The 56,073-nt window shown below is 70.7% G+C and carries 60 protein-coding genes and 1 tRNA gene (1 of these 61 only partly in view); 41 read left to right on the plus strand and 20 right to left on the minus strand.

Features of this window, described 5'->3' with window-relative positions:
* On the plus strand, positions 1–181 hold a 181-nt coding region (locus E1288_RS48140; RefSeq protein WP_207954551.1), incomplete at its 5' end, for a hypothetical protein.
* Between the two features lie 9 nt (positions 182–190).
* Positions 191–856 carry an MOSC domain-containing protein gene (locus tag E1288_RS25465; RefSeq protein ID WP_132489253.1) on the plus strand — a complete coding sequence of 222 codons (666 nt, stop codon included), beginning with the start codon at positions 191–193 and terminating at the stop codon, positions 854–856.
* Here E1288_RS25465 and E1288_RS25470 read toward each other — a convergent pair.
* Positions 823–1,827 carry a methyltransferase gene (locus E1288_RS25470; RefSeq protein WP_235883793.1) on the minus strand — a complete coding sequence of 335 codons (1,005 nt, stop codon included), beginning with the start codon at positions 1,825–1,827 and terminating at the stop codon, positions 823–825. The two genes, E1288_RS25465 and E1288_RS25470, sit on opposite strands and share 34 nt — an antisense overlap.
* Before the next feature lie 247 nt (positions 1,828–2,074).
* Positions 2,075–2,512, minus strand: a complete 438-nt coding sequence (locus E1288_RS25475; RefSeq protein WP_235883794.1) for a VOC family protein — start codon at positions 2,510–2,512, stop codon at positions 2,075–2,077.
* A gap of 66 nt (positions 2,513–2,578) precedes the next feature.
* Between E1288_RS25475 and E1288_RS25480 the strand changes: the two genes are divergently transcribed.
* The 10 genes from E1288_RS25480 (at position 2,579) to E1288_RS25525 (ending at position 10,646) form a co-directional block, all read left to right on the plus strand.
* On the plus strand, positions 2,579–2,866 hold the full coding sequence (locus E1288_RS25480; protein WP_132489257.1) for an ArsR/SmtB family transcription factor: 288 nt from the start codon (positions 2,579–2,581) through the stop codon (positions 2,864–2,866).
* A 61-nt stretch (positions 2,867–2,927) separates the two neighbouring features.
* On the plus strand, positions 2,928–3,365 hold the full coding sequence (locus tag E1288_RS25485) for an NUDIX domain-containing protein (RefSeq protein WP_132489258.1): 438 nt from the start codon (positions 2,928–2,930) through the stop codon (positions 3,363–3,365).
* A 380-nt stretch (positions 3,366–3,745) separates the two neighbouring features.
* Positions 3,746–5,245 (plus strand): CoA-acylating methylmalonate-semialdehyde dehydrogenase, encoded by a 1,500-nt coding sequence (locus E1288_RS25490; protein ID WP_132489260.1) that lies wholly within the window; start codon positions 3,746–3,748, stop codon positions 5,243–5,245.
* Between the two features lie 89 nt (positions 5,246–5,334).
* Positions 5,335–6,504, plus strand: a complete 1,170-nt coding sequence (locus tag E1288_RS25495; RefSeq protein ID WP_132489262.1) for an isobutyryl-CoA dehydrogenase — start codon at positions 5,335–5,337, stop codon at positions 6,502–6,504.
* 238 nt (positions 6,505–6,742) lie between these two features.
* Positions 6,743–7,777, plus strand: a complete 1,035-nt coding sequence (locus tag E1288_RS25500; protein WP_132489264.1) for an enoyl-CoA hydratase/isomerase family protein — start codon at positions 6,743–6,745, stop codon at positions 7,775–7,777.
* A 48-nt stretch (positions 7,778–7,825) separates the two neighbouring features.
* Complete coding sequence (gene mmsB / locus E1288_RS25505; protein WP_132489266.1) at positions 7,826–8,716, plus strand: 3-hydroxyisobutyrate dehydrogenase; 891 nt, start codon at positions 7,826–7,828, stop codon at positions 8,714–8,716.
* Between the two features lie 160 nt (positions 8,717–8,876).
* Positions 8,877–9,113: a hypothetical protein gene (locus tag E1288_RS25510; RefSeq protein WP_093271677.1), complete on the plus strand. Its 237-nt coding sequence runs from the start codon at positions 8,877–8,879 to the stop codon at positions 9,111–9,113.
* The gene (locus tag E1288_RS25515) at positions 9,110–9,535 is read left to right on the plus strand and encodes a ribonuclease domain-containing protein (RefSeq protein WP_132489268.1); all 426 of its coding nucleotides are present in this window, start codon (positions 9,110–9,112) and stop codon (positions 9,533–9,535) included. Before E1288_RS25510 ends, E1288_RS25515 begins: the two co-directional genes overlap by 4 nt.
* A gap of 50 nt (positions 9,536–9,585) precedes the next feature.
* The gene (locus E1288_RS25520; RefSeq protein ID WP_235883795.1) at positions 9,586–9,954 is read left to right on the plus strand and encodes a barstar family protein; all 369 of its coding nucleotides are present in this window, start codon (positions 9,586–9,588) and stop codon (positions 9,952–9,954) included.
* A gap of 128 nt (positions 9,955–10,082) precedes the next feature.
* Positions 10,083–10,646, plus strand: a complete 564-nt coding sequence (locus E1288_RS25525; protein ID WP_235883796.1) for a Uma2 family endonuclease — start codon at positions 10,083–10,085, stop codon at positions 10,644–10,646.
* Here the strand turns inward: E1288_RS25525 and E1288_RS25530 are convergent, their stop codons facing one another.
* From E1288_RS25530 to E1288_RS50140, 13 genes are all read right to left on the minus strand, one after another.
* Complete coding sequence (locus E1288_RS25530; protein WP_235883797.1) at positions 10,647–11,423, minus strand: enoyl-CoA hydratase-related protein; 777 nt, start codon at positions 11,421–11,423, stop codon at positions 10,647–10,649.
* 144 nt (positions 11,424–11,567) lie between these two features.
* Positions 11,568–13,925, minus strand: coding sequence for an ADP-ribosylglycohydrolase family protein (locus E1288_RS25535; RefSeq protein WP_132489274.1), 2,358 nt, complete (start codon positions 13,923–13,925; stop codon positions 11,568–11,570).
* Positions 13,926–13,931: 6 nt separating this feature from the next.
* Positions 13,932–18,719, minus strand: coding sequence for a type VII secretion system-associated protein (locus E1288_RS25540; protein WP_132489276.1), 4,788 nt, complete (start codon positions 18,717–18,719; stop codon positions 13,932–13,934).
* Between the two features lie 240 nt (positions 18,720–18,959).
* On the minus strand, positions 18,960–19,193 hold the full coding sequence (locus E1288_RS25545) for a hypothetical protein (RefSeq protein ID WP_132489278.1): 234 nt from the start codon (positions 19,191–19,193) through the stop codon (positions 18,960–18,962).
* A gap of 145 nt (positions 19,194–19,338) precedes the next feature.
* A complete protein-coding gene (locus tag E1288_RS25550) occupies positions 19,339–19,725 on the minus strand; it encodes a helix-turn-helix domain-containing protein (RefSeq protein WP_132489280.1) in 387 nt (128 codons plus the stop codon).
* Between the two features lie 2 nt (positions 19,726–19,727).
* Entirely contained in the window at positions 19,728–20,093 is a 366-nt protein-coding gene (locus tag E1288_RS25555; RefSeq protein ID WP_132489282.1) for a type II toxin-antitoxin system RelE/ParE family toxin, read from the minus strand.
* A gap of 68 nt (positions 20,094–20,161) precedes the next feature.
* Entirely contained in the window at positions 20,162–20,920 is a 759-nt protein-coding gene (locus E1288_RS25560) for a sirohydrochlorin chelatase (RefSeq protein WP_132489284.1), read from the minus strand.
* 7 nt (positions 20,921–20,927) lie between these two features.
* Positions 20,928–22,271: a sulfate adenylyltransferase subunit 1 gene (locus E1288_RS25565; protein WP_235883798.1), complete on the minus strand. Its 1,344-nt coding sequence runs from the start codon at positions 22,269–22,271 to the stop codon at positions 20,928–20,930.
* Between the two features lie 326 nt (positions 22,272–22,597).
* The gene (gene cysD / locus E1288_RS25570) at positions 22,598–23,533 is read right to left on the minus strand and encodes a sulfate adenylyltransferase subunit CysD (RefSeq protein WP_132489286.1); all 936 of its coding nucleotides are present in this window, start codon (positions 23,531–23,533) and stop codon (positions 22,598–22,600) included.
* Between the two features lie 17 nt (positions 23,534–23,550).
* A complete protein-coding gene (locus tag E1288_RS25575) occupies positions 23,551–24,276 on the minus strand; it encodes a phosphoadenylyl-sulfate reductase (RefSeq protein WP_132489287.1) in 726 nt (241 codons plus the stop codon).
* Positions 24,273–24,440 (minus strand): hypothetical protein, encoded by a 168-nt coding sequence (locus E1288_RS47160; protein WP_165968249.1) that lies wholly within the window; start codon positions 24,438–24,440, stop codon positions 24,273–24,275. Before E1288_RS47160 ends, E1288_RS25575 begins: the two co-directional genes overlap by 4 nt.
* Positions 24,437–26,134: a nitrite/sulfite reductase gene (locus E1288_RS25580; protein WP_132489289.1), complete on the minus strand. Its 1,698-nt coding sequence runs from the start codon at positions 26,132–26,134 to the stop codon at positions 24,437–24,439. Before E1288_RS25580 ends, E1288_RS47160 begins: the two co-directional genes overlap by 4 nt.
* A 118-nt stretch (positions 26,135–26,252) precedes the next feature.
* The gene (locus tag E1288_RS50140) at positions 26,253–26,345 is read right to left on the minus strand and encodes a putative leader peptide (protein WP_328592488.1); all 93 of its coding nucleotides are present in this window, start codon (positions 26,343–26,345) and stop codon (positions 26,253–26,255) included.
* Positions 26,346–26,411: 66 nt separating this feature from the next.
* Between E1288_RS50140 and hemW the strand changes: the two genes are divergently transcribed.
* Positions 26,412–27,641 (plus strand): radical SAM family heme chaperone HemW, encoded by a 1,230-nt coding sequence (gene hemW / locus E1288_RS25585; protein ID WP_132489291.1) that lies wholly within the window; start codon positions 26,412–26,414, stop codon positions 27,639–27,641.
* Positions 27,642–27,799: 158 nt separating this feature from the next.
* Here the strand turns inward: hemW and E1288_RS25590 are convergent, their stop codons facing one another.
* Positions 27,800–28,102, minus strand: coding sequence for a type II toxin-antitoxin system VapB family antitoxin (locus E1288_RS25590; protein ID WP_132489293.1), 303 nt, complete (start codon positions 28,100–28,102; stop codon positions 27,800–27,802).
* A gap of 280 nt (positions 28,103–28,382) precedes the next feature.
* Here E1288_RS25590 and hrcA point away from each other — a divergent pair, with 280 nt between their 5' ends.
* From hrcA to E1288_RS25650, 12 genes are all read left to right on the plus strand, one after another.
* On the plus strand, positions 28,383–29,405 hold the full coding sequence (gene hrcA / locus E1288_RS25595) for a heat-inducible transcriptional repressor HrcA (protein WP_132489295.1): 1,023 nt from the start codon (positions 28,383–28,385) through the stop codon (positions 29,403–29,405).
* A gap of 60 nt (positions 29,406–29,465) precedes the next feature.
* Entirely contained in the window at positions 29,466–30,638 is a 1,173-nt protein-coding gene (dnaJ, locus tag E1288_RS25600; RefSeq protein ID WP_132489297.1) for a molecular chaperone DnaJ, read from the plus strand.
* A gap of 51 nt (positions 30,639–30,689) precedes the next feature.
* The gene (locus tag E1288_RS25605) at positions 30,690–31,433 is read left to right on the plus strand and encodes a 16S rRNA (uracil(1498)-N(3))-methyltransferase (RefSeq protein WP_132489299.1); all 744 of its coding nucleotides are present in this window, start codon (positions 30,690–30,692) and stop codon (positions 31,431–31,433) included.
* A 377-nt stretch (positions 31,434–31,810) separates the two neighbouring features.
* Entirely contained in the window at positions 31,811–32,176 is a 366-nt protein-coding gene (locus E1288_RS25610) for a histidine triad nucleotide-binding protein (RefSeq protein ID WP_132489301.1), read from the plus strand.
* A 122-nt stretch (positions 32,177–32,298) separates the two neighbouring features.
* The gene (locus E1288_RS25615) at positions 32,299–33,378 is read left to right on the plus strand and encodes a PhoH family protein (RefSeq protein WP_132489303.1); all 1,080 of its coding nucleotides are present in this window, start codon (positions 32,299–32,301) and stop codon (positions 33,376–33,378) included.
* Positions 33,375–33,941, plus strand: coding sequence for an rRNA maturation RNase YbeY (gene ybeY, locus E1288_RS25620; protein WP_132489305.1), 567 nt, complete (start codon positions 33,375–33,377; stop codon positions 33,939–33,941). The genes E1288_RS25615 and ybeY overlap by 4 nt, the downstream gene beginning before the upstream one ends.
* 17 nt (positions 33,942–33,958) lie before the next feature.
* Positions 33,959–35,281: a hemolysin family protein gene (locus tag E1288_RS25625; protein ID WP_235883801.1), complete on the plus strand. Its 1,323-nt coding sequence runs from the start codon at positions 33,959–33,961 to the stop codon at positions 35,279–35,281.
* A complete protein-coding gene (locus E1288_RS25630) occupies positions 35,274–35,639 on the plus strand; it encodes a cytidine deaminase (RefSeq protein ID WP_132489308.1) in 366 nt (121 codons plus the stop codon). Before E1288_RS25625 ends, E1288_RS25630 begins: the two co-directional genes overlap by 8 nt.
* Positions 35,640–35,864: 225 nt before the next feature.
* Positions 35,865–36,773 (plus strand): GTPase Era, encoded by a 909-nt coding sequence (gene era / locus E1288_RS25635; RefSeq protein ID WP_207954552.1) that lies wholly within the window; start codon positions 35,865–35,867, stop codon positions 36,771–36,773.
* Between the two features lie 130 nt (positions 36,774–36,903).
* Complete coding sequence (locus E1288_RS25640; protein ID WP_132489310.1) at positions 36,904–37,350, plus strand: CD225/dispanin family protein; 447 nt, start codon at positions 36,904–36,906, stop codon at positions 37,348–37,350.
* A 70-nt stretch (positions 37,351–37,420) separates the two neighbouring features.
* Complete coding sequence (locus tag E1288_RS25645) at positions 37,421–37,927, plus strand: CD225/dispanin family protein (RefSeq protein ID WP_132489312.1); 507 nt, start codon at positions 37,421–37,423, stop codon at positions 37,925–37,927.
* A 23-nt stretch (positions 37,928–37,950) separates the two neighbouring features.
* Positions 37,951–38,346, plus strand: coding sequence for a DUF2752 domain-containing protein (locus E1288_RS25650; RefSeq protein ID WP_235883799.1), 396 nt, complete (start codon positions 37,951–37,953; stop codon positions 38,344–38,346).
* Here the strand turns inward: E1288_RS25650 and E1288_RS25655 are convergent.
* Positions 38,343–38,699 carry a DUF4190 domain-containing protein gene (locus E1288_RS25655; RefSeq protein WP_132489316.1) on the minus strand — a complete coding sequence of 119 codons (357 nt, stop codon included), beginning with the start codon at positions 38,697–38,699 and terminating at the stop codon, positions 38,343–38,345. The two genes, E1288_RS25650 and E1288_RS25655, sit on opposite strands and share 4 nt — an antisense overlap.
* An 80-nt stretch (positions 38,700–38,779) precedes the next feature.
* On the opposite strand from E1288_RS25655, the gene recO reads away from it, so the two are divergent.
* The 5 genes from recO to E1288_RS25680 all read left to right on the plus strand — a co-directional run bounded on the left by recO (position 38,780) and on the right by E1288_RS25680 (position 42,840).
* Positions 38,780–39,577 (plus strand): DNA repair protein RecO, encoded by a 798-nt coding sequence (gene recO, locus E1288_RS25660; RefSeq protein ID WP_132489318.1) that lies wholly within the window; start codon positions 38,780–38,782, stop codon positions 39,575–39,577.
* Between the two features lie 67 nt (positions 39,578–39,644).
* Positions 39,645–40,475 carry an isoprenyl transferase gene (locus E1288_RS25665; RefSeq protein ID WP_132489320.1) on the plus strand — a complete coding sequence of 277 codons (831 nt, stop codon included), beginning with the start codon at positions 39,645–39,647 and terminating at the stop codon, positions 40,473–40,475.
* Complete coding sequence (locus E1288_RS25670; RefSeq protein ID WP_132489322.1) at positions 40,475–40,903, plus strand: hypothetical protein; 429 nt, start codon at positions 40,475–40,477, stop codon at positions 40,901–40,903. The genes E1288_RS25665 and E1288_RS25670 overlap by 1 nt, the downstream gene beginning before the upstream one ends.
* 234 nt (positions 40,904–41,137) lie before the next feature.
* Positions 41,138–42,142, plus strand: coding sequence for a permease (locus tag E1288_RS25675; RefSeq protein ID WP_132489324.1), 1,005 nt, complete (start codon positions 41,138–41,140; stop codon positions 42,140–42,142).
* Positions 42,142–42,840 (plus strand): TIGR03943 family putative permease subunit, encoded by a 699-nt coding sequence (locus E1288_RS25680; RefSeq protein WP_132489326.1) that lies wholly within the window; start codon positions 42,142–42,144, stop codon positions 42,838–42,840. Before E1288_RS25675 ends, E1288_RS25680 begins: the two co-directional genes overlap by 1 nt.
* Before the next feature lie 96 nt (positions 42,841–42,936).
* On the opposite strand, the gene E1288_RS25685 is transcribed toward E1288_RS25680, so the two are convergent.
* Together E1288_RS25685 and E1288_RS25690 are read right to left on the minus strand one after the other, a co-directional pair.
* Positions 42,937–43,362, minus strand: coding sequence for a Fur family transcriptional regulator (locus E1288_RS25685; protein WP_132489328.1), 426 nt, complete (start codon positions 43,360–43,362; stop codon positions 42,937–42,939).
* A complete protein-coding gene (locus E1288_RS25690) occupies positions 43,359–43,823 on the minus strand; it encodes an ArsR/SmtB family transcription factor (RefSeq protein ID WP_132489330.1) in 465 nt (154 codons plus the stop codon). Before E1288_RS25690 ends, E1288_RS25685 begins: the two co-directional genes overlap by 4 nt.
* A gap of 285 nt (positions 43,824–44,108) precedes the next feature.
* On the opposite strand from E1288_RS25690, the gene E1288_RS25695 reads away from it, so the two are divergent.
* The 5 genes from E1288_RS25695 (at position 44,109) to E1288_RS25715 (ending at position 49,228) form a co-directional block, all read left to right on the plus strand.
* Positions 44,109–45,494, plus strand: a complete 1,386-nt coding sequence (locus tag E1288_RS25695; protein ID WP_132489400.1) for a glycine--tRNA ligase — start codon at positions 44,109–44,111, stop codon at positions 45,492–45,494.
* A 125-nt stretch (positions 45,495–45,619) separates the two neighbouring features.
* Entirely contained in the window at positions 45,620–46,276 is a 657-nt protein-coding gene (locus E1288_RS25700; protein WP_207954553.1) for a YdcF family protein, read from the plus strand.
* 79 nt (positions 46,277–46,355) lie between these two features.
* Complete coding sequence (locus E1288_RS25705; RefSeq protein ID WP_235883800.1) at positions 46,356–47,660, plus strand: deoxyguanosinetriphosphate triphosphohydrolase; 1,305 nt, start codon at positions 46,356–46,358, stop codon at positions 47,658–47,660.
* A 177-nt stretch (positions 47,661–47,837) separates the two neighbouring features.
* Positions 47,838–48,023: a hypothetical protein gene (locus tag E1288_RS25710; protein WP_132489332.1), complete on the plus strand. Its 186-nt coding sequence runs from the start codon at positions 47,838–47,840 to the stop codon at positions 48,021–48,023.
* 110 nt (positions 48,024–48,133) lie between these two features.
* Entirely contained in the window at positions 48,134–49,228 is a 1,095-nt protein-coding gene (locus E1288_RS25715; protein WP_132489334.1) for a serpin family protein, read from the plus strand.
* A 328-nt stretch (positions 49,229–49,556) separates the two neighbouring features.
* On the opposite strand, the gene E1288_RS25720 is transcribed toward E1288_RS25715, so the two are convergent.
* Entirely contained in the window at positions 49,557–50,450 is an 894-nt protein-coding gene (locus tag E1288_RS25720) for a sigma-70 family RNA polymerase sigma factor (RefSeq protein WP_132489336.1), read from the minus strand.
* A 68-nt stretch (positions 50,451–50,518) separates the two neighbouring features.
* Between E1288_RS25720 and dnaG the strand changes: the two genes are divergently transcribed.
* The 6 genes from dnaG to E1288_RS25750 form a co-directional block, all read left to right on the plus strand.
* Positions 50,519–52,411 carry a DNA primase gene (gene dnaG, locus E1288_RS25725; RefSeq protein WP_132489338.1) on the plus strand — a complete coding sequence of 631 codons (1,893 nt, stop codon included), beginning with the start codon at positions 50,519–50,521 and terminating at the stop codon, positions 52,409–52,411.
* The gene (locus E1288_RS25730) at positions 52,408–52,947 is read left to right on the plus strand and encodes a hypothetical protein (protein WP_132489340.1); all 540 of its coding nucleotides are present in this window, start codon (positions 52,408–52,410) and stop codon (positions 52,945–52,947) included. Before dnaG ends, E1288_RS25730 begins: the two co-directional genes overlap by 4 nt.
* Positions 52,948–53,013: 66 nt before the next feature.
* Positions 53,014–53,772: a trans-aconitate 2-methyltransferase gene (locus E1288_RS25735; RefSeq protein WP_132489342.1), complete on the plus strand. Its 759-nt coding sequence runs from the start codon at positions 53,014–53,016 to the stop codon at positions 53,770–53,772.
* Between the two features lie 110 nt (positions 53,773–53,882).
* Positions 53,883–53,955: transfer RNA gene (locus E1288_RS25740), tRNA-Asn, on the plus strand.
* 300 nt (positions 53,956–54,255) lie between these two features.
* Positions 54,256–54,426 carry a hypothetical protein gene (locus E1288_RS25745; RefSeq protein WP_207954554.1) on the plus strand — a complete coding sequence of 57 codons (171 nt, stop codon included), beginning with the start codon at positions 54,256–54,258 and terminating at the stop codon, positions 54,424–54,426.
* A gap of 557 nt (positions 54,427–54,983) precedes the next feature.
* Positions 54,984–56,073, plus strand: partial view of an ATP-binding protein gene (locus E1288_RS25750; RefSeq protein ID WP_165968250.1) — the start only. It continues 1,322 nt past the right edge of the window; the window shows 1,090 of its 2,412 coding nt (coding positions 1–1,090); its start codon is at positions 54,984–54,986; its stop codon lies off the right edge, out of view.

Consider the following 56,073-nt stretch of genomic DNA (forward strand, 5'->3'; position numbering starts at 1 on the left):
GGAGGGGGGAGGGCCCAAGGAAGCCGCGCGCAAGTGGTTCGGCGGTGTGAACGAAGGAGTCACCGCGCCGCTGGCCGGGCGGGCGGTCACCACCCCGGGCGCCGCGCCCGGGGTAGTGACCGCCGGGCAGGGCCGCTTCCAGCGGATACTCGCTCGGTTGACCTGGTGGCCGTCCGCGTAGGTTGGGGCCATGGGGATTGTGCAGTCGGTGAACCTCGCGGTGGTGCAGACCGGGGATTGGACCGGGCGCGTGGGGCGCAGCGGTATCGACAAGCGCCCGGCCGGTGGGCCGGTGCGGTTCGAGCACGCCGGCGTGCACGGCGACACGGTGTGCGACGTGAAGTACCACGGGGCCTGGTACCAGGCGGCCTACGCGTTCGACAGCGAGGAGCTCGGGTACTGGTCGCGGGAGCTGGGGCGCGAGCTGGTCCCCGGCAATGCCGGCGAGAACCTCACGCTGGTGGGGTGCGACAGCAGTTTCGCGGTGATCGGCGAGCGGTGGCGGATCGGTGGGGCCGTGCTGCGGGTGACGGGGCCGCGCACGCCGTGCCGGGTGTTCGCCGGGTTCTGGGACGTCAAGGGCCTGGTCAAACGGTTCAGCGAGCACGGCCGGACCGGCGCGTACCTGGCGGTGGAGGAGCCGGGCGAGATCACCGCAGGCGATGCGGTCGAGGTGCTCTCCCGGCCGGAGCACGGGGTGCGGGTGTCCGAGGTGTTCGCCCTGAAGATGCAGGACCGCGGGGACCTGGCCGAACACGTCGCCGGTGGTCTCGCCGATCTGCCGGAGAAGTGGCGGGAGTCGATCGCCGCGAGGGTGCAGCGCTACCGCTCGGGGCGGCATTCGACGATGGCGTAGCCGTTGTCCAGCGGCGTGAAGTCCTCGACGGCGAGCCCGGCGGCCTCCGCGACCTGCTGGATTCGGTCGAGATCGCGCATCCGGCCGCCGACGTAGATCATCATCCGCAGGTCCATCTCGGTGAACAGCGCCATCCGCTCCCGGTCCGGCAGCAGTTCGATGATCAGCAGGCGCCCGCCCGGGGCGACCGCTTGCTTGCAGTGCGTCAGGATCCGGGTGGCGTCCTCGTCGTCCCAGTCGCCGAGGACATCGCAGACCACCACGGCATCGGCCTGGATGGGCAGCGGGTCGAAGAAGCTCGCGGTGACCACCTCCGAGCGGTCGCCGACGCCCTGTTCGCGCAGGTAGTCGGCCGCGTTGCGGGCCGGGCCCGGCAGGTCGACCACGATGCCGCGCGCCTTCGGGTTGGCCCGGAGGATCTCGGCGAGCAGCACGCCCTTGCCGCCGCCGGCGTCGGCGATCCGGCCGTAGGCGCTCCAGTCGTGCGCGACGGCGATCAGCGGGGCGATCCCGTAGGTCTTGGTCTCCATGAGGGCGTCGAACGAGTCCGACAGTTGCGGGTTGTGCGCCAGGTCTTCCCAGAAGGACCGGCCGAACGCGGCCGGATAGGCGGGGTGGCGGCCGCGGACTTGCTCGATGAGCTCGACGAACGCGAGGTCGGCGCGGCCGACGGCCCCGTCGAGGTCCAGCCAGGGCTGGGGGCCGTCGGCCAGGTCGCTGCGCAGCGCCTGCGAGGCGTCGTTGGGGCCGAAGACGTCGGGCTCGGGTTCGGTGAACATGCCGCGGTGCACCAGGAATCGCAGGACGCGCCCGAGCGGATCGGCCTCGGCCCGGCAGCGGTGCGCGATCTCGGCGAGGGGGAGCGGGCCGTCCTTGACCGCGTCGGGCACCCGGAGGGTGGCCGCCGTGCGGACTGCGAACGGCGTGGCCAGGTCGGCCATAGCCCAGACGTCCGGCGACTCGGGGGGCATGCGTTGCAGGGTAAGCCCGTCCGGCCTGCTCAGCGCGCCGCGAGCGGCCCGCCAGGGGCTGAACGCGTTTTCGACCGAGACCGGTAGTTCTTTGTGGACAGCTCGCCGCTGTCCGATGACGCAGGAGCTTCTCCGCCGCGAAGTCGTTGTCCTGAAGCGAAAGCCGTTGCGCGGCGCGCTGTTCAGCAGCCGAGCGGACCGCGAGTCCTTCGGGCTGCGGCGGCAACCCGAAGGACTCGCAGATCCGCTAGACCCCGAAGACACCCTCGCTGATCGCGCTCGGCGCACCGGGGCTGCCCTGCTTCACATCCCAGGTCCAGAACTCGACGACGTTGTGGTCCGGGTCGGCCACGTACGCCGAGCGTGCATTGCCCGGGCCGAACTCCACCTCGTCGACCTGCGCACCGCGCGCGCGAACCCGCTCGACGACCGCGTCGTACTCGTCGTCGCTCACGGACAGGGCGTAGTGGACGTGCACGCCGCCCCGGGCGCGGGCTATGCCCAGAGCCGGCTTCCACAGGCCGATCCTGGTGCCGCCGGCCAGTACCCACACCGCTTCGCGGTTGCGCCAGTGCCCGCCTTCCCAGCGTTCGATGACCGGGAAACCGAGCACTTCGGTGTAGAAGCGCTCGGCGGCGTCGAGATCCGCCACCTCCAGGACCAGTTCGTTCACACCGGACGTCATCGTCATCCTCCTATATAGGCAGTTGCCGATTCTCTTTATATAGGAGAGTGACGATACAATGGTCAGGTGGGCGATGATGATCTGGCGCACACCGCCGGCTTGTTCCGGGCGATGGGGCACCCCATCCGGCTCGGCGTGCTCGACCGGCTGCGCCGCGAGGGCGAGATCTGCGCCTGCGACTTCACCGAGTACTTCGGGGTGAGCCAGCCGACGATCTCCGGCCACCTGCGCACGTTGCGCGAGGCCGGGCTGGTGCGGACCCGCCGGGACGGCACCCAGATCTGCTACTCGCTCGACCCGGCGGCGCTGGAAGTGGTCCGGCGGATGTCCGCATTGCTGGTTTCGACCGTGTAGGGACGTGCGGGGCGTCGGGGCGGCCCGGTACGGTGGCGAAAAGCCCAGGAGGACGGTCCGCATGCACCTGGCCGAAGTGGCCGATCTGGCCCGCCGAGACGCCGCCGACGGCGTGCAGCAGCAGATCGTCGCGGCCGTCATCGACGCCGGTGGGCAGGTCCTGCTGGTGCGCCGCCGGGAGACGGATTCCCGCGGTGGTGAATGGGAATTCCCCGGCGGCAAGGTCGATCCCGGCGAAGACCTGAACACGGCGCTGCACCGCGAGGTGGACGAGGAGACGGGCCTCCGCATCGCCGAGATCACCGGCTACCTGGGCGCGTTCGACTACATCACGCGCAGCGGCACGTACAACCGCCAGCACACCTGGTCGGTCACCGTCGCCACGGCCGAAGGCGTGCGGCTGACCGAGCACGATGCGTACACCTGGGTCTCGGCGACTGACGAGATCCCGCTCGGCGCCGACCTCGAAGGCATCCTGGAGAAGCACTTCAAGTCCTGATCGTCCTGAGTGGACGACGGCAACGGCGCGTCGTTTCCTGCGGAGATCGCCCGGCAGGTGATCCATGGGGTAGGCCCGGCGTAGTGCTGGGCGGCTCGAAGTTGCCTCCGGGCTCGCCGCCCGAGCATCGCGGGCCGTTCCGGGCGTGAGCGGCAGCCGGTTCGACCGGGCCGCGTTCGATCGTCGTCGACATCCGCCGGTGGTCGACGTGGGAAGTCGTCCGCTCCCTCCTCCGGCTCGTCAGGACTCCACCGCTACCCGATCGGGCCTGTGATGTAGCGCACCCTGTTGCATTGGCCGCGTTTCTGGGAAAGATTGGAGTACCAAAGGTTTGGTTTCCTAGTAATTACCGACCGGTTCGGCGGAAGGTGCGTTGCGACATGACCAACGAGCTGGAGCACTTCATCGGCGGCAAGCGCGTGGCGGGGACGTCCGGGTCCTTCGGTGACGTGTTCGATCCCAACACCGGGCAGGTGCAGGCCAGGGTGCCGCTGGCCTCGGCGGAGGAGGTCGCGGCGGCGGTCGACAACGCCGCCGAGGCGCAGCCGGCGTGGGCCGCGATGAACCCGCAGAAGCGGGCGCGGGTGCTGATGCGGTTCCTCCAGCTGGTCAACGACGAGATGGACTCGCTGGCCCGGCTGCTCGCCTCCGAGCACGGCAAGACCGTCCCCGACGCCAAGGGCGACATCCAGCGCGGCCTGGAGGTCGTCGAGTTCGCCGTCGGCATCCCGCACTTGCTCAAGGGCGAGTACAGCGAGAGCGTCGGCACCGGCATCGACGTGTACTCACTGCGGCAGCCGCTGGGCGTGGTCGCCGGCATCACGCCGTTCAACTTCCCCGCGATGATCCCGCTGTGGAAGGCTGCACCGGCCATCGCCTGCGGCAACGCCTTCGTGCTCAAGCCCTCCGAACGCGACCCCTCGGTGCCGTTGCGGCTGGCCGAGCTGTTCATCGAGGCCGGGCTGCCGCCGGGGATCTTCAACGTGGTCAACGGCGACAAGACCGCGGTGGACGCGATCCTGACCGAGCCGCGCATCGAGGCCGTCGGGTTCGTCGGCTCGTCGGCGATCGCCGAGTACATCTACTCGACCGCCGCGGCCCACGGGAAGCGCGCGCAGTGCTTCGGCGGCGCCAAGAACCACCTGATCGTGATGCCCGACGCCGACCTCGACCAGGCCGCCGACGCCCTGATCGGCGCCGGTTACGGCTCCGCCGGGGAGCGCTGCATGGCGATCTCGGTCGCCGTGCCGGTCGGCGAGGCCACCGCCGACGCGTTGATCGAGAAGCTCGTCGAGCGGGTGCACCGGCTGACGATCGGCACCAGCTTCGACGAGGCCGCCGACTTCGGCCCGCTGGTGACCAAGCAGGCCTGGCAGCGAGTCCGCGACCTGATCGGCGTCGGCGTCGAGGAAGGCGCGAAGCTGCTGGTCGACGGCCGGGACTTCAAGCTCGCCGGGCACGAGGACGGCTTCTTCCTGGGCGCCTCGCTGTTCGACCACGTCACCCCGGACATGCGGATCTACCAGGAGGAGATCTTCGGACCGGTGCTGTCGGTGGTCCGCGCCGCCGACTACGACGAGGCGGTCCGGCTGCCCAGCGAGAACGAGTACGGCAACGGCGTGGCGATCTTCACTCGCGACGGCGACGCGGCGCGCGAGTTCGTCTCCCGCGTCAACACCGGCATGGTCGGCGTCAACGTGCCGATCCCGGTGCCGATCGCCTACCACACCTTCGGCGGCTGGAAGCGGTCCGGATTCGGCGACCTCAACCAGCACGGGCCGGACTCGATCCGGTTCTACACCAAGACCAAGACGGTCACCTCGCGCTGGCCCTCCGGCCTCAAGGAAGGCGCCAGCTTCACCATTCCGACGATGCACTGAACCGGGTGGGTGCGGCGGCGATCTCGTGCGAAATCGCCGCCGCACCCGCGCCAGGAGGCGCGAAATCGCTCACGGGGAAGGGAGTGGACGTGTCCGTTGCAGCCGTGGCCGGCCCGGTGTCGCCGTTCGAGCTCACCGAGGACCAGCGCGCGATCCAGCAGACCGCGCGGGAGTTCGCCACCGAACAACTCGCCCCGCACGCCATCGAATGGGACCAGGCCAAGCACTTCCCGGTCGAGGCGCTGCGCGCCGCCGGGCAGCTCGGCATCGGCGGCATCTACGTCGACGAGTCGGTCGGCGGCAGCGGCCTGAGCCGGTTCGACTCGGTGCTGATCTTCGAGGCGCTCGCCGCCGGCGACCCGTCGATCGCCGCCTACATCTCGATCCACAACATGTGCGCGGGCATGATCGACCGCTTCGGCGACGCCGAGCAGCGTGCCCGCTGGCTGCCGGGCCTGTGCTCGATGGAACGCCTGGCCAGCTACTGCCTCACCGAGCCCGGCGCGGGCTCGGACGCGGCGGCGTTGGAGACCCGCGCGGTCCGCGATGGCGACGATTACCTGCTGACTGGGGTCAAGCAGTTCATCTCTGGCGGCGGGACCTCGGACGTCTACGTGGTGATGGCCCGCACCGGCGAGCCCGGTGCGAAGGGCATCTCCACCTTCATCGTCGAGGGCGACGCCGAGGGCCTGTCCTTCGGCGCCAACGAGAAGAAGATGGGCTGGAACGCCCAGCCGACCCGGCAGGTGATCTTCGACGGCGTCCGGGTACCCGCCGCCCAGCGGCTCGGCGACGAGGGCATCGGCTTCCGGATCGCCATGACCGGCCTGGACGGCGGCCGGCTCAGCATCGCCGCGTGCTCGCTCGGCGGAGCGCAGGCCGCGCTCGACAAGAGCCTCGCCTACGTGCGGGAACGCAGCGCCTTCGGCGCCAAGCTCAGCGAGTTCCAGGTGCTGCAGTTCAAGCTCGCCGACATGGCCACCGAGCTGGAGGCCGCCCGGCTGCTGCTGTGGCGGGCGGCGTGGGCGCTGGACGTCAAGGACCCGGCGGCCACCCGGTTGTGCGCAATGGCCAAGCGGCTGGCCACCGACGCGGGGTTCGCGGTGGCCAACGAGGCACTTCAGATCCACGGTGGTTACGGCTACCTTGCCGAGTACGGCCTGGAGAAGATCGTCCGCGACCTGCGGGTGCATCAGATCCTGGAAGGTACCAACGAAATCATGCGGCTGATCATCTCCCGGGGCCTGCTGGCGGCCTGACCGCCGGCGGCCTCGGGTGGGCAGCGCACCAGCACGGACTGGGAGGTTCGCAGTGCTCTACGCAAGTCCGGCGCCTCGCGAGCACCGCCCCGACGTCGTGTGGTCCGCAATTTCCATTGAAATCGAAGCTTCGATTTCAATGGAAATTGCGGCAGGAGGGTGTCGAGGCGGGCGCTGAGGTTCCGCTGGCGCACCGAAACGCAAGCCGGTCCGTGCACACGAAGACAGGAGTCGCACTATGACGGAGCCCGAGATCCTGGTTCGCGAACAGGGCTCGCTCGGCCGGATCACGCTCAACCGCCCCAAGGCGCTCAACTCGCTGACGCTGGGGATGGTCCGGGCGATGGCGCAGGCGGTGGAGCAGTGGCGCACCGCCGAGCACATCCGGGCGATCCTGATCGACGGGGCCGGTGAGCGCGGGCTGTGCGCGGGCGGCGACGTCCGCGCCCTGCACGACGCGGCGAAGGCCGGCGACGAGTCGCTGCCCGCCGCGTTCTGGACTGAGGAGTACCAGCTCAACTCGGCCCTGGCGGGTTATCCGAAGCCGGTCATCGGGATCATGGACGGCATCTGCATGGGCGGCGGCGTCGGCATCTCCGCGCACGGCTCGCACCGGGTGGTCACCGAGCGCTCCAAGATCGGCATGCCCGAGGTCGGCATCGGCTTCATCCCCGACGTCGGCGGCACCTACCTGCTCTCCCGGGGCCCCGGCGAGCTCGGCACGCACCTGGCGCTGACCGGTGCGCCGGTCGGCGGCGCGGACGCGATCTACTGCGGGGTCGCCGACTACTACGTCAACAGCGCGAACCTGCCGGAACTCGTCGAGGCGTTGGCCACCGGCGAGGTGGACGAGGTGCTGCAGAAGTTCTCCGAATCCGCGCCCGAGGCCTCGCTGGCCGCGCAGCGGGAGTGGATCGACGCCGCGTACTCGGCGGACGGCGTCGAGGAGATCCTGCGGCGCCTGCGCGAGCGGCCGGAGGAAGCGGCCCGCGAGACCGCCGAGGTGATCGGGCAGAAGTCGCCGACCTCGCTCAAGGTCACCCTGAAGGCCCTGCGCAGCGACTACGGCTCGCTGGAGGACGCCCTCGTCCAGGAGTACCGGCTGGCCATGGCGTGCGTGCGCATCGGCGACTTCGTCGAGGGCGTGCGCGCGACGCTGGTGGACAAGGACCGCAACCCGCAGTGGTCGCCGGCGCAGCTGTCCGATGTGGACGAATCTCGGGTGGAGAAGTTCTTCGAACCGGTCGCGGACGAGCCGGAGCTGTTCGGCTGATCCGCGGCGGCCTTGACGGAAGTTCCAGCGCAGAAGGGGAAAATGACAATGGCTGTCATCGGATTCATCGGGCTGGGCCACATGGGCGGCCCGATGTCGGCGAACCTCGTCAAGGCCGGCCACTCGGTGCAGGGGTTCGACCTGATCCCGGCGGCGCTGGAGGTCGCCGACCGGCACGGCGTGACCACCGTCGCATCGGCGGCCGACGCCGCCGCCGGTGCCGACGCGGTGATCACCATGCTGCCCAGCGGCAAGCACGTGCTGGCCTGCTACGACGACGTGCTCGCCGCGGCGAAGCCCGGCACCCTGCTCATCGATTCCTCCACCGTCGACGTCGCGGACGCCCGCCAGGCGCACGAGCGGGCCGCCGAGGCGGGCTTCGGCTCGATCGACGCCCCGGTCTCCGGCGGCACCGCCGGCGCCGAGGCGGGCACCCTGACGTTCATGGTGGGCGGCTCGGAGGAGGACTTCCGCCGCGCCGAACCGCTGCTGGAACCGATGGCGCGCAAGGTCATCCACTGCGGCGGACCGGGCAACGGCCAGGTCACCAAGATGTGCAACAACCTCATCCTCGGTGCGTCCATGATCGCGGTGAGCGAGGCGTTCGTGCTGGGGGAGCGGCTGGGGCTGTCGCACCAGGCGCTCTACGACGTGGCGTCCATCTCCACCGGGCAGTGCTGGGCGCTGACCACCAACTGCCCGGTGCCGGACCTGGTGGAGACCAGCCGGGCCAACCACGACTACGAGCCCGGCTTCGCCGCGGCGCTGATGCTCAAGGACCTCAGGCTGGCGGCCTCGGCGGCGGAGCAGAGCGGCACCGACGCCGCGATCGGCCGCCTGGCGACCGAGCTCTACCAGCGGTTCAACGAGGAGGGCGGCGGTGACCTGGACTTCGGCGCGATCATCAAGTCCGTCCGGGAGCACTCCGAGCAGCGCTGACGACCGGATGCCGGTTTCGCGAGGAATTACCGTTTACCCAGGTGGTGGCCGGTTCCTCGCGAAATCGTGCTGCGCCGCCGGAGGCGCGCACGCGGGGTAGTCGCGGGCGGGCCCCGGGGTGGCGTACGGCTTCATCGGACCGGGCGTACCCTGACGCTCTGTGTTGGAGTGGCTGGTCGAGTGGTACGACGGCGTCGAGCTGTGGCTCGTGCAGCTCGTCTACCCCCTGCAGGTGACCCTGGTGCTGGCGGTGCTGCTGCCGCTGTGCTGGGTGCTCGCCCGTGTGATCGACCGCGGCATCGACCGCCTCGGCGCGAAGCTGACGAGGGTTCGCGACGCGGAACCCCCGGTCGGCCGCCGGGACGGCGAGACCGGGCGGAAGGGGACGGCGGCGTGACGTCGCGCAAGCGCATCTCGGTGGCGTTGGTCGGGCTGATCGCCCTGGTCGTCATCGGCTGGTTCGTCCGGGACTACCTGGACGTCGATCCCGGCGCGGCGACGCAGCAGCGGGCCGTGCCCGGTGCCGAGTCGGGCCTGCCGGTCAAGGCGCTGTCCACGCTGCCGCCGGAGGCCGGGCAGACCTGGCAGCTGATCATCAAGGGCGGCCCGTTCCCGTACCCGGGCAAGGACGGCTCGGTGTTCGGCAACCGCGAAGGCGTCCTGCCGGAGCAGAAGTCGGGTTACTACCACGAGTACACCGTGAAGACGCCGGGTTCCCAAGATCGCGGTGCCCGACGACTGGTCACCGGCAGCCATTCCGAGCTTTACTACACGAGCGATCATTACGAGTCATTTGTGGTTGTCGACGCCGCGGGTTGAGTGCGATGTTTGCGACGAAGTGGGCCAGCAGGGTGCGGAAGGAGCCGACGGTGAGCGAGGTGGAGCAGCCGTCCGCCGACATCACTGCGCGCGAAGCCGTGCAGGAAGCCGAGCAGCGGGGCGCGGTCGCGCACGTGCTGGACGGCTCCGATCTGATCAGCAAGCGGACCACCCTGGACGGGATCGCCGCGGTGCTGAACTTCCCGGAGTGGACGGGCCGCAACCTGGACGCCCTCTACGACTGCCTGACGGACCTGTCCTGGCTGCCGGAGGGCGAGCACGTGCTGGTCTGGTCGGGCTTCCAGGCGCTGGCGGAGCACGACCCGAAGGCATTCGGCCGGATCAACGCGGTGCTCCGCGACGCCTCCGAGCACCCGATCTGCGGCCGCGAGTTCACGGCGGTGCTGACCAGGTCCTGATCGCCCATTGGTGATCAGGACCTGATCGCCCATTGGTGATCAGACGCGCCTCGCAATACTGGCTCCCGTGCAGAACAGGAGGCAGTATGACTCTCGTGGACATGCGGGCGGACGAGCAGCACGTGCCGATGACCGTCGACGACTTGGAACGGCTACCCGACGACGGGCGCCGCTACGAGCTGGTCGACGGGAGGCTTGACGTGTCTCCTGCGCCAGTGAGTGCGCACTCCCTGACTGAGGCGAGGCTCTGCCAGTACCTCGGTTTCGAACTCGCCCCAGCCGAGTTCATCGTGATGCAAGGTGCCGGTATCAACTTCAACGCGGATCGGACGCACCACCGCATCCCGGACGTTGTCGTGCTGAACGAGACCGATTTCGAGCAGCCGTACCTCACTCGGCCGCCGTTGCTCGCGATCGAGGTCGTTTCTCGGGAGAGCGTCCTTCGCGACCATCACATCAAGTTTCGCGAGTACGCCGAATTCGGGATCCAGGCGTACTGGATCGTCACTCCGGACGACGAGAAACCGGGGATCCTTGAGTTTCGGCTGAAGGATGGCGAGTACCGAGAGGTGCAGCAAGTCATCGGCGAGGACGTCTTCGCCACCGACTTCCCGTTCCCGGTCAAGCTCGTTCCTTACTGGCTCCTGGCCAAGGGGCCGTGGCGCAAGCGGATCGGCGGCGAAGACGACTGATCACCTGAGATTTGCGGGCACCCAGGCGGGCTTGCGCTTCTCCGCGAAGGCCTGCATGCCCTCCTGGCCCTCCTCGCCCGCGAAGTGCTTCGCCGACAGCTCCAGCATCTGGGCGAACGCCTCGCCCATGCTCGACGGGCGCTGACCGATGAGCATTTCCTTCGTGGCCGCCATCGCGCCCGGGGCGCCCAGGGCGAGCATGTCGGTGTAGCGCTTGACCTCCGCGTCCAGCTCGTCGGCGGCGACGGCGGAGTTGAGCAGGCCGATTTCGGCGGCGCGGCGGGCGTCGAAGGTCTCGCCGGTCAGGAACAGCTCGTGCGCCTGGCGGGCGTCGAGGCGCGGCAGCACCGTCACCGAGATCACTGCGGGCACGACACCGATGCGCACCTCGGAGAACGCGAAGGTCGCCGTTTCCACCGCGACCGCGATGTCGCAGGCCGCCGCGATGCCGACGCCGCCCGCGCGGGCCGGGCCGGCGAGCTTGGCGACCACCGGCTTCGGGCTGGTCCAGATCTGCTCCAGGATCGCCGGGAACTCGTTGACGCCCTGCTTCTCGGAGTCCGCCGAGCGCGACTCCTTGAGGTCCATCCCGGCGCAGAACACCTTGCCGGTGTGGTCCAGGACGATCACGCGCACCGCGTCGTCGGCGATCGCCGCGCTCAGGTGGTCCCGCAGTTCGCGCCGCAGCTGCGCGGACAGCGCGTTGCGGTTGTGGGGCGAGTCCAGCGTGATCGTCGCGATGCCGTCGGCCACGGCGAGGTGCACAAGCTCATCCATGACAGGCACGTTAACCGTCGTTAGCCCCCGCGGGCCAGTGAGCAACATCCCACACCGAGGCGCGGTACTGTGGGATTCCCGATTTTGCCTAAAATTGGGAGCCTTCGGCGCACTGCGGCGGTGCGGTAACCCGACGTGGTCCTGTCAGGTCGGGGGATACCGGTCGGCCCACTCGGGCGGGCGGGGACCGAACTCCAGGACCGCGTCGTGGGCGAGGCGCTCGATCACCTCGTAGAGCTCCAGCTCCACCGTCCAGCGCTCCGGGATCCGCTCCGCGCCGGACGCCGCGCCGATCAGGCTGCCGCAGACCGCTCCCGTCGTCGCACTGTTGCCCGAGTGGTTCACCGCCACCGGCAACGCCGCGTCGAAGTCCCCGTCGCAGACCAGCGCCGCGTACAGCCCGATGCCCAGCGCTTCGGCCGCGGTCGAGCCGACGCCCAGGGCGCGTTCGAGATCACCTGGCGGCACGCGGCCGCTGCGGGCCAGCCGGACCGCTGCGGAGATGCGGCGGCTGACGTCCTCGTGCCCGGTGTGCGGGGTGAGCTGCTCCAGCGCCGCATCGACCGCTGTGGCCAGCGGATCGCCGTTCATCAGCCGCGACACCAGGAACGCCAGCGCGCCCGCGCTCAGCCAGGCCGCCGGGTGACCGTGGGTGAGCGCCGCGGTTCGCATGCCGACGTGGAAGACCTCCGCCGGGTCGTTGCTCCACAGCGCCGCCGGCACCGCCCGCATGATCGCGCTGCTGCCCTGCGAGTCGCTGACCGGGTGGTCCGGGGAGCCCATCCGCTGCTGGCCCTTGGCGAACGCGATGAGCGTGCGCATCATGGTGCGGCCCGGGTTGCGGGTCTGGAACAGCGCTCGCTGGCGCACCAGCCAGCCGTCCGGCTCCGGGGTGCCGCCCAGGAACTCGCCTGCCGCGCGCGGCCAGCTCAGGTGCTGGGTGTGCAGCCACCGCTGGTAGGCGTGCTGGATGTGCCGGGCCGGGTCTTCGGTGCCGGTGGTGCGGCGCGCGACGTTGGCCCGGATCGTGCCCTCCAGCGAGAACAGCAGGAGCTGGGTGTCGCTGCCGAGCCGTCCCGAGGGGTGGCCGGCCGGGATGTAGTCGGTGAGGCCGTCCGCGCCGTGCCGGGCCCGGATCTCGTCCCAGCCGTCCGCGGCGATGGGCATGCCGAGCGCCTCGCCGATCGCGCAGCCGAGCACCGCTCCGAGGAACCGGTCGCGGGACGCGGCCAGCCGGGGCACCGCGGTCAGCCCGGTGCGGTAGTCCGTTGTGGACGGTGCCTGGGGTTCGGCGGATTCGGTGGTCGGATAGCGGCGCTGCCACCGGTCGGACTCGTCCGGGTACGGTCCGAATTCCGTTGCCGCGTCCTCGGAAATCCGCTCGACGAGCTCGGTGATCGGCAGCTCCTCCCGCCATCGCGGGGGAATCGCCGCCGGGCCGTGCAGCGCGCCGAGCAGCTGCCCGCACAGCGCGGCCGCGTCGGCGCTGTGCAGGCTCGCCGATTCGACGGCGCCGGCGAAGTCGTCCTCGCAGGCCGTGGCGACCCGGGCGGCGATCGCCAGCGCGTCCAGGCCGCTGCGCCCGGTGGACATCGCGTCGAGGTGGGCCCGCCCGGGCCGGAACCCGGCAGGGCTGAGCCGGCCGAGCCGCAGGGCCCGGGTCAGCGCCGTGCGTCCCGTCTGCCAGCCGGAAAGCCCTTGCCTCAGCGAGGTTTGCAGCGAGTTCCCGCGCAGCAGCCACAGCATCGCCACGCCGAGCACGCTGGCCGGGCTGTGGCCGTTGGGATGGCCGTGGGTGAGCGCGGCGAGGTCGCCGCCGAGCGCGAACACCGTGCCGGGATCGCCCGACCACAGTGCGGCGAGCGCGCCGAGCGGCACGGCGGATGCCGTGTCCGAGGAGTTGATCGGCTGCTGCCGGGATCCGACGGCGTGCCCGGCGGCGACCCGGGCGAGCGCGGTGAGCATCGCCGGGTCGTCGCTGCCGGTGCCGCGCAGCGCGGGCTCGGTGACCAGCCAGCCGTTGGGCTGGGCGGTGTCGGCTCCGCAGTCGCGCCACGGCACGCCCCGGGTGTGCAGCCAGCGCTGGAGCCCGGCGAGGGCGGAGCCGACCGGGTCGCCGTCGCCCGTCGACCGCGCGTTGGTGTGCGCGCGGATCAGGCCCTCCAGGACGAAGAGCACGGCGGTGGTGCGCTCGCCGACCCGCCCGAGCGCGACGAACTCGCCGACCGCGCCGCCCAGCAGCATGCCGAGCAACCGGCCCGGCGCCTCGGGCAGCGCGCCGTTTCGATCGGCCAGGCCGGTGGCGGGTGCAGGCGGGGTTTCCGCGGCGAGCCGGTGTTGCAGGGCAGTCGCCCACAGCGGCGTGGTGGCGGGATGCCGCCGCCACTGCCGCCAGGTGTCCAGCAGCTGCTGCTCCACCGGGTCGCGGCGGCTGGCCGCGCGCGCCTCCCGCCATGCCGCCAGCAGCGCTCGTTCCGTCTCGTCGAGGCCTATTTCGTCCACTATGGATTATCCGAGGTAGCGCCCGGCCCAGTCGGGCGCCGGCGCGTCGGTGAAGATCTCCGTCCTGGCGCGGTGCTCGTCGGCGACCAGCTGGGCGAGGACCTCCCGCAGCTCCAGTTCGCCGACCCAGTCCGCGGGGATCTCCGCGGCGCCGCGGGCGGCACCGAGCAGGCTGCCGCAGATGGCTGCGGTGGCCGCGGTGTTCCCGGCGTGGGTGGCGGCCAGCGACACCGCGTCGGAGATGGAGTTCGGGTGCGACAGCGCCGCCGCGACCGCGATGGCCAGGGCCTCCGGCGCGTTCCAGCCCAGGCCCAGCTCGTCGAAGCTGGTGGGCGAGGCCGGTCCGCTGCCGGCGATCTGGACCGCCGCGCGCAATCCCTGCGCGGTGTTCTCGGCGCCTTCCACCTGGTCCAGCTCGGCCAGCACCACGTGCACGGCGTCGACGAGCGTCTGGCCGCTGTTCAGCGCGCACACCAGGCCGGCCAGCGCGCCCGCGGGCAGGAAGCCGTCCGGGTGGCCGTGGGTGATCACGGCGATCTCCGCGCCCAGCGAGATGGCGTGCGGCACGTCGGCGGCGTCGAAGCCGACCACCGCCCCGCGCACCGTGGCCGCCGCTGTCCGGGCGGCGTTCGGTGGGCTGGCCGGGGTGGGGACGTCGCGCCGGTCGGCGAAGCGGGCCAACGCCGTCAGCGTCGCCTCGTCCGGGAACCGTTGCGCGCGAAGGGATTCGGTTTCGACGAGCACACCGCCGACCGCCTCGTTCGACACCTGCGCGCCCTGGGTGTGCATCCAGTGCAGCAGGGCCAGGCGCACCATCGACGGCCGGTGCGCGGCGATCCCGCGCAGTGCCGAGCGGATGTGCGAGCTGATCAGCGCGTCCAGCACGAACGCGGTCTGCTGCGTGTACACCGTGGCCGAGCCGCGACGGCCGAAGAGCTCGGTGAGCTCCCGGACGCCTTCGGGGTTCTCGCGCAGGATCTTGCGCAGGTCGGTGAACATCCACGGCGCACCTAGGGCGTCGCCGGCCGCGGAGCCCAGCACGCAGCCTTCGAGCCGCTCGCTCCGGCTGAGCTCCACCTGGGTTTCGGCGGCGGGCTCGGCCTCGGCTTCGGGCTCGGCCGCGGCCTCGCCGATCAGCTGGGCGGCGCGTTCGGCGCCGAAGGCCTCGACGAGCAGCTTCTGCAGGCTCTGCGTGAGGTCGGCGGAACTCCCCTCGCCGTTGTCGCGGAACTTGCGCCACACGCTGAGCAGCTGCTGTTCCTCGTCCGACAGGCCGTCGTCGGCCTCGTCGTCGGCATCGACCGGCGCCTCCGCGACGGCGACTTCCGCAGCCGGGGCTTCGACGGCGGCGGCTTCGACGACCGGGGCTTCGGCAGCAGGCACATCGATGGCGGGAACTTCGGCCGCGGGCTCGACGGCGGGAATCTCGGCCGCCAGGGGCTCGACGGCCGGAGCTTCCGGCACTTCCTGGACCGGCTCCTCGACGACCGGCTCGGGCTCGGGCTCCGGCGTTTCCGCTGCCGGCATGGGCTCTTCGACCGCCTCGGCGGTCTCCACGACGACCGGCTCGGCGGCGGCCTCGACGTCGCCGATCGGGTAGCGCTCCAGCCACTCCGCGCCCGTCGGCGGGGTCGGGCCGAACTCCTGGATCGCGTCGCCGGCCATCGCCTCGATGACCTCGCGCAGCTCCAGCTTGTCCCGCCAAGTCTGCGGGATCGCGTCCGCCGTGTGCGCCGCGCCCATGATGTTCCCGCAGATCGCCGCGGTGGAATCGCTGTCGCCAGAGTGGTTGGCGGCCAGGATCACGGCGTCGGCGAACGACTCCGGGTACGTCAGCGCCGCGCACACCGCGATCGCCAGGGCCTGCTCGCCGAACCAGCCCTCGCCGAGGACCTCGTGGATCTGCTCCGGCGTCGGGGTGCCGGCGGTGGCCAGCTCGATGGCCCGGCGCAGCGCGGTGCTGGTCTCCTCGTGACCGTCCCACGTGGACAGTTCGGTGAGCGCGCGGTCCACCGCCTCGGGCAGCGACCGGCCCGCCAGCAGCTGCTGGACGATCACCGCGAGCGCCCCGGCGGGCAGGTAGCCGCTGGGGTGGCCGTGGGTCAGCACCGCGGTCATCGCGCCGACCTGGAACACCTCGGCCGCGTCGGCGGACCACAACCCGGCCGGGGCGGCGCGCATCACGCCGCCGCAGCCCTTCGAGTCGTTGAGGCGGTTGGTGAACGAGCCCTGCTTGTTGCCGTTGGCGTAGCCGTGCAACGCCTGTATGCAGGTGGTGCCGGGCGCGCGGCGGACGAACAGGCCCTTCTGCTTGATCAGCCAGCCGTCCGGCGGGTTCGCGGCCAGCGGTCCGGCGGCCTCCCGCCAGTCGAAGCCCTGGGTGTGCAGCCAGCGCTGGTAGGCGTGCTGCACCTGGGTGGTGGGCTCGTTCTCGCCGAAGAGCCGGCGGCGGATGCTGGCCCGGATGAGACCGTCCAGGGTGAACAGCGTCATCTGGGTCTCGTCGCTGATCGAGCCGCCGGGCCGGTGGGCGTCGACGAAGTCGGTCAGCCCCGCCACGCCGTACTTGCGGCGGATGTCCTGCAGCGAGTCGTCCTCGATCGGGTAGCCGAGCGCGTCGCCGGCGGCGCCGCCGAGCAGGAAGCCCAGGATGCGGTGCGGCCGGAGCTCGACGGGGTCGACGGCTTCGGCCTCCGGTTCGGCCGGTTCCTCGACGATCTCGGGCGCCGCGGCGGCCTCCGCCTCCGGCTGGCCGACAGTTTCAATTGAAACTTCGGAGACCTCGGGCTCCGGGGGTTCGGTGTCCTCCGCCGGGACCTCCGCCTCCGGTTGGGCCGCAGTTTCAATTGAAACTGCGGGGACGTCCGGCTCGGCCGCTTCGGCCGGTGCTTCGTCGGCGACCGGCGCCGGTTCCGCTTCCGCCCGCATGGCGAGCGGTTCCGAACCCACCAGCGGGAGGTCGGAGGTGAAGATCAGGTCGGAGATGTCCTTCGCGGCCGGGTAGCGCGAGGCCCACGCGTCGCCGGTCGGCGGCGCCGCGCTGAACTCCAGCAGCGCGTCCTTGGCCAGCGTCTCGACGATCTCGCGCTGCTTGAGGTCGCGCAGCCACACCCCGGGCAGGGCCGTCGAACCGTAGCGGGCGCCGACGATGTTCCCGCAGATCGCCGCGGTGGAGTCGCTGTCGCCGGAGTGGTTGACGGCCACCATCAGCGCGGCGGCGACGGTGTCGGTGCTCAACGCCGCGCACACCGCGATGGCCAGCGCCTCGTGCCCGGCCCAGCCGCCGCCCAGCGTGTCCTTGAGCTCCTCCGGGCTCGGCTTGCCCTGCTTGGCGAGCTCCTCGGCAGCCTGCAACGCCCGGTCGGTGTCCTCGTGGCCGTGGTACTGCACGAGCAGTTCGCGGGCCTGCCGCACCGCCTCTTCCAGCGTCTCCTCGCGCAGCAACCGGTGCACCACGACGGCCAGCACGCCCGCGGGCAGGTAGCCGTTGGGCTGCGAGTAGGTCAGGGCCGCGGTCGCGGCGGCGAGCTCGAAGACCTGCTTGGGGTCGTCCGACCACAGCGCGACCGGGGCGGCCCGGACGACGCCGCCGCAGTCCTGCGAATCGTTGATCGGCCGCTCGAAGGTGCCGGGCGCGCCGACCGAGGCGAACTCCCGCAGCGCGGTGATGCAGCTGCTGTTCGGCGAGCGCACGACGAACAGGTCGCGCTGGTCGATCAGCCAGCCGTTGGGCTTGGGGTGGCTCATCGTGAACGGCCCGGCCGCGCGCATCCACGCGTAGCCCTGGGTGTGCAGCCAGCGCTGGTAGGCCAGCTGGATCGCCGACAGCGGGCTGTCCGCGCCGGTCGAGCGCGTCGCGATGTGCCCGCGGATCAGGCCTTCCAGGGTGAACAGCGTCATCTGGGTGTCGTCGGTGAACTCGCCTGGCTGCTCACCGGCGCGGTCGTACTCGGTGACGCCCATCGCGCCGAACCGGCTGCGGATCTGGTCCACCGGGTAGAACTCCACCGGCGCGCCGAGCGCGTCGCCGATCGCGCCGGCCAGCATCGAGCCGATGAACCGGCGGCCGTACTCGGTTTCGGCCGGATCCACCGCCGGCTTCGGGGCCTGCTCGGCGGGCGGCGCCGGTGCCGCGGGCGGCTGCGGCGCGGCTCCCGGCGGCATGACCACCGGAGTGCCGGTGGCGGGGGAGTGCACCGGCACGCCCGGCGCCTTCGGCGGCACGGCGGCCGCGGCCTTGGCCAGGTCCTCGGCGGGGAGCCGGGCCTTGACCGGGCTGGTCGGGTTCACCTGCACGTCGATGCCGGTGAGGGGGTGCGTCGCCAGCTGACGGCCGGTCATCCGCTGCCAGGTCGTCCAGTTCGGCGGCAGGAACCCCTCGGAGGTGAACACCTGCAGCTGCCGGCGGCCGGACTCGTGCTCCATCGTGAACAGCCCGTTGCCCTGCGGCTGCGCGAACAGGATCAGCTCGGCGTCCAGCATCGCGGTCAGCAGCGCGTGCCCCTGGGCGTACCCGGTGGTGGTCAGCTGCAGCGCGCGCTCGACGTCGTTGGTCGGCGCGGGCAGCCGCAGCGCGACCGGCGAGGGCCGGTAGTTCGGGTTCGGGGAGAAGTCGTCGGTGATCTCGCCCTGCTCATCGACCCGGTAGCCGCCGATGAAGCCCCACGGCGGCACCTCGGCGTTCGGATCGGTGAAGATCGGGTCGACCACGTACAGCCAGGTGTTCGGCTGCTTCATGGCCTGTTCTCGCATGGTCGGCGTGATGACCGGTCGATTCGGCTGCTGCGTGTTCATCTCGCGCTGTTGTCCCCGACTCCTCGTCCAGCCTTGCATTGATCGCCCCCACCCACCCGGCGGTCACTCGATAGCGCGGGCCTGGCGGGTACGACGGACACAGGGAGCGGCCGGTTCCCCGTCCAGACGCTGGCAAGCAACTCTCTCATGACCACATGGGGTGAAGCTTAGTGTTCGGAAGAACAACTCAGAGTCAGGTGTTGATTTTCGCTCCCGCCGCTGGTCGTGCGGCCGGGCGGCTCACGCGGTGGTGTCGGAGAGCGCGGCCGCCATCAGGCATTGCAGGCAGGGCATGCCCGCCGGGCCGTCGAGCGCCTCGGCCTCGCCGGGGAGGATGCCGAAACCGCAGTAGGCGTACAGCATCGGCGGCAGCGGGCCGTCGGCGGGCAGCGGGAAGAAGTGGCAGGACTTGTCCTGCTCGCTGCGGGCGAACTCGGCGCGGACCCGCGCCATGAAGTGCGGTTGCGGGTTCATCCGTCGCACCGCCAAGTCGGGTCCGGCAGCGACCTGGGCTGTCGGGGGTGTCCGGGTCGCTGCCGGTTTTCGTGTACCCAGCTGGATGACACGGCCACATCATGCCCCGCAGGTTGCCCCTGCAAACCCAGTTGTCGACTTTTGCTCAGATGCATGCCTTTTCGGTGCAGTCGAGCACGCCTTCGGAGTGGTCGAGCTCGTTCATCGAGACGGTGACGTCGTGATCTTCGAAGTCCGCCACGAGTCTGAGGCGTCCTCCGAGGGCAGCGACGTAGCGCTCGAGCGTGCCGACCTCGATCTGCGCCAGATCTCCTTGTTCGAGTTTGCTCACGCGGGGCTGGCTGACCTGCATCCGCGCGGCGACCTCCGACTGGGACAGCCCGGCCGCTTTGCGCAGCTGGGTGAGGCGGTCGCCCAGGATGTAAGCCTGGGTCAGGATGTGGGCTTGCTCCCGGGCGGCTTCCACGTCGCGGCCGCGCGCCCGGTCCAGGGCTTCTTTGTCCTTCTTGACGTCCTTCCAAGAACGACCCATTGCTAGCCCTCCTCCAACTCCGCCAGGTGTTCCTCGAAACGCTTCTCGGCAAGCGGGATGTTCGTCTCGTACCAACCTCGCCAGTTCCCGGCCTTGTCGCCCGCCACCAGAACAATGGCACAACGGCGTGGATCGAACGCGAACAGCATCCTGATCTCGCTCCTGCCCGCCGAAGCGGGGCGTAGTTCCTTCAGGTTGTGGTATCGAGATCCTTTGATCTTGTCTACAAGTGGACGGCCGAGTTGCGGCCCTCGCTGGGTTAACAGGTCGAGCGCCTTTTCGACTAGGTCGGCGCTCTCGGGGTCGTTCTGGACCAACGAGAAGAACCAGGTGCTGACCTCTTCATGCAACTCGACGTCCCAGCTCACAAGCCTAATATAACGCTAGCATTATAGCTAGGGTGTTGTGGGATGGATGAGGCGTTCGGTCCCTCGGCTCACAGGGCTGCGGGGAGCTGCAGGGGAGCGGCGCTGAGGGTTTCGGCGTAGCGGTGGAGGATCAGGTCCGCCACGCCCTCGTCGTCCGCCATCGGGGGCGCGATCAGCGGGTCGGTCGCGTGCTCGCGGGTCAGGCCGGTGATCCGGTCCGGGAGCAGGCCTGGGGCCAGGAACCAGGAGGCGACCGCGAAGCGGCGCGCGCCGCGGGCGCGAAGGGCCTCGATCGCCGCCGGTACGTCCGGTTCGGCGGCCGCCGCGAACGCGGGGACGACGCCCGCCCAGGCGGCCTTCGCCTGCCAGCGCCCGGCTACGTCCGCCACGAGCCGGTTCGCCGCGGCGTGCGACGAGCCCGCGCCCGCCAGGACCACGCCCAGGTCCGGGTCGTCCGGATCGGCGCCCTCGGCCACCAGCCGGCGCCACGCCGCCTCGTCCAGCCTCGGATCCGGCCCCAGCACGTCGGAAACGTGCACCTGGAACCGTGGGTAGCGCCGTTCCACGTCGGCCACCGCCGCGGGCACGTCGACGCGGGCGTGGAAGGCCCGGCCGAGCAGCAGCGGCACGACGACCGCGGCGGAATGCCCGTCGCCGTGCACCGCGCTGAGCACGTCGCCGACGCGCGGCGCCGAGAGGTCCAGGAACGCCACGCGCACGTCGAGATCCGGGCGCGTGGCGCGCACCACGTCCAGCAGGGCGTGGATCGTCGCGGCCGAACGCGGATCCCGGCTGCCGTGCGCGACGGCCACCAGCGGAGCGGTCATGAGCGGCTCATTCCGACGCGGCGGCCAGCGGTGCCAGCGGCACGCCGATCAGTCCGGCGGCCAGCGTGGTGCCGTCGGCCTGGTCGATCACGAGGAAGGAACCGGTGCGCCGGCTCGCGGCGTAGTCGTCCACCGGCAGCGGCTCCGAGGTGCGCAGCTGCACGCGGCCGATCTCGTTGAGCTGCAACGAATCCGGACCGTCCACACTCGACAGCTGCTGCTCGTCGAAGCGGGCGGACAGCTCGGTGACGATGGCCTGCACCGTGCGGGTGCCGTGCTTGACCAGCACCTTGGCGCCCGGGTTCAGCGGCTTCTCCGCCAGCCAGCAGACCGTGGCGTCGAGCTCATCGGTCACCCACGGCGGCGCGTCCGCGGCGGCGATCAGGTCGCCGCGCGAGATGTCCACGTCGTCGGCCAGCAGCAGCGTGACGGAGTGCCCGGCGGCGGCGCGCGGCTTCGCGCCGTTCGGGGTGTCCACCTTGGACACCCGGGTGCGCAGCCCGGCCGGCAGCACGACCACCTCGTCGCCCTCGGCGACGACACCCGCGGCGACCTGGCCCGCGTAGCCGCGGTAGTCCGGGTGTTCGGCGGTGCGCGGCCGGATCACGTACTGCACCGGCATCCGGAACGGCGCATCGTGCGGGTCCGGCGCCACCGGCACGCTCTCCAGGTGCTCCAGCAGCGAAGGCCCGCTGTACCAGGGCGTGTTCGCGGAGCGCTCGACCACGTTGTCGCCGAGCAGCGCGGACACCGGGATGGTCACCACGGCGTCGTCCCGGTACCCCAGGGCCCGGGCGTGCTCGGTGAACTCGGCGGCGATGCGGGTGAACACCGCCTCGTCGAAGTCCACCATGTCGATCTTGTTGACCGCCAGCACCAGCTGCGGCACGCCCAGCAGCGCCAGCACCGCGGCGTGCCGCCGGGTCTGCTCGATGACGCCCTTCCGCGCGTCCACCAGCAGCACGGCCAGCTGCGCGGTCGAGGCGCCGGTGACGGTGTTGCGGGTGTACTGCACGTGCCCCGGGGTGTCGGCGAGCACGAAGGTGCGCTTCGGCGTGGCGAAGTAGCGGTAGGCCACGTCGATCGTGATGCCCTGCTCGCGCTCCGCGCGCAGGCCGTCCACCAGCAGCGACAGGTCCGGGGTGGCCAGGCCGCGGTCGGCGCTGGCCCGGTGCACCGCGTCGAGCTGGTCCGCCAGCACCGACTTGGTGTCGTGCAGCAGCCGCCCGACCAGGGTGCTCTTGCCGTCGTCGACGGAGCCGGCGGTGGCCAACCGCAGCAGATCGCTGTGCACCGGCAGGGTCACCTCGGTGCCGCTGTCCGGCGCGGTGCGGGTGGTCGTCTCGGTCATTGAAGAACCCATTCCTGCTTCAAAGAGTGCTCGGCTCGTTTTGCGTGGCGGTGCGGGTAGCGGAACCTGAGAGGCCTTCTCGGCTCCGGGATCCCCGGCTTATGTATGTCCGGATACGCGGCGCCGGGGCTGTCCTCGCGAGAAGGCCTCTCAGAACCCGCGGCGGTGCAAGTTGCGAGGGTGGGCTAAGCGGCTTCGCCGCTTGCGGCGGCTCGGGCGCGGGTCGGTCGAGCGACGCGGTGGCGGTCCACCACCACAAGTGGCTGCGCCACTTGCCTGACGACAGGTGCCTTCGAGAGCATTCCCGCCTCCTACCCGCTCCAGGCTTAGAAGTAGCCCTCGCGCTTGCGGTCTTCCATTGCCGCTTCGGAGAGGCGGTCGTCGGCTCGGGTCGCGCCGCGCTCGGTGAGACGGCTGGCGGCGACCTCGGCGATCACGTCGTCGACCGTGTACGCCTCGGATTCCACCGCGCCGGTGCAGGAGCCGTCGCCGACGGTGCGGTAGCGCACCATCTTGGACGCCGGGACCTCGCCCTCGCGCGGGCCGCCCCACGGCCCCGAGGTCAGCCACATGCCGTCGCGCAGGTACACCTCGCGGCGGTGCGCGTAGTAGATCTCCGGCAGCTCGATCTTCTCCCGCTGGATGTAGCGCCAGATGTCCAGCTCGGTCCAGTTCGACAGCGGGAACACCCGGACGTGCTCGCCCGGCCGGTGCTTGCCGTTGTACAGGTTCCACAGCTCGGGTCGCTGGCGGCGCGGGTCCCATTGCCCGAAGGCGTTGCGCAGGCTGAAGATGCGCTCCTTGGCGCGCGCCCGCTCCTCGTCGCGCCGGCCGCCGCCGAAGACCGCGTCGAACCGGTTCTCGCTGATGCCGTCCAGCAGCGGCGTGGTCTGCAGCGGGTTGCGGGTGCCGTCGGGCCGCTCCTGCAGCCGGCCGTCGTCGATGTAGTCCTGCACCGACGCCACCACCAGCCGCAGGTCGTGCCGCTCCGCCAGCTCGTCGCGGAACGCCAGCACCTCCGGGAAGTTGTGCCCGGTGTCGACGTGCAGCAGCGGGAACGGCACCGGAGCCGGCCAGAACGCCTTCAGCGCCAGGTGAACCAGCACCGTGGAGTCCTTGCCGCCGGAGAACAGGATCACCGGCCGGTCGAACTCCCCGGCAACCTCGCGGAAGATGTGGATCGCCTCGGACTCCAGCGCGTCCAGGTTGTCCACCTGCGGCGGCGCTTCGGCCGGATCGCTCGGCAACTCGACTGTCGTCATGTCTCCTCCGGAGTTCCTCAGCCGTGCAGTCCGCACTCGGTCTTGCCGCTGCCCGCCCAGCGCCCGCTGCGCGGGTCGGCGCCCGGGGCGGGCTTGGCGGTGCAGGGCTGGCACCCGATCGACGGGTAGCCGGCCGCCACCAGCGGGTTGACCAGCACGCCGTGCTCGTCGATGTAGTGCTGCATGTCGTCGTCGGACCACGCCGCCAGCGGATTGATCTTGACCAGTCCGTTGCGCTCGTCCCAGGTCGCGATCGGCGTGTTCGCCCGCGTCGGGGCCTCCACCCGGCGCACGCCGGTCACCCACGCCTCGTAGCGGGCCAGGGTGTTGCGCAGCGGCACCACCTTGCGCAGGAAGCAGCAGCGGTTCGGGTCCCGCTCGAACAGCCGGGGGCCCTCGGCGGCGTCCTGCTCGGCGACGGTCTGCTCGGCAACGGCGTTGACGATGCTGACGTCGTGGATCTGCGCCACGGCGTCGCGGGTGCCGATGGTCTCGGCGAAGTGGTAGCCGGTCTCCAGGAACAGCACGTCCACGCCCGGCTTGGCCTTGGCCGCCAGGTCGACCAGCACCGCGTCCTGCATGTTCGACGCGACGATCAGGCCGTCGCCGAAGGTGTCGGCGGCCCAGCGCAGCGCTTCCTCCGCACTGGCCTCGGCCAGCCGCGGCGCGGCCTCCTCGACCAGTGCGCGAAGCTCCTCGTCGCTGCGTCGCGCGCCGATTTTCGTGGTGGTGTCGGCAGTCATCGGTCTCCGTTTCCTCCAGCCGGGTCGCCGAGCGACAACCCCACGAGCCGAACGGTGAACACCCGCAGGCACGAGCCGCACTGCCACGCGCCCGCGGGCTCGGCCTCGGGCGTGAGCTCCTCGTCCCCGCAGTACGGGCAGTAGAACGGTGTCGCCCGGCTCACTTGAGGTCGTCCTCCTCGGCCCGCGCCACCCACTGCGCGAAGCGCTCGCCGGTGGCGCGCTGCGCCAGGTAGTTGCGGACGAGGCGTTCCACGTAGTCGCCGAGCTCCGCGGAGGTGACCTTGTGGCCGCGGATCTTCCGGCCGAACCCGGCGTCCTGGCCGAGGCCGCCGCCGAGGTGCACCTGGAAGCCCTCGACCTGGTTGCCGTTGCCGTCCGGCACCATCTGGCCCTTCAGGCCGATGTCGGCGACCTGGGTGCGGGCGCAGGCGTTCGGGCAGCCGTTGAGGTTGATCGTCACCGGGTCGGTCACGTCGCCCTGGATGTCGGCCAGCCGCTGCTCCAGCTCGTCGACCAGCGCGATCGCCCGCTCCTTGGTCTCGACGATGGCCAGCTTGCAGAACTCGATGCCGGTGCAGGCCAGCACGTTCCGCCGCCACGGCGACGGGTCGGCCTGCAGGCCCAGCGCGCCCAGGTCAGCGACCAGACCGTCCACTTCGGACTGCGGCACGTCGAGGACGAGCAGGTTCTGCTCGACGGTGGTGCGGATGCGCCGCGAACCGACCCGTTCGGCGGCCTTGGCGACCTCCACCAGCGTGGAGCCGCTGACCCGGCCCGCCGCGGACTTCACGCCGACGTAGAAGTTGCCGTCCACCTGCGGGTGCACGCCGACGTGGTCGCGGTGCCCGGTCGGCGTCTCCGGCGCGGGGCCGTCGACCAGCTTGCGGCCCAGGTACTCGTCCTCCAGCACCTGCCGGAACTTCTCCGCACCCCAGTCGGCGAGCAGGAACTTCAACCGGGCGCGGTGCCGCAGCCGCCGGTAGCCGTAGTCGCGGAAGATCTGCACCACGGCCTGCCACACCTCGGCGACCTCGCCCAGCGGCACCCAGGCGCCCAGCCGCACCGCCAGCTTCGGGTTCGTGGACAGGCCGCCGCCGACCCACAGGTCGAAACCAGGCCCGTGCTCCGGGTGCACGACGCCGACCAGCGAGATGTCGTTGATCTCCGGCACGGTGTCCCAGCGCGGCGAGCCGCTGATCGCGCTCTTGAACTTCCGCGGCAGGTTCGACAGCGACTTGTCGCCGATGAACCGCTCGGCGATCTCGTCGATCGCCGGGGTGGCGTCGACGATCTCGTCCGCGGCGATGCCCGCCACCGGCGACCCCAGCACGACGCGGGGGCAGTCGCCGCAGGCCTCGGTGGTGGACAGCCCGACGCCCTCCAGCTTCTGCCAGATCGTCGGCATGTCCTCCACCCGCACCCAGTGCAGCTGGATGTTCTGCCGGTCGGTGATGTCGGCGGTGTCGCGCGCGTAGGTCTGCGAGATCTCACCGATGGTGCGCAGCTGCTCGGTGGTCAGCGCGCCGCCGTCGATGCGGACCCGCAGCATGAAGTAGCGGTCGTCGAGCTCCTCGGGCTCGATCGTGCCGGTGCGCGCGCCGGGAATGCCCGGTGCGCGCTGGGTGTACAGCCCCCACCAGCGGAAACGGCCCCGCAGATCGGCCGGGTCGATCGAGTCGAAGCCGCCGTGGGCGTAGATCGTCTCGATGCGCTGCCGGACGTTCAGGGGGTTGTCGTCCTTCTTGGAGCGCTCGTTGGCGTTGAGCGGCTCGCGGTAACCGAGCGCCCACTGGCCCTCGCCGCGCGTCTTGCGCTTGCGGGCGGGGCGAGCAGGGGCTTCCGTCGGGGGGACCATGTCCGACCTCCGGGATTCGGGCGCGGCAGCGCCGCGTGGAATTCCCGTCGTCGGTGACGGTTCTCACTGCTCGGCGCTCCCGGCGCCGACTGGACAAAGCAGAACGCGGCAGCGGGAATCAACCCATGGCGCGGCACAGCGCGCTGGACACGCGCCGCAGGTCCACGTAGCGGCGTGTGACCAGCAAGAGCCTCGGCAAGGTCGCACCCATGGGTGGCAGCGTGCCACGCGCTCACCGGGCGGTCCATCCCCATCCGCATGGTGAGACAGTGGTGGAGTGCCTGCTCAACTGCCTGTCGGCGAACCCGCCCCGGCCGACGGAACGCTCCCGCCCGAGGCCCTGACCGGACTGGGTTCGCGGCCGTTCGGGGTGTACGTGCACGTGCCGTTCTGCGCCACCCGCTGCGGCTACTGCGACTTCAACACCTACACCGCCGACGAACTGGGCTCAGCAGCGGGTTTCGGCAGCTGGCTGGACGGTCTGCGCGCGGAGCTGGAGCTGGGCGCGGGGGTGCTCGCGGCGGGCGGCCAGGCGGTGCCCGCGGCGGAGACGGTGTTCGTCGGCGGCGGCACTCCATCCTTGCTCGGCGCACAGCGGCTGGGCGAGGTGCTGACCGCGATCCGCGAGTCGTTCGGGCTCGCCGATGAGGCGGAAGTCACCACGGAATCCAATCCGGAATCGACGTCGCCGGAGTTCTTCGCCGGAATTCGCGAGGCCGGCTTCAACCGGGTGTCGCTGGGCATGCAGTCCGCCGCCGAGCACGTGCTGCGGGTGCTGGAGCGGCGGCACACGCCGGGCCGCGCGGTCGCGGCGGTCGGCGAGGCGCGCGCGGCCGGCTTCGAGCACGTCAACCTGGACCTGATCTACGGCACGCCGGGGGAGACCGACGACGACCTGCGGGCCTCGCTGGACGCGGTGCTGTCCACCGGGGTCGACCACGTCTCGGCGTACGCGCTGATCGTGGAGGACGGCACCGCGATGGCCCGCAAGGTCCGCCGCGGCGAGCTGCCGATGCCCGACGACGACGTGCTCGCCGACCGCTACGAACTGATCGACGGCGTCCTCGGCGACGCGGGCCTGGGCTGGTACGAGGTGTCGAACTGGGCCCGCGACGACGCGGCGCGCTGCCGCCACAACCTCGGCTACTGGCAGGGCGGCGACTGGTGGGGCGCCGGGCCGGGCGCGCACAGCCACGTCGGCGGCGTCCGCTGGTGGAACGTCAAGCACCCGGCCCGCTACGCGGCGGTGCTGGCGGAGGGCGCTTCGCCGGCGGCGGGGCGGGAGCGCCTCGACGTCGAAGACCAGCGCATCGAGCGGATCATGCTGGAACTCCGCCTGGCCACCGGCCTCCCGGTGGAAGCGCTGGACGAGCAGGGCCGGGTGGCGGCGAAGCAAGCAGCGGCGGACGGCCTCTTGGAGCGCGAAGAGCTGACGGCGGGCCGCTGCGTCCTGACGGACCGAGGCCGCCTCCTCGCCGACGGAGTCGTCCAACGCCTGATCACGTGATCAACCGAGCCGGGAATGATCCCTCCCGACGCGCAGCGAGTTGGGCACCCAATTTTGCCTAAAATTGGGAATCCTCCGCAGCGGCAGCCGGTTTCGGCCTGGTGGTGTCCCAATTTTGCCTAAAATCGGGAGGATTCCGGGGCTGCCGCCCGGGTGGGTCAGCGGAGGGCGTCGAGGTCGAGGACCCGGGCGTGCAGGACAGTGCGCTGGTGGAGGGCCGATCGCAGCGCCCGGTGCAGACCGTCCTCCAGGTAGAGCTCGCAGTGCCAGCGGACCACGTGCGGGAACAGGTCGCCGAAGAACGTCGAGTCCGGGCTCAGCAGCCGGTCCAGGTGCAGCACCTTCGTCGTGGTGACCAGCTCTTCCATCCGCACCGGGCGCGGCGGCACGTTCGCCCAGTCCCGCAGCGACAGCCCGTGGTCGGGGTACGGCTGCCCCTCCCGGACGTCCTTGAAGATCACGGCACCTCCTGGCGAACGGCCGAACCCGGCGCCCACCGAGGTTGGTCCACCTGCGGGTACCCCCGCCGCGGCGGGAGTGCTTCGCCCGGTCCGGCGGATCGAACCGGCGCCCGTCGTCGTGGCCGCAGGCTACCGGCGCGCGCCCGCGGGTCTCGGCTCCGGTGCACGAACACCGTAAACTCGATGGTGGTACCCGGGCGCCGCCCGGGCGCTGAGCATAAGCGCCGAGTGCGTGCGCTGCGGTCTTCGGGCCGCTGCCGAGGTGCGGAGGAGGTGGCGTGTGAACGCGGATGAACGCCGGTTCGACGTGCTGAGGGCGATCGTGGCCGACTACGTGTCGACCAAGGAACCGGTCGGTTCGAAGGCCCTCGTCGACCGCCACAACCTTGGTGTGTCCAGCGCCACGGTCCGCAACGACATGGCCGCGCTCGAGGAGGACGGCTTCATCGTCCAGCCGCACACCAGCGCCGGCCGGGTGCCCACCGACAAGGGCTACCGGCTGTTCGTGGACCGGCTGCACGAGGTCAAGCCGCTGACGGAGGCCGAGCGCCGGGCCATCCACAAGTTCCTCGAAGGCGCGCTGGACCTCGACGACGTGATGCGCCGCAGCGTGCGGCTGCTGGCCCAGCTCACCCAGCAGGTTGCCGTGGTGCAGTACCCCACGCTGACCCGGTCGACCGTCCGGCACGTCGAGGTCGTCACCATCACCCCGGCCCGGCTGATGCTGGTGCTGATCACCAACACCGGGCGCGTCGACCAGCGGATGGTCGACCTCGGCGACGTGATCACCGACGACGACGTGGCCCGGCTGCGCAACGTGCTCAACGCCTCGATGGCCGAGAAGCGGCTCGCCGACGCCTCCGCCGCGGTGGCCGAGCTGCCCGACCAGGCGCCGTCGGAGCTGCGCGACGCGTTGATCCGGGTGTGCAGCGTGCTCATCGAATCGCTGGTCGAGCACCCCGAGGAGCGGATGCTGCTCGGCGGCACGCCCAACCTGACCCGCAACGTCGCCGATTTCCCCAACTCGCTGCGCCAGGTCCTGGAGGCGCTCGAAGAGCAGGTCGTGGTGCTCAAGCTGCTCGCCGCGGCCCGCGACTCGGGCACTGTGCGGGTCAGCATCGGGATGGAGAACGAGGCCAAGGAGATGCAGACGACCTCGGTGATTTCGACCGGATACGGTTCGGATGGCATGGTGCTGGGAGGCCTGGGGGTGGTCGGTCCGACGCGGATGGACTACCCGGGGACCATGGCGGCCGTGCGGGCCGTCGCCGCTTACGTGGGTGAGATCCTGGTCGGTCGGTGACTGTTCACCGACGCCTGACCGGCGAGAACTCGTTGATCGAGCAGAGGAAGTACTGAGAAGGTGGCCAGGGACTACTACGCGACCCTCGGGGTGGCCAGGGACGCGACACCCGAGCAGATCAAGCGGGCGTACCGCAAGCTCGCGCGGGAACTGCACCCGGACGTCAACCCCGATGAGGCCGCGCAGGAGCGGTTCCGGGAGGTGACGACCGCCTACGAGGTGCTTTCCGACCCCAAGAAGCGGCAGGTGGTCGACCTCGGCGGGGATCCGCTGGGCAACGGCGGCGGTGCCGGCGGCGGCATGGGAGACCCCTTCGCCGGGTTCGGCGGGCTGGGCGACATCATGGACGCCTTCTTCGGCGGCGGTGCCGGTGGCGGCGGCCGCGGACCGCGCAGCAGGGTCCAGCCCGGCTCGGACGCGCTGCTGCGGCTGGAGCTGACGCTGGAGGAGTGCGCCAGCGGCGTGAACCGCGACATCACCGTGGACACGGCGGTGCTCTGCGACTCCTGCGACGGCGGCGGCTCGCGCGCCGGCAGCGCCCCGTCGACCTGCGACACCTGCGGTGGCCGCGGCGAGGTGCAGTCCGTGCAGCGGTCGTTCCTGGGACAGGTCATGACGTCCCGGCCGTGCCCGGTGTGCCGCGGGTTCGGAGAGGTCATCACCGACCCGTGCCAGCAGTGCGGCGGCGACGGCCGGGTCCGCGCGCGGCGCACCATCACCGTCAAGATCCCGGCCGGGGTCGGCGACGGGATGCGGGTGCGGCTGGCCGGCGAGGGCGAGGTCGGGCCCGGCGGCGGGCCGGCCGGTGACCTGTTCGTCGAGGTCGAGGAGCTGCCGCACGAGCGGTTCACCCGCGACGGCGCGGACCTGCACTGCACCGTCGAGCTGCCGATGACGGCGGCCGCGCTGGGCACCGTGCTCACCCTGGAGACGCTCGACGGCGGCCAGGAGGAGCTCACGATCGAGCCGGGCACGCAGCCCGGCACCGAGCACGTGCTCGCCGGCCGGGGACTGCCCAAGCTGCGGTCCAACGGCAAGGTCAGCGGGCACGGCGACCTGCACGTGCACCTCGACGTCGTGGTGCCGACGCGGCTCGACGACGCGCAGTCCGACCTGCTGCGCCAGCTCGCCACGCTGCGCGGCGAGGAGCAGCCGGAGCCGACGGTGACCGCCAACGGCAACGGCAGCCGGCACGGGCTGTTCTCCCGCTTCCGCTCGTTCGGCCATCGCTGACCGAGTGGTTTCGCACACGGTTCGCCGCGAAGACGAGAGCTGAGGCCGGAAGTGTCGGAATCCTCGCTGCCGGTGTTCTCGGTCGACCGGCTGCCCGCCGTCGGCGCGACCACGCTGGACGGCCCGGAGGGCAAGCACGCGGCCACCGTGCGCCGCCTGCGGGTTGGTGAGCAGCTGCTGCTCTCGGACGGGCAGGGCGGCATGGCGCGCTGCGAAGTGCTGGCCGCGGCGAAGGACTCGCTGCAGCTCGCGGTGTCCGAGACCTGGCAGGTTCCGCAGCCGGGTCTGCGGGTCCGGCTGGCGCAGGCGCTGGTCAAGGGCGACCGCGGGGAACTCGCGGTGGAGCTGGCCACAGAGGCGGGCGTGGACGCGGTGGTGCCGTGGCGCGCCGCCCGGTGCGTGGCGAAGTGGGATGACGGCCCGCGCGGCGCGAAGGCGCTGGCGCGGTGGCGCAGCACGGCCGCGCAGGCGGCGAAGCAGGCGCGGCGGGCGTGGACGCCGCCGGTCGACGAGCCGGTGAGCACCAAGCAGCTCGCGGAGCTGGTGCGCGGGGCCGACGCGGCGCTGGTGCTGCACGAGTCGGCGACCGCGCCGCTGGCGTCCATCGAGCTGCCCGAGGCCGGCGAACTCGTCCTGATCGTCGGCCCGGAAGGCGGCGTGACCGGCGACGAGCTCGCGGCGCTGGCCGACGCCGGCGCGCACGTCGTCCGCCTCGGCCCGACGGTCCTGCGCGCCTCCACGGCCGCGGCGGTCGCCCTCGGCGCCCTCGGCGCCCGCACCGACCGCTGGGCCTGATTGCGCGGGGCGCAATTTCGCGAGAATTCCACACTCACTCGGGTGAAGATCAATTTTCCCGCGAAATTGCCATCCCGCGCGATCGGCAGTCACGTACCGCTAAGAAGATCAAAAACTTTTGGCTATCCGTAGCGCGAACGGCTGACGCAGCGATACGCTTCGTGTGCGAAAGATCGCGGTGTGGTTTGCCGCGACCGGTGCCGCACGGGGCATCGGACCCCAGCACTCGCCGGACACCTCCCCCCTCGGTCCGGCGAGAGCTGCGCCGCAAACGGGACAACCCCCAGACCCGGTTGCGGCGCAGCGTGCCGGGATGTGACCGGAACCGGCCCCGCGATGATCGAACCGCGCCGCGCCGCTCGGCTAATCTTCCGGGCATGAGTGACTTGGACTCCCTTTTTCTGCGGATCATCGCGCGCGAAATCCCGGCGGACGTCGTTCGCGAGAACGACCACGTCATCGCGATCCGCGACATCAACCCGCAGGCCGCCACGCACGTGCTCGTCGTGCCGAAGAAGCGCTACCGCAACGCCGCCGAGCTCGCCGTCGCCGACCCGGAGCTGCTGGCCGAGCTGATCACCGTCGCCCGCGACATCGCCGAGCAGGAGGGCATCGCGGAGTCCGGGTACCGGCTGCTGTTCAACACCAACGCCGACGCGGGCCAGACGATCTTCCACGTGCACCTGCACCTCCTCGGCGGCGAACCGCTCGGCGGGCTCACCGGCGGGCCGCTCAGGGGCTGATCCCCGCCGCGTCGAGGTGGCGGTGACGGCGGCAATCTGATTGCCGGGTGGACTACCATCGACGCCAGGGAGAACTGACCGAACGACCCGCGCGAACGCGCAGAAAGCAGGCCCGAAAACACGTGGCCGGTATTGCAGCGGGTGGAGCCGCCGCCCAGTCCGGAGAGCACCCCCAGACCGACGCCCAAGAGGCGACAGCGCAGTCGAAGGTGACCGTTCCCGACAACGTCGTTCTGACGCTGGTCGGATCCAGGGACGAGAACCTTCGGGTCGTGGAGGACCTGCTCACCGCCGATGTCCATGTCCGGGGCAACGAGGTGACGCTGTCCGGAGACCCCGCGGAGGTCGCGTTCGCCGAACGGGTGTTCGCCGAGCTGATCGCGCTGATCGCCAAGGGCAGCCAACTCACGCCGGACATCGTCCGCCGCAGCGTCGCGATGCTCTCGGCCGACCACGGCGAGTCGCCCGCCGACGTGCTCAGCCTGGACATCGTGTCCCGGCGCGGCCGGACGATCCGCCCCAAGACGCTCAACCAGAAGCGCTACGTCGACGCCATCGACCACCACACCGTGGTGTTCGGCATCGGCCCCGCCGGTACCGGCAAGACGTACCTGGCGATGGCCAAGGCCGTGCAGGCGCTGCAGGCGAAGCAGGTCAACCGGATCATCCTCACCCGCCCCGCCGTCGAGGCCGGCGAGCGGCTCGGGTTCCTGCCGGGCACCCTCTACGAGAAGATCGACCCGTACCTGCGGCCGCTGTACGACGCGCTGCACGACATGGTCGACCCGGAGTCGGTGCCGCGGCTGACGCAGGCAGGCACGATCGAGATCGCGCCGCTGGCCTACATGCGCGGCCGCACCCTCAACGACGCGTTCATCATCTTGGACGAGGCGCAGAACACCACGCCCGAGCAGATGAAGATGTTCCTGACCCGGCTGGGCTTCGGCTCCAAGATCGTGGTCACCGGGGACGTCACGCAGATCGACCTGCCCGGCGGCCAGCGCAGCGGGCTGAAGATCGTGCAGAACATCCTGGGCGACGTCGACGACGTGCACTTCGCGCTGCTGGACAGCCACGACGTGGTGCGGCACCGACTGGTCACCGACATCGTCAACGCGTACGACCGCTGGCACGCCCTGGAAGACGCCGACGACCACGCCCGGTCGGGCCGGCGCAACGGGCAACGACGAGGACGAGCATGAGCATCGAGATCGCCAACGAATCCGGCGTCGCAGTGCCCGAGGCGACCATCGTCTCGGTCGCCCGGTTCGCCCTCGACAAGATGAGCGTCAGCCAGCTCGCCGAGCTGTCCATCGTGCTGGTGGAGCTCGACGTGATGGCCGACCTGCACGAGCGGTGGATGGACCTGCCCGGCCCCACCGACGTGATGTCGTTCCCGATGGACGAGTACGACTCGGCCCGCCGCCCGGACTCCGCGGGCTCCGGCCCGGCGCTGCTGGGCGACATCGTGCTCTGCCCGGCGTTCGCCAAGGACCAGGCCCGCAAGGCCGGGCACAGCCTGCTGGACGAGCTGCACCTGCTCACCGTGCACGGGGTGCTGCACCTGCTCGGCTACGACCACGCCGAGCCGGAGGAGGAGCGGGAGATGTTCGGCCTGCAGAACCGCATCCTCGCCGAGTACCGCGAGGCCCGCGACGAGGCCGAGCGGGCTGAGGCGCAGCGCAGCGCGGACGCCCGGGTGCTGGGCGCCGTCGGGCTGGACGAGCCGGAGTCGCCGCAGGGCGGCCCGGCCAACGCCAACTAGGGGAGCCGGCGGTGGACTTGACCGGTTCCACTGCGTTCTTGATCAGCGCGGTGCTGCTGGTGCTGGCGGCCGGGGTCTTCGCGGCCTCCGAATCCGCCATCACCGTGGCCTCCCGGGCCCGCGTCGACGAACTCGTCCGCGAGGGCCGCGGCGGCGCCAAGCAGCTCGCGCAGCTGCTCGCCGACCGGCCCCGGCACGTCAACCTGCTGCTGTTGCTGCGGCTGGCGTGCGAGATGGGCGCGACGGTGCTGGTCACCGTGGTGGCCCTGCGGCTGGCCGACTCCGAGGCGTGGGCGGTCGTGATCACCGGGCTGATCATGCTGGTGGCGTCCTACGTGCTGGTCGGCGTCGGCCCGCGCACCCTCGGCAGGCAGCACCCGTACGGCATCGGGATCAAGGTGGCCGCGCCGGTGCGGGTGCTGGCCAGGTTGCTCAACCCGCTGACCAGGCTGCTGATCCTGATCGGCAACATGATCACCCCCGGCAAGGGCTTCCGCGAGGGCCCGTTCTCCACCGAAGTGGAGCTGCGCGAGCTGGTCGACCTCGCCGGCGAACGCGGCGTGGTGGCCGCGGGTGAGCGGGAGATGATCCACTCGGTCTTCGAGCTCGGCGACACCCTCGCCCGCGAGGTGATGGTGCCGCGCACCGAGATCATCTGGATCGAGCAGACCAAGTCCGCCCGGCAGGCGGTGGCGCTGTGCCTGCGCTCCGGCTTCTCCCGCGTCCCGGTGATCGGCGAGAGCATCGACGACATCGTCGGCGTGGTGACCCTCAAGGACCTGACCAGCGCCGTGCTGGCCGGCCGCGACCCGACCGGGCCGACGGTGGCGGAGCTGATGCGCCCGGCCAGCTTCGTGCCGGACACCAAGCGGCTCGACGAGTTGCTCGGCGAGATGCAGATCTCCCGCAGCCACCTGGCCATCGCCGTCGACGAGTACGGCGGCACCGCGGGCCTGCTGACCATCGAGGACATCATCGAGGAGATCGTCGGCGAGATCACCGACGAGTCGGACCTGGAGGAGCACCGCCCGATTGAACGGCTCGACGACGGCACCGTCCGGGTCAGCTCGCGGCTGCCGGTCGAGGACCTCGGCGAGCTGTTCGGCGTGGAGCTCGACGACTCCGACGTGGAGACCGTCGGCGGGCTGCTGGCGCAGCGGCTCGGTCGCGTGCCGCTGCCCGGCGCGGAGACCGAGATCGCCGGCCTGCGGCTGCGCGCCGAGGGCGGCAAGGACCACCGCGGGCGGATTCGCATCAATGCGCTGCTCGTCCGCCCGGTGAACGCAGATCAAGCACCGCTGCGCGGTGCCGACCAGGAGGGAAGCAACGCCCGTGGCTGAGCACGTCGAAGCGGCGGCCCCGCAGGAGATCGACCCGGAGGACGCCAAGATCGTCACGCTCGCGCGGTCGTCCCGAGCCCGCACCGGAGCGGCCGAGGGCGCGGCGGTGCGCGACACCGACGGCCGCACCTATGCGGCGTGCACGGTCGCCCTCCCGTCCCTGCGGCTGACCGCCCTGCAGGCGGCGGTGGCGGCAGCCGTCGCCAGCGGCGCGGAGGGCCTCGAAGCGGCCGCGGTCGTCACCGACGCCGACGCGGTCGACGCCGACTCGGTCGCGGCGGTCCACGACCTCACCCGCACTGCGCAGATCCTCCGCGCGGACGCCACCGGCGCCGTCACCGGCGTTCTCCAGGCGTAACCCGGCCCCCGGTGATCGGGGCGGGCGCAAATTCAATGGAAGTAGCGGATCTCCGGCGTGTCGGCCCCGACACGCCGGAGGCTGTGGACAACTTCCGCAATTTCAATGGAAATCGGACCTTCGATTTCCATTGAATTTGCGTCACCCCGGGGCCTGCCGGGCCTCGGGCGCCCGGGTCGGACGCCCTCTGTGCTGCGGCCGGGGCGGGCCGGTCACAATGGTGCGGTGACCAGCTCCGCAGATGTGCACCGCTCCGGATTCGCCTGCTTCGTCGGCCGGCCCAACGCCGGGAAGTCGACGCTGACGAACAGTCTGGTCGGCTCGAAGGTGGCGATCACCTCCAGCAAACCGCAGACCACCCGGCACGCCATCCGCGGCATCGTGCACCGGCCCGACGCACAGCTGATCATCGTCGACACCCCCGGCCTGCACCGGCCGCGCACCCTGCTCGGGAGGCGGCTCAACGACCTGGTCTACGAGACGTGGTCCGAAGTGGACGTGGTCGGGTTCTGCGTGCCCGCCGACCAAAAGGTCGGCCCGGGTGACCGGTTCATCGCCGAGCAGCTGAAGAAGGTGGCCCGCCGCACCCCGGTGCTGGGCATCGTCACCAAGACCGACCTGGTCAGCAAGGAGCAGGTCGCGCAGCAGCTGCTGGACCTGCAGCAGGTGATGGACTTCGCCGACCTGGTGCCGGTGTCCGCGCTGGATTCCTTCCAGGTCGACGTGCTGGCCGATCTGCTGGTCGCGCAGATGCCCGAGGGCCCGCAGCTGTACCCGGACGGCGAGCTCACCGATGAACCGGAGACGACGCTCATCGCGGAGCTGATCCGGGAGGCGGCGCTGGAGGGCGTGCGCGACGAGCTGCCGCACTCGCTGGCCGTCACCATCGAGGAGATGATCCCCCGCGAGGGCCGCAAGGACCTGATCGACGTGCACGCGGTGCTCTACGTCGAGCGCTCCAGCCAGAAGTCGATCGTCATCGGCCGCGGCGGGGAGCGCTTGCGCGCCGTCGGCACCCAGGCGCGCAAGCACATCCAGGCGCTGCTGGGCTCCAAGATCTACCTGGATCTGCACGTCAAGGTCGCCAAGGACTGGCAGCGCGACCCGAAGCAGCTGCGCAAGCTGGGGTTCTGATCACAACTTCGGCGCGGAATGCGTGGAACCTGCCATGACCTGAGCGCGTCTCAGGTACGTTGCTGGCCGGACTCTTTGCGTACGGGCAAGGACACCTGGCTTTTTTTGTTCGACGATTAAAGGATCAATCGTGACTAATCCCTATGGCGGCCCGCCTTCGGGGCCCAACCCGCAGCAGCCGTACGGTCAGCAGCCGGGCGGATACGGTCCGCCGTCGGGGCCGATGCCCCAGCAGCCGTACGGCCAGCCCGACCCCTACGGGCAGCAGAACCCGTACGGCCAGCCGAACCCCTACGGGCAGCAGCCCGGCGGCGCCCCGCCGAACAACAACATCGGCTGGGGCATCGGTTCGATCTTCCTGTGCTGGCCGTTCGCGATCCCGTCGCTGATCAAGGCCACCTCGGTGCAGAACCTGTGGGCCCAGGGCCAGTACCAGCAGGCCCAGGCCGCGGCGGATGACGCCAAGAAGTGGGGCAAGATCGGCATCATCGCCGGCGCCGCGTGGTGGGTCCTGATCATCCTGATCTACGTGATCTTCTTCGTGATCATCGCCGCCTCGGTGAGCTCCTACAACTGATCGAGTCGTGTCGTTGCGGCCGGCGCGCGCGCCGGCCGCAACGACACGCGTCAACTTCTCCGGGGGAACCATGACGGAACCGTCCGATCCGACCGGTGTTCCGCAGCAGCCGGCCGAGCAGCCGGCGGTTCAGCAGCCTGCTGACCAGTCGGTCCAGCAGCCGATTGCGCAGCAGCCCGTCGACCCGCAGGTTCAGCAGCAGTTCGACCAGCAGGTTCAGCAGCCGGCGGTTCAGCAGCCGGTCCACCACCCGGTGCCGATGGCGCCGAACCCCTACGCGGCGCAGTTCGGCGTCGCCCCCGTGCCGGTGAACAACAACCTGGGCTGGGCCATCGCCGGAATCCTGGTGTGCTGGCCCTTCGGGATCCCAGCGCTGATCAAGGCGCTGCAGGTCAACTCGCTCTGGTACCAGGGCCTGCCCGACCACGCGCAGCTCTCGGCCAACGAGGCCAAGAAGTGGGGCAAGGTCGCCGTCATCGTCGGCGCCAGCCTGCTGGGCCTCTACATCTTGGCGTTCGTGGTCTACTTCGTGATCATGATCGCGCTGTTCGGCTTCGCCGCCACGCAAGTGGACTGATGGTCGCCGCGCGCCTTCGAACGATGGCTCTCCCGGCCGCGACCGCGCTGATCGGCTGCGCGGCGGCCGGGATCGTGCTCGCCGCCGACCCCACCTCCGACGCCGGATTTCCGCTGCCGCCCTGCCCGGTCAAGTGGCTGACCGGGCTCGACTGCCCCGGCTGCGGCGCGACGCGGATGTTCTACAGCCTGCTGCACGGTGACGTGCTGGCGGCGCTGCACTTCAACGCGGCGGCGGTCGCGTTCATCCCGTTCTTCCTGTGGACCTGGGGCGCCTGGGTGCTGGGCCGCTGGCGCGGCCGGCGGATCCCGACCTGGGAGCAGTGGCGCTGGTCCCCGCTGGTGGCGCTGGTCCTGATCGCCGTCTGGTCGGTGATCAGGAACCTGCCGTTCCCGCCCTTCGACGCGCTCTACGTCTAGTCGTTGAACGAGCTCTCGAGGCCGCTGCCGAGGACACCGGTGGCGGCCAGGATCATGAACGTGATGAACAGCAACCAGAGGCCCGGCACGACCCACCCGACGATGATGCCCGTCAGCGCCATGCTGCGGTTGGTGAAGGCCTTCGGGTTCCGGTTGATCTCGCGCAGCGAGACGTGGCCCAGGATCGCGCCGACCGGTCCGATGAGGATGGCGCCGTAGCAGGTGAAGATCGCGGCCAGCGAGACGCACATCGAGGCGATCGCCATGCCGTTGTTCCGCGGCATCATCGGATAACCAGGCCCGTACGGCATCGGCGCCTGCGGGTAGGGGTTCTGGTCGTACGGGTAGGTCATGACGTCCTTTCGGCGCGGAATGCCCGGTGATTCTTCCGCGTGGCTTCGATGCCGTCGCCCACGGGTGTGATGATGGGTGGGTGAGCCTCTACCGCGATACCGCAGTCGTCCTGCGGGTGCAGAAGCTGGGCGAGGCAGACCGGATCATAACCTTGCTGACCCGGCGCTACGGCAAAGTTCGGGCGGTTGCCAAGGGAGTGCGCCGCACGACGTCGCGGTTCGGCGCCCGGGTCGAGCCGTTCTGCCACGTCGACGTGCAGCTCTACACCGGACGCACGCTCGACGTGATCACCCAGGTGCAGACCGTGGACGCCTTCGGCGCGCACATCATCGACGACTACCAGCGCTACACCGCGGCCTGCGCGGTGCTGGAGACCGTCGACCGGCTGGCCGCGGAGGAGGGCGAGCCGGTGCTGCGCCTCTACCTGCTGGCCATCGGCGCGCTGCGCGCGCTGGCGGGGCGGGAGCGCGACTCCTCGCAGGTGCTGGACGCCTTCCTGCTCCGCGCGATGTCCTTCGCGGGATGGGCGCCGGCGCTCACCGAGTGCGCGCGCTGCGGCGAGGCGGGCCCGCATGCCGCCTTCAACGTGCAGGCGGGCGGCGCGGTGTGCGTCCAGTGCAGGCCTGCCGGTTCGGTGCGGCCATCGGTGCACACGTTGCCGTTGATGGAGTCGCTGCTGCACGGCGACTGGTCTTCCGCCGAGGCGGCCGCGAATCCGGTCCGCCGGGAGGCCAGCGGCCTCATCGCGGCGCACCTGCAGTGGCACATGGAACGGCAGTTGCGGTCGTTGCCGCTGGTGGAGCGGACCGTGCCGGAGCTGATCCGGGAGCGGGCCGCCGATGCCGCGCTGGTCGCCGCCGCCGAGGACGGGCGCTGAGCCCCTGATCGACCCGGGCGAGGACAATGAAATCCTCACGCCCAGCAGTCCTAAGGAGAATCCAGTTATGTTGCGACGCCGTGGGCGGGGCAAGGACGACCCGACCGTGCGGACGCCGGAACCGCACGCCTCCGGCGAGAAGCCGCCGGCGCTGCCACCGGAGTTCGTGCCCAAGCACGTCGCCATCGTGATGGACGGCAACGGCCGCTGGGCCAACGAGCGCGGCCTGCCGCGCATCGAGGGGCACAAGCGCGGCGAGGCGGTCGTGCTGGAGCTGGCCCGCGGCGCGATCGAGCTCGGCGTCAAGTGGCTGTCGCTGTACGCCTTCTCCACCGAGAACTGGAAGCGCAGCCCCGACGAGGTCCGTTTCCTGATGGGGTTCAACCGCGACGTGATCCGGCGCCGCGTCGACGAGCTCGACGGGATGGGCGTGCGGGTGCGCTGGGCGGGGCGGAAGCCGCGGCTGTGGCGCAGCGTGGTGAACGAGCTGCAATCCGCGGAGGTCCGCACGCAGAACAACGAGGTCATGAACCTGACCATGTGCGTCAACTACGGCGGCCGGGCCGAGATCGGCGACGCCGCGCGCGAGATCGCGCGGCTGGTGGCGGCCGGGAAGATCAACCCGGACCGGGTGGACGAGCGCACCATCGCCCGCTACCTGTACCAGCCGGACATGCCGGACGTGGACCTGTTCATCCGGCCTTCCGGCGAGCAGCGGACCTCGAACTTCATGCTCTGGCAGTCCGCCTACGCGGAACTCGTCTTCCAGGACACCCTGTTCCCCGACGTGGATCGCCGGCACCTGTGGCGCGCGTGCGAGCAGTACGCGCGCCGGGACCGGCGGTTCGGCGGGGCCATCGATCGGGCGGCGGCCGAAACCGCCCAGGAGGGCAATTGATGACCCAGGAGGCCGCAGCCACCGCGCGGTTGCTGACCGCGGCGAAGGAAGCGTTGGAGAACTACCACGATGTGCACGTCGACGACGACGGCGCACTCACGTTCCGGCACGCCGATGTCCCGTGCGCGGTGCAGGCGATGCAGCTCGCGGACGGGCTGACGGTGCTGAGCCTGACCTGCGTGGTCGCCTGGGACCTGCCGCCGACCGACGAGCTCGCGCAGTCGGTCGCCGAGCGCGCGGGGCAGGGCCTGTTCGGCACGCTCGGGGTGGTCCGCACCGAGCGCGGCATGGACGTGACCTTGCGCTACGCGTTCCCGGCGGAGGGGATGGCGGCGGCGCCGCTGGGCACCCTGCTGATGCTGGTGGTGGCGACGGCGTCCCAGCTGCGCACCGAACTCCTCGCCGAGCCCGAGGGCACCACCAACTAGCTACGCCCGACCGGGGGTTGGACCGCAATTTCAATGGAAATCGGACCTTCGATTTCCATTGAAATTGCGGTCCGTCACGGGACCGGGGGATGCGTCGGTGTGTCGGTCTGGACTTGCGGCCCGGTGGCCGGTGCCCTGCTTGAGCAGGGATGACGGGTTCGGGGCGAGTGGGCGTGGGCGTGGATTCACCCCCTAGTGCGAACGATTATCAGTTCGAACTGGCACGATGACCCGGTGACCGAGATCGCCGACCCGCCGCGCGCGCGGCGCCCCGTCATCACCTCGTTGGAGGTGCTCTGCGGCCTGCTGGTCGTGGCAGCGGTGTTCCAGGGGCAGCTGAGCGCGCTGCTGGACGTCCCCGCGCTGCGCACCGGCTCGACGGTGTTCGTCGCCGTCTGCGTCCAGGCCATGCCGTTCCTGGTGCTCGGCGTGCTGGTCAGCGGTCTCATCGCGGCGTTCGTCCCGCCGGGAGCGCTGCGCCGCTGGCTGCCCGCCAGCCCCGCCGCCGCGGTGCCGGTAGCCGGTGTCGCCGGGATTGCGCTGCCCGGCTGCGAGTGCGCCTCGGTGCCGGTGGCGCGGCGGCTGATGCAGCAGGGCGTCGCGCCGGCCGCGGCGCTCGCGTTCCTGCTGGCCGCGCCGGCGGTGAACCCGATCGTCCTGGTGTCCACCGTGGTCGCGTTCCCGGACGAGCCGCTGATGGTGCTGGCCAGGTTCCTCGGTTCGCTGCTGACGGCGTGCGTGATGGGCTGGCTCTGGGCCCGGCTGGGCAAGGCGGAATGGCTCGCCGAGCGTGCGCTGCACCGGGTCGAGGCGCACCGCGGTTCCGGCAGCCGGTGGGTGGTCTTCGCCGAGTCGGCCCGGCACGACCTGGTCGAGGCGGGCGGATTCCTGGTGCTCGGCGGCCTGACGTCGGCGGTGTTCAACGTCGTCGTGCCCGCGTCCTGGCTGGAGTCGCTCGGCGGCCAGCTGGTGCTGGGCGTGCTGGTGATGGCGGTGCTCGCGGTGGTCCTCGCGCTGTGCAGCGAGGCCGACGCCTTCGTGGTCGCGTCGATGCCCGGCCTGCCGCTGATCCCGAAGCTGGTGTTCCTCGTCGTCGGCCCGGCCGTCGACCTCAAGCTGATCGCGCTGCAGTCCGGCGCCTTCGGCCGCCGTTTCGCCGCCCGGTTCGCGCCCGCCACGTTCGTGGTGGCGATCGGCTGCGCGGTCGGTGTCGGCGCCCTGCTGCTGGGAGGTTCGTGATGCGCCGGGAAACCCAGAACCTGCTGTTGCTGCTGCTGGGCGGCGCGCTGCTCAAGATAGCGCTGGGCGGCAGCTACCTCCGCTACGTCAAGCCCGCGCTGTTCCCGTGGCTGGTGGTCGCCGGGGCGGTCATGATCGGGCTGTCGATCTTCGCGATCGTCCGCGACATCCGGGCCGGCGGGGCCGGGCAGCACGAGCACAATTCGCGCAGCCCGTGGATGCTCCTGCTGCCGGTGTTCGCGATCTTCCTGATCGCGCCGCCGGCCCTCGGCTCGGACTCCGTGACCCGTGACCGGATGGCGGCGCCGGCGGCCCCGAGGGAATCCCTGTTCCCGGACCTGCCGCCCGAGCAGGCGCCGCTGCTGGGCGTGTCGGAGTTCGTCACCCGCGCCATCTGGGACGGAAGCGGCGCCCTCAACGGCCGGGCGGTGCGCCTGCAGGGCTTCGTCGTGCACCTGACGCCGGGGACGACGCAGCTCGCCAGGATGCGGATCAGCTGCTGCGCGGCGGACGCGGCGCCGGTGAAGGTCGAGCTCGCGGCCCCGCCGCAGGCGGCGGAGCTCCCGGCGGACACGTGGATCGAGGTGACCGGCAGGTTGCGGCCGGGCTCGGCCACCGAAGCCAACGACTACGTCCCGACGCTGGACACGATCCTGATCCGCCCGATCCCGGCCCCGCAGGACACCTACGAGTACTGACCGGATCACACGACCTGGTCACGTCCGCTGGCCGGGCGGCGCCTCCGAGGTTCCGCCACCCGCACCGTTACGCAAACCGAGCCTGGAAAATGGTTTTCAGAGGCCGCGGGCGGTGCAGTCGGGGCAGGTGCCGATGATCTCGACCGTGTGGCTGACGTCGGAGAAGCCGTGCTCCTGGCCGATCCGCTCGGCCCAGTTCTCCACCGGCGGGTCGGCCACCTCCACGGTCCGCCCGCAGTGCCGGCACACCAGGTGATGGTGGTGGTGGCTGGAGCAACGCCGGTAGACCGCCTCGCCGGACGGCGTGCGCAGCACGTCGACCTCGCCCGCGTCGGCCAGGGTTTGCAGCGTGCGGTAGACCGTGGTCAGGCCGATGCCCTCGCCCTGCCGCCGCAGCTCCTCGTGCAGTTCCTGGGCGGAGCGGAAGTCGTCGACCTGGTCCAGCAGGTTCGAAACCGCCGCTCGCTGCTTGGTGGCCCGCAGTCCCGGTACGCCGACCGTGGGACCCTCGCCGGTGGTCACGCTGTCTCCGTCTCCTGTCGGGAGTTGGGTGCGATGGAACGTGGTGCCGAACCGCGCGACCGCACGCCGGAGATCTCCTCCGCGTGCGCGGCGGCGTCCACCACGATGTGCGCCAGGTGTTCGTCCACGAGGCGGTAGACGACCTCGCGGCCGTGCCGCTCGCCGTGCACGACCCCGGCGGACTTCAGCACCCGGAGGTGCTGGCTGATCAGCGGCTGGGCGACGCCGAGCGCGTCGACCAGCTCGTGCACGCAGCGTTCCGACTCCCGCAGCTGCAGGACGATCGCGATGCGCACCGGGGCGGCCAGCGCCCGCAACAGCTCGCCGGCCTCGACCAGGATCCGCTGGTCCCGCATCGGGACCGGGTGCGCGTCCCGCTCCGGGGAGTGCACGTGGTCGTCGAGGCCGTCCAAGCCCGCGGTCGACCGGGTCGGCTCGGATTGCGGGCTGACGGCGGGCATCGCTTCCTTTCCGGCGAGGCCTCCACACGGCGTCGCCTGCCTGCGGTGGCGTCGGTCGGGCAGGCCACTCGAACGGTGGCCTGCGCGCGGGGACGCTTCGCGCCCTCCATCCTACGGGTATGCCCGGCCTGACCTGTCACATCAATACCGCGCGCCCCGCCGGCGCCACCGCGTCGCCCGGGTGGCCAGCCCGGGCGAACGTCACCCGGTCCGGGATCGGTACGCTGGGAAACTCCAGCCCGACCAGCTGGTTCGATGCAGTCCAGCGATGATTCCGGAGTGAACGTGCCCGCCGACCAGATCGACACGATCGTCAATCTCTGCAAGCGCCGTGGTTTCGTCTACCCGTCCGGCGAGATCTACGGCGGTACGCGGTCGGCCTGGGACTACGGTCCGCTCGGCGTCGAGCTCAAGGACAACATCAAGCGCCAGTGGTGGAAGTCGATGGTGCAGGGCCGCGACGACGTCGTCGGCCTGGACTCGTCGGTGATCCTGCCCCGCCCGGTCTGGGAGGCGTCCGGCCACGTCACCGCCTTCCACGACCCGCTGGTGGAGTGCACCTCCTGCCACCACCGCTTCCGCGCCGACCAGCTCGCCGAGGAGTACTCCGAGCGCACCGGCAAGGAGATTGCCGAGGACGACCTCTCCGACGTCCCGTGCCCCAACTGCGGGACGCGCGGCCAGTACACCGAGCCGCGCGAGTTCAACATGATGCTCAAGACCTTCCTCGGCCCGGTGGAGAGCGAGGAGGGGATGCACTACCTGCGGCCGGAGACCGCGCAGGGCATCTTCGTCAACTTCGCCAACGTGATGACCACCGCGCGGAAGAAGCCGCCGTTCGGCATCGGCCAGATCGGCAAGTCGTTCCGCAACGAGATCACGCCCGGCAACTTCATCTTCCGGACCCGCGAGTTCGAGCAGATGGAGATGGAGTTCTTCGTCGAGCCCGGCGAGGACGAGCAGTGGCACCAGTACTGGATCGACCAGCGCATGAACTGGTACGCCGACCTGGGCATCAGCCGGGACAACCTGCGGGAGTTCGAGCACCCGAAGGAGAAGCTCTCGCACTACGCGAAGCGCACCGTCGACATCGAGTACCGGTTCCGGTTCGGCGGTCAGGAGTGGGGCGAGCTGGAGGGCATCGCCAACCGCACCGACTTCGACCTCACCACGCACTCGAACCACTCCGGCGTCGACCTGTCGTACTTCGACCAGGCCAGCAACTCGCGGTACCGGCCGTACGTGATCGAGCCGGCCGCGGGCGTCGGCCGGCCGATGATGGCGTTCCTGATCGACGCCTACTACGAGGACGAGGCGCCGAACGCCAAGGGCGGCGTGGACAAGCGCGTGGTGCTGAAGCTGGACCGCCGACTGGCGCCGGTGAAGGTGGCCGTGCTGCCGCTGTCGCGCAACGCCGAGCTGTCGCCGAAGGCCCGCGACATCGCCGCGCAGTTGCGCCGCAACTGGAACGTCGACTTCGACGACGCCGGCGCGATCGGCCGCCGCTACCGCCGGCAGGACGAGGTCGGCACGCCGTTCTGCGTGACCATCGACTTCGACTCGCTGTCCGACCACGCCGTCACCGTCCGCGAGCGCGACACGATGTCACAGGAGCGGGTGGCGATGGACAAGCTGGAGGAGTACCTGGCGGTTCGCCTCCTCGGCTGCTGATCCGGGCTCGGGCCGGTGGTGTTCTCGGACACCACCGGCCCGTTCTTTCCGAAAGTGGTTGGGCCGGTTGGTTTTCCCGCGCCCGGCCTGTCCCGGCGGACCCGAAGATCTGCGAGGATGCCAACGTGAGCCCCCATCGAGCCGCCCACCGGCGCCGACCCGCAGGCCGGGTGTTCGGGCGCGTCCTGGTCGGCGCCTTGCTGGTGGCGCTGCTGGTGATCGGCGGCACCGCGTTCCGGGTGTGGCAGGTGGCTCGCGCCGACGACCGACGGCCGGTGGACATCGTGATCGTGCTCGGCGCCGCCCAGTACCACGGCAAGCCCTCGGACGTGCTCGCCGCGCGGCTCGAACAGGCCTTGGAGCTCCACCAGGACGGCCTGACCAAGTACATCGTCACGGTCGGCGGCCGGCTGCCCGGCGACGCCTTCACCGAGGCGCAGGCCGGCAAGAAGTGGCTGACCGAGAACGGGGTGCCCGCCGAGAAGATCGTCGACGTCGACGTCGGCAGCGACACGCTGGGCAGCCTGCAGGCGGTCGCCGACATCTCCCAGCAGCGGGGTTGGACGAGCGCCCTCATCGTGAGCGACCCCTGGCACTCGCTGCGGGCGCGGACGATGGCCAGCGACTTCGGGCTCGACGCGTGGGCGTCACCGGCCCGGTCCGGGCCCGTGGTGCAGACCCGCGAGGTCCAGTTCAAGTACATCGTCCGGGAAACCGGCGCGTTGCTGTACTACCGGCTCACGCACGCACCGGCGGAGATCGCCGGCGACGGCCTGGGCTGATTGACCCGGGTGGGTCGACGCCGCGGCACCGCCGCCGGAATGCGGTGGTCCGTCGGGTTCGCACCGTAATCTGAGCGGGATGAGCTCCGGAGACCCCACGGGCGCCATGCCCGGCTACGACGCGCACGACCTGCGGCGGCTGCTGCCCGAGCCGCCGAAGTCGGCCGTGCCCGCCGAAGGCCGGTCGGACGACCGAAACCCGTTCGCGCGGGACCGGGCGCGGGTCCTGCACTCGGCGGCGCTGCGCCGGCTGGCGGGGAAGACGCAGGTCGTTGGCCCGGAAGAGGGCGATGTGCCGCGCACCCGGCTGACCCACTCGCTGGAGGTGGCGCAGATCGGGCGGGGCATCGCCGCCGCGCTGGGCGCCGATCCGGACCTGGTGGACACCGCCGGGCTCGCGCACGACATCGGGCATCCGCCGTTCGGGCACAACGGCGAGCGGGCGCTGAACGACCTGGCCGACGGTTGTGGCGGCTTCGAGGGCAACGCGCAAACCCTCCGCATCCTCACCCGGCTGGAGCCGAAGCTGGCCGGCTCGGACGACGTCGGCGGCGGCCTGAACCTGACCCGCGCGTGCCTGGACGCGGCGACGAAGTACCCGTGGCCGAAGCGCCCGGGCGAGGCCAAGTTCGGCGCCTACCCGGACGACCTGGCGGTGTTCGAGTGGCTGCGCGACGGCGCGCCGGAGGGTCGCCGGTGCCTGGAGGCCCAGGTGATGGACTGGTCCGACGACGTGGCCTACTCGGTGCACGACGTCGAGGACGGGGTGCTGTCGGGGCGGATCTCGCTGCGCTCGCTGACCAGCGGCGAGGAGCGTGCGGAGATCGTCCGGATGGCCGCGAAGCACTTCTGGGGCGACGGCTCGGGCGACACCGCGGGGCTGCTCGACCACGCCGCGGCGGAGCTGGTGCGGTGGCCGGTGGTGAACGCGGTGCTGGACTACGACGGCACGTTCCGCGCGCAGATTGCGCTGAAGCGGCTCACCAGCGAGCTGGTCGGGCGGTTCGTGGCCGCGGCGGTGACCGGGACGGTGGAGCGCTTCGGGCCAGGGCCGTTGACCCGCTACCGCGCGGAGCTGGTCGTGCCGGAGCCGGTGGTGGCGGAGGTCGCGGTGCTCAAGGCCGTCGCGCTGCGGTACGTGATGAGCGACCCGCAGCGGTTGCGCATGCAGGAGCGGCAGCGGGCGCTGCTGACCGAGCTGGTGTGGGCGCTGGCCGAGCGAGCCCCGGAATCGCTGGATCCGGCGATGGCCCCGGCCTGGCACCGGGCGGGCGACGACCGGGCCCGGCTGCGGGTGGTGCTGGACCAGGTCTCGTCGCTGACGGACGCGCAGGCGATCTCCTGGCATCGAAAGCATGTACGGAACGTGTCCGAATCGATGTGACGTTAATCCGAAAGGGGAGAGTTGATCTGGGGTTCGCCCCCAGAATTCTTACTCAGTGTGTTGCTCGGCGAGCCCCGAACGCCGACGGCACCGCCCCCGATCCCCGTCCGGCTGCTTCGAAACCGTTCGGTGCAGCCCGCGGCCCGGCCCCGAAACCCGGGTCGCAAGGAGACCCCGATGCGCAACCGGCACTACATCCAGAAGCTCGTCGTCGGCGGCGAGCCGTACGTGAACACCGACAACCTGGCCGATTGGGTCCGGGACCTGCGGTGGCAGGACCCGGCGGCCCAGCGCGCGGCCCACTACATCGCCCAGGAACTCCGCCTGATGGGCCTGTCCGACATCGAGGAATCCGTCCGTTAGGGCGAAGCGGGCGAGAAACCGCCAATCGCTCGCGCCCACCGTCGGCCGTTCGGCTGGCAGACTCGGGATCAGCCCCGAGTCAGCCGACGCGGAAACGGAGCCCAGCGGCCGTGAGCGAACACCTCGACTTCAGCCTGTCCCTGCACCGGCGGCTCGCTCCGCCGGCGAACACCCCGTTCTGCTGGTCGCCGTACTCGGTGGCCAGCGCGCTCGGCCTGGCCGCGACCGCGACCGGCGGCCGGACCAGGGACGAACTGGTCACCGCGCTGCGCGACGACCCGGCGGGGCTGCTGAAGCTGCTCGGCGGCGCCGCCGAGCTCTCCGGTGGCCCGTCCGCCGAGCCGCCCGTGCTGGCGGTGGCCAACACCCTCTGGGCGCACGCGGATCTCCCGATCCACCAGTCCTACCTGACCGCGCTGGAGGACTGGCCGGGTAGCGCGGTGCGCCACGCGCCCTTCCGGACCGCCCCGGAGGATGCCCGGAAGCTGATCAACGCCGACGTCGCGGAGACGACGCGAGATCTGATCCGCGAGCTGCTGAGCCCGGGTTCGGTGGTCGCGGACACGGTCGCTGCCCTGGTCAACGCCCTCTACCTGAAGGTTTCGTGGCGGGAGGCGTTCGACGAGAAGGCCACCGACCGTCGGCCGTTCCACGCCCCGGCGGGCGACCGCGACGTGCCGACCATGCGCGCCACCCGACACCTCGGCTACGCCGCCGCCGAAGGCTGGCAGGTCGTCAGCCTGCCGGCGGCCGGCGGCGTCGAGGCCGTGGTGCTGCTGCCGGACGCCGACCTGGCGACTGCGGAGCCGGAACTCGACGCCGCGCAGTTGCGCAGGCTTCTGGCGGCCGTCGAACAGCAGCGGCTGGAGCTGTTCCTGCCGAAGTTCGACGTCACCGGCGACGCCGAGCTGACCAGGTCGCTCGGGGCGCTCGGCGTGGAGGAGCTGTTCACCCCCGCGGCGGACTTCTCGCCGCTGACCGATCAGCCGCTGCGGGTTTCGACGGTCGTGCACCAGGCGGTGCTCGAAGTCGACGAGAGCGGCCTCGAAGGCGCCGCCGCGACGGCGGTGATGATGCGGCTGACCGCGATCGTCCGGGAACCGGACCCGATCCGGGTCGAGGTCGACCGGCCGTTCCTGTTCCTGGTGCGCCACCAGGCCACGGGCGCCCTCTACTTCCTGGCCCGCGTCACCGACCCGAGCTGAGCACCGCCCGCCCCGGGTTCACTGTTTCCGCTGGTCACCCAGGCCGTGCGTGTTTTGTGTCGCTATGGAGGCTGTTTTGGATGTCGTGGTGTGAGGTGTGGTGGCGCGGGGTTTTGTCTTTGAAGCGGCGTAGCCGCTTAGCCCGCCCTCGCAGCTGGCACCGCTGCGGGTTCTCAGGGGTCTTCTCGCGAGGACAGCCCCGACGTGGTGAATTGGCATTCATGATGTCGGGGATCCCACAGTGAGAAGGCGCCTGAGGTTCCGCTACCCGCACCGCCACGCAGAGCAAGTTCGGAAACAGGCTCTATAACAACACAAAACGCGCTGGTCACCAGGGGACGTGAGTGAGCTTGTCCGGGTTGACGATGTCGAAGATCGCCGCCGGGCGGCCGTCCCGCACCGCCATGGTGAACACCCGCGGGGCGGCCGTCTCGGCATCGTTGCCCATGAACATCACGCCGAGGTCGCCGTTGACCATCACCGGCCGGATGTTCTCGACCAGGCCGTCGCCGTACTTCTCCATGAGCCCCACGATGAACCGGGCGACCTTGTCGATGCCCACCACCGGACGCCGCGCGGTGCGGGCCTTGCCGCCGCTGTCGCCGTAGACCGCCACCGCCGGGTGCAGCACCCGGGTGATCGCTTCGAGGTCCTTCGACGCCACCGCGGTGAGGAATTCCTCCAGCACCTGATGCTGCTCGGGCAACGGAACCCGCTCCGGCGGGTCGGCGTCGGCCATCGCCCGCCGCGCCCGCGACGCGTGCTGCCGCGCGGACGCCACGCTGCACCCGATCACCTCGGCGATCTCGGCGAACGGCACGTCGAAGCCGTCGTGCAGCACGAACGCCAGCCGCTGGTCCGGCGGCAGCTCGTGCAGCACCCGCATCGCCGCCATCCGCAGGTCGTCCTGGGTCGCCACGATGTCGCCCGGGTCCGCGTCGAGCGAGGTCACCAGCGGTTCCGGCAGCCACGGCCCGACGTACTGCTCGCGCCGGACGGCGGCCGAGCGCATCCGGTCCAGGCACAGCCTGCTGACCACGGTGGTCAGCCAGCCGGTCAGGTCGCGGATCGTCTCGCGGTCGGTCGACGCCAGCCGCAGCCACGCGTCCTGGACCGCGTCCTCGGCGTCGGCGATCCGGCCCGTGAGCCGGTAGCCGATGCCGATCAGCCGGCTCCGGTGCTGGTCGAATTCCGTGGCCAGGTCGGTGTTCGTTGCGGGCACAGCCGAGATTCTGCCGCACCGGCAAGCCACCTCGAACGTGACGATCACAATGCCCCTAGACTGGGTGCGTGGCAGGCAGGATCCGGGAAAGCGACATCGCCGAAGTGCGCGATCGCAACCGGATCGACGATGTGGTCGGGGAATACGTCGCCCTGCGCAACGCCGGCGGCGGCGCGCAGAAGGGCCTGTGCCCGTTCCACGACGAGAAGACTCCGTCTTTCAACGTCCGGCCCAGCCATGGCACGTTCCACTGCTTCGGCTGTGGCGAGGGCGGCGACGTCATCGCCTTCCTGATGAAGATCGAGCACCTCGGCTTCGTCGAGTCCGTCGAGCGGCTGGCCGACCGGGTGGGCCTGCAGCTGCAGTACGAGGGCGGCACGCCGGGCCCGAAGCGGGATCGCGGCACGCGCGCCCGGATGGTCGAGGCGCACCGCATCGCCGCCGAGTTCTACGCGGAACAGCTCCGCTCCCCGGAGGCGCTGAAGGCGCGGGAGTACCTGACGCAGCGCGGCTTCGACGAGGCGGCGGCCGCGCGCTTCGGTTGCGGCTTCGCGCCCGCCGGCTGGGACAAGCTCACCAAGATCCTGCTGATGAAGGGCTTCGAGCTCGACGAGCTGATCAAGGGCGGCCTGTCCAAGGAGGGGCGTCGCGGCCCGATCGACCGGTTCCACCGGCGCCTGCTGTGGCCGCTGAAGGACCTCAGCGGCGACGTGGTCGGCTTCGGCGCGCGGCGGATCTTCGACGACGATCCGATCGAGGCCAAGTACGTCAACACCTCGGCCACCCCGATCTTCAACAAGTCGCAGGTGCTCTTCGGCATCGACCTGGCCAAGCGGGAGATCGCCAAGCGCCGCCAGGCGGTGGTTGTCGAGGGCTACACCGACGTGATGGCGATGCACCTGGCAGGCGTGCCGACGGCGGTGGCGTCCTGCGGCACGGCGTTCGGCGACGACCACATCTCGGTGCTGCGCCGGCTGATGATGGACGATGACGCGTTCCGCGGCGAGGTCATCTTCACCTTCGACGGCGACGAGGCCGGGCAGAAGGCCGCGTTGAAGGCCTTCGACGGCGAGCAGCAGTTCGCCAGCCAGACCTACGTGGCGATCACCCCGGACGGCATGGACCCGTGCGAGCTGCGGGAGGCCAAGGGCGACGCGGCGGTGCGCGACCTGGTCGCCCGCCGGCGGCCGCTGTTCGAGTTCGCCATCCGCAGCCTGCTCACCGAATACGACCTGGACTCCGTCGACGGCCGGGTCGCGGCGCTGAAGCGCACGGTCCCGCTGGTCGCGCAGATCAAGGACCCGGCTCGCCGCGACGGTTATGCCGCGAAGCTGGCCTGGTGGGCCGGCTGGAACGACGAGAACCAGGTGGTGCGCCGGGTGCGGCAGAGCTCCGGCGCCCCGGTGCGCCAGACGCGGCGCCGTCCGCGGCAGGAAGAGGCGCAGCAGTCGCTGGGCATGGACGTCGACCTCCCGAAGCGCCCGCCCCGGCACGACCCGCGGTTCCTGCAGCGGGAGGCGCTGAAGGCGGCGCTCCAGGTGCCCGCGCTGGCAGGCCCGCTGTACGACGCTCTGCCGGAGGAAGCGTTCACCGAGCCCGCATATGCCGAGCTGCACCGGGCGTTGCTGGCCGCGGGCGGCACGGTGTCCGGGCTCTCCGGCGCGGCGTACGTGGACGCGGTGTCGCAGCAGTGCGAGAACGAGGTCGCGCGCAGCCTGCTCACGCTGCTCTCGGTGGAGAAGCTGGAGAACCAGTCGGAGGAGGACCCGCGCTACGTCGCGGCCTTGATAGCCCGGTTGCAGGAACGGCTGGTCAGCAGGCAGATCGCGGACATCAAGTCGAAGGTGCAGCGGATGTCGCCGCTGGAGGACGCCGAGGAGTACAACGCGCTGTTCGGCGACATGGTCGCGCTGGAGGGCTACCGCAAGGCGCTGCTGGACCAGGCCATGGGGACGCTGTGATCGCCTGGCTGCGGCAGCTGGTCGCGCGGCTGAGCGGCACGGCCGACGTGCCGGCGGACTTCCCCGGCACGCTCGACGCCGAAGAGCAGGTCCTCGCGGTGGCGAAGACGGCCGATGGCGCGCTGGTCGCCACGCACCTGGGGCTGTGGCTGCCGGAGGGTCGCCGCCTCGGTTGGCACCTGCTCAGCAAGGCGACCTGGAACAACGGCGTGCTCACCGTGATCGAGGCGGAGGAAGCCGGGGCAGCGGGCGACGCGGTGCTGCTGCGCGACCTGGCGGGTCGCCGGCTCGAACTGACCGGATCGAGCCGGTTGCCCGACGTCGTGCACGAACGCGTCAACCAGTCCATCCGCTCCCGCCACCACCGGGAGCTGCCCGGCGGGGGAGCGTGGTTCGTGCAGCGCAAGGTGCCCGGCCGGGACGGCATCCTGTTGCAGGTCCGGCCCGATCGGGGCGCGGACGAGGCGGCAGTGGCCGAGTTCGCCGCGACCGTCGCGGAGCGCTTGCAGCAGGCGAAAGGCCCTGAGCGGGACTGACTTTCACTCGACACCGGCCGCACCCCGGATATACAGTACGGACGTACTGTTTACGGAGGTGTGGACGTGTGGGACCCGCAGAAGTACCTGTCGTTCAGTGACCACCGCGACCGCCCGGCCCACGACCTGATGGCCAGGGTCGGCGCTACCCGAGCCCGCCGGGTGGTGGACCTCGGCTGCGGAGCGGGAAACCTGACCTCGCTGCTGACCGACCGGTGGCCCGAAGCGGCGGTCGAGGCGACGGACGCATCGCCGGAGATGGTCGCGGCGGCTAAAGCTCGCGGAGTGGCTGCGAGGCAGGAGGACGTGCGGGACTGGAAACCGTTGCCGGACACGGATGTCGTGCTCTGCAACGCCGTCCTGCAATGGGTACCGGAGCACGTGGAGCTGCTGCAGCGCTGGCTGCCCCAGCTGCCGGCCGGAGCATGGTTCGCCTTCCAGGTGCCGGGCAACTTCGAATCGCCGTCGCACGTGACGATCCGGGAGCTGGCCGCCGAGCCGCGCTGGCGCGACCAGGTGAGCGGCGTGCTGCGCCCGGACGCGGTGCTGCCGCCGACCGGCTACGCGGACGTGCTCACCGACCTCGGCGCGGAGGTCGACGCCTGGGAGACGACCTACGTCCATGCGCTGACCGGAGCGGACCCGGTGCTTGAGTGGGTCACGGGCACGGCCTTGCGGCCGGTCCGGACGGCGCTCGACGACGCGGCGTGGGCGGAATTCCGGGCGGAGCTGGCGCCACGCCTGGCGGAGGCGTACCCGAGGCGGGCCGACGGCACGACCTGGTTCCCGTTCCGCCGCATCTTCGTCGTTGCGCACCGCCGCTGACCTGCTGTTTTGCGAGAAGGATCAATAAGAGGGGGGTCCGGTGAAGGGCCCCGGAGGCATGGGCTAGAGTAGTCATGTCAGCGCGACAAGGGCTGACAACAACGAAACATTCCTCCGTAGCTCAATTGGCAGAGCATTCGGCTGTTAACCGAAGGGTTACTGGTTCGAGTCCAGTCGGAGGAGCAAAACCCCAGGTCATTGGCCTGGGGTTCTTCGTTTTGTGCCCGATTTGTCCCCCCGAGGGTGCAGAAAAGGTGCAGAATCACGGAGCCGCGCCGCTGTGGCCGCAAGCGGGGCAGTGGCGGTTTGTTGGGCGATGTGCATATCTGCGCAGGTCATCGTTGCATTCGGCCGCCGCTGTGGTGCGGTCAAGCACGGGGCGTCTGTCAGCGTTCGTTGGGATGTCTTGCGCAGGTATTGCCTGCCGAGCCGGCTGCGTCAGCACGTGCGTTGCGCGAGTACTGGGACCTGGGTACTGGCCCGGTGAGCCATCTCGTGCGGCGTGTAGAAGCCCGCGGGATCGTCGTGCTCACCCCGCAACCCGATCCCGATCTGGAAATGGTCGACGCCTTTTCCGCCAGCCGCCCGCCACGACCGATAGTGATGCTGACTCCCAATCGCGCCGACGATGTCTACCGCTGCGTGATCAAGTAGCTTTTCGTTCGTCATCAGTAGGACTCGGCTGCGCAGCAAGGGAAAGTTGGCACGGCCGAGCATCTGTCTCGTGATCATTTCGATCTTTGTGCTGACGCTTTCCGCGGGCCGTTGCTGTGGAGGAGGGTGAGTCTGGCGTTGACGTGGTTGGCGGCGTAGTGAGCCGCAGTTCGTCCCGCGCGCTCGTTGTGTGGGCGGGCCCCAGCAGTGGCTGTGCGCGACCACGGTCTTCTCTGGCGCCGCGGTGAGGATGTCGGGTCAGGTCTAGGCGCCCTGACAGGACATCGGTAGGGCCTCTGCGAAACGGGTCCCGGAACCGCCTCGGGTCCCGAGCGCGGATGCGCGGATGGCTTCGCCGCTGTGGTTTCTTTCCCGCTATCTTGTCCGTTGCGCTCGCCGGTCACTGGGTGTGTGCGTTCTGTGGCCGGTCGGTACGCCGATGTCGTGGGGGCTGCGGGTTACGGGCGAACTGGGGAGGTGCGATGGGCGGTAGGCCTCGAAGCGGACGACGGCCAGGGCCGGTTCCGACACCGGGTACTTTGTTGGGGCGGTTCGCGTTGGAGCTGCGGCGGTTGCGGGAGGAGTCGGGCAGCCCGAGTTTTGAGACGTTGTCCTACGAAACAGCCAGGCTTGGGCGCGCTTTCTCGGACACGTCGTTGCGCAACGCGTGTTCGGGCAAGCAGATCCCGACGTGGGATGTCACCGAGATGTTCATCCGCTCCTGCGTGGCGTATGCGCATGGCAACCCGGAACATGCCGCAGAGGTCGCGCGGGGGTGGGTGGCCAAGCAGCTGGTTGCGGAATGGACCAAACGGTGGCGGGCTCTGCATCAGTCTGACCAGCCGGAGCGGCCTCCGGTCGCTGCGGCACCGGCAAGTGAGCTCGAAGGGAATCTGCCTGCTGAGGTGACCAGTTTCGTCGGGCGGCACCGCGAGCTGGCTGAGGCGAGGCGGATGTTGAGGCGGTCGCGTCTGGTGACCTTGACTGGAATGGGCGGGGTCGGCAAGACACGTTTGGCGCTGCGCGTGGCTACGGGGCTAGTCCAGGAGCATGCTCGTGATGGCGTGTGGTTGGTCGAGTTGGCGAGCCTGACTTACCCCGAAATGGTTGCCCGCACGGTCGCTGCGACATTGGGGATCCGTGAAGCGGCTCGACTGCCGCTGGAGGCGATCCGAGATTTCCTTTTGGATAAACAGCTCTTGCTGGTGTTGGATAACTGTGAGCACCTGCTGGAGGCTTGCGCGGGGCTTGTGCGGGAGCTGCTCCAAGCCGCACCAGGCTTGCGCGTTCTGGCCACGAGCAGACAACCGCTGGGCGTGACCGGGGAACACATCGCGCAGGTTTCCCCGTTGTCGTTGCCGGGCAATGCTGATTTGAGCAACGCTGGCGAGATCGCCCGATATGACGCCATTGCGCTGTTCGTCGACCGAGCGTCCAATGTGGTCCCGAATTTCGCGGTGACCGAGGAGAATCGCGCCATTGTCGCGCGACTGTGTCGGCGTCTCGACGGGATCCCGCTGGCTATCGAGTTGGCTGCCCGGAGACTTCGCGTTCTTTCACTGGAAGACCTGTGGGAGCGGCTGGCCGAGGACTTCCGATTGCTGCGCAACGGTGATCGGGCCGGACCACGCCGTCACCAGGCGTTGC

This window comes from Saccharopolyspora elongata, assembly GCF_004348985.1.
In the GTDB taxonomy this organism is placed as follows: domain Bacteria; phylum Actinomycetota; class Actinomycetes; order Mycobacteriales; family Pseudonocardiaceae; genus Saccharopolyspora; species Saccharopolyspora elongata.

What these genes read in the sequence shown, in the direction of transcription:
- E1288_RS25705 (WP_235883800.1), top strand. Translation starts at nt 46,356, where the DNA reads ATGAGCTCCGGAGACCCCACGGGCGCCATGCCCGGCTACGACGCGCAC.
- E1288_RS25610 (WP_132489301.1), top strand. Translation starts at nt 31,811, where the DNA reads ATGAGTGACTTGGACTCCCTTTTTCTGCGGATCATCGCGCGCGAAATC.
- E1288_RS25465 (WP_132489253.1), top strand. Translation starts at nt 191, where the DNA reads ATGGGGATTGTGCAGTCGGTGAACCTCGCGGTGGTGCAGACCGGGGAT.
- E1288_RS25670 (WP_132489322.1), top strand. Translation starts at nt 40,475, where the DNA reads ATGACCCAGGAGGCCGCAGCCACCGCGCGGTTGCTGACCGCGGCGAAG.
- E1288_RS25665 (WP_132489320.1), top strand. Translation starts at nt 39,645, where the DNA reads ATGTTGCGACGCCGTGGGCGGGGCAAGGACGACCCGACCGTGCGGACG.
- E1288_RS25550 (WP_132489280.1), bottom strand. Translation starts at nt 19,725, where the DNA reads ATGGGTCGTTCTTGGAAGGACGTCAAGAAGGACAAAGAAGCCCTGGAC.
- E1288_RS25530 (WP_235883797.1), bottom strand. Translation starts at nt 11,423, where the DNA reads ATGGATGAGCTTGTGCACCTCGCCGTGGCCGACGGCATCGCGACGATC.
- E1288_RS25525 (WP_235883796.1), top strand. Translation starts at nt 10,083, where the DNA reads ATGACCGTCGACGACTTGGAACGGCTACCCGACGACGGGCGCCGCTAC.
- E1288_RS25680 (WP_132489326.1), top strand. Translation starts at nt 42,142, where the DNA reads ATGCGCCGGGAAACCCAGAACCTGCTGTTGCTGCTGCTGGGCGGCGCG.
- ybeY (WP_132489305.1), top strand. Translation starts at nt 33,375, where the DNA reads ATGAGCATCGAGATCGCCAACGAATCCGGCGTCGCAGTGCCCGAGGCG.
- E1288_RS25490 (WP_132489260.1), top strand. Translation starts at nt 3,746, where the DNA reads ATGACCAACGAGCTGGAGCACTTCATCGGCGGCAAGCGCGTGGCGGGG.
- E1288_RS25560 (WP_132489284.1), bottom strand. Translation starts at nt 20,920, where the DNA reads ATGACCGCTCCGCTGGTGGCCGTCGCGCACGGCAGCCGGGATCCGCGT.
- E1288_RS25475 (WP_235883794.1), bottom strand. Translation starts at nt 2,512, where the DNA reads ATGACGTCCGGTGTGAACGAACTGGTCCTGGAGGTGGCGGATCTCGAC.
- E1288_RS25540 (WP_132489276.1), bottom strand. Translation starts at nt 18,719, where the DNA reads ATGAACACGCAGCAGCCGAATCGACCGGTCATCACGCCGACCATGCGA.
- E1288_RS25500 (WP_132489264.1), top strand. Translation starts at nt 6,743, where the DNA reads ATGACGGAGCCCGAGATCCTGGTTCGCGAACAGGGCTCGCTCGGCCGG.
- E1288_RS25575 (WP_132489287.1), bottom strand. Translation starts at nt 24,276, where the DNA reads ATGACTGCCGACACCACCACGAAAATCGGCGCGCGACGCAGCGACGAG.
- E1288_RS25565 (WP_235883798.1), bottom strand. Translation starts at nt 22,271, where the DNA reads ATGACCGAGACGACCACCCGCACCGCGCCGGACAGCGGCACCGAGGTG.
- E1288_RS25650 (WP_235883799.1), top strand. Translation starts at nt 37,951, where the DNA reads ATGGCTCTCCCGGCCGCGACCGCGCTGATCGGCTGCGCGGCGGCCGGG.
- E1288_RS25545 (WP_132489278.1), bottom strand. Translation starts at nt 19,193, where the DNA reads ATGAACCCGCAACCGCACTTCATGGCGCGGGTCCGCGCCGAGTTCGCC.
- E1288_RS25470 (WP_235883793.1), bottom strand. Translation starts at nt 1,827, where the DNA reads ATGCCCCCCGAGTCGCCGGACGTCTGGGCTATGGCCGACCTGGCCACG.
- E1288_RS25485 (WP_132489258.1), top strand. Translation starts at nt 2,928, where the DNA reads ATGCACCTGGCCGAAGTGGCCGATCTGGCCCGCCGAGACGCCGCCGAC.
- E1288_RS25690 (WP_132489330.1), bottom strand. Translation starts at nt 43,823, where the DNA reads ATGCCCGCCGTCAGCCCGCAATCCGAGCCGACCCGGTCGACCGCGGGC.
- E1288_RS25655 (WP_132489316.1), bottom strand. Translation starts at nt 38,699, where the DNA reads ATGACCTACCCGTACGACCAGAACCCCTACCCGCAGGCGCCGATGCCG.
- mmsB (WP_132489266.1), top strand. Translation starts at nt 7,826, where the DNA reads ATGGCTGTCATCGGATTCATCGGGCTGGGCCACATGGGCGGCCCGATG.
- E1288_RS50140 (WP_328592488.1), bottom strand. Translation starts at nt 26,345, where the DNA reads ATGGGTGCGACCTTGCCGAGGCTCTTGCTGGTCACACGCCGCTACGTG.
- E1288_RS25710 (WP_132489332.1), top strand. Translation starts at nt 47,838, where the DNA reads ATGCGCAACCGGCACTACATCCAGAAGCTCGTCGTCGGCGGCGAGCCG.
- cysD (WP_132489286.1), bottom strand. Translation starts at nt 23,533, where the DNA reads ATGACGACAGTCGAGTTGCCGAGCGATCCGGCCGAAGCGCCGCCGCAG.
- E1288_RS25645 (WP_132489312.1), top strand. Translation starts at nt 37,421, where the DNA reads ATGACGGAACCGTCCGATCCGACCGGTGTTCCGCAGCAGCCGGCCGAG.
- E1288_RS25580 (WP_132489289.1), bottom strand. Translation starts at nt 26,134, where the DNA reads ATGGTCCCCCCGACGGAAGCCCCTGCTCGCCCCGCCCGCAAGCGCAAG.